We start from the raw sequence: 54,772 nt of genomic DNA on the forward strand, positions 1-54,772 counted from the left end.
GGCTGGAGCCGTTCCGCGAGGCGGCCGCCCGGCGGGCACCTGCACTGGCCGGTCTTCAGGTCCGGAGCGGCTGGGCGGGGCTGTACGAGATGACTCCGGACCGCAATGCGCTGATCGGCCGGGCGGGCGGGGTGAACGGCTTTCTGTATGCCACCGGATTCTCCGGGCACGGCTTTCTGCAGGCGCCCGCGGTCGGCGAGATCGTCCGTGACCTCTACCTCGACAGGACGCCGTTCATCGATGTCGGGCCGCTAGCCGCGACCCGCTTCGAGGGACACGCCGCGGCCGTCCGCCCCGAGGCCCACATCATCTGATCCCGCAGTACACCGGAAGGTCCCGATGCAGTACATCGGAAGGTAAGGAGGAACGCATGATTCCCGTCTGGCGGCTGCGCGCCGCGTTCGCCCGCCGTCTCTCCGACATGTACGGCATGGAAGTCCCCGCGTACACCACGCTTCTGAAGGTGTCGGCGCAGGTCAACGACGAGGTGATCAGCAAGGGCGGCGACACGGGACGGCTCGGCGGCATCGAGCGGGTCACGGCGGAGCGGCACGGCGCCATCCGGGTCGGTACCGCGCGCGAGATGCGCCAGGCCGCCCAGGTCTTTGCCGCGCTGGGCATGGAGCCGGTGGGCTTCTACGATCTGCGCGAAGCCGCGGCCAGCGCCGTCCCGGTCGTGTCCACCGCCTTCAGGCCCATCAAGGCCGAGGAGCTGGAACGCAGCCCCTTCCGGGTCTTCACTTCCATGCTCACCACGGCCGACCGGCGCTTCTTCGACGCCGGACTCGAGGCCCGGCTGGAGTCCTTCCTGGGCCGGCGCGAGCTGTTCCCGCCGGAGCTCCTCGACCTGGCCGCGCGGGCCGAGCGGGAGCAGGGCCTCGACGAGGCAACGGCAGAGCAATTCCTGACTCTGGCGGTCGCCGCTTTCGAGCTGTCACCGCAGCCCGTGGACCGCGCCTGGTACGCGGAACTGGAGCGGATCTCCGCCGTCGCCGCCGACATCGGCGGCGTCACCAGCACCCATATCAACCACCTCACCCCCCGCGTACTCGACATCGACGAGCTCTACCGGCGGATGGCGGACCGCGGCATCACGATGATCGACCGGATCCAGGGCCCGCCGCGCTGGGACGGCCCTGACGTGCTGCTGCGCCAGACGTCGTTCCGGGCCCTGGCCGAGCCCCGCCGCTTCCGTGAACCCGACGGCAGTGTGGCCGCCGGTTCCCTGCGGGTCAGGTTCGGCGAGGTCGAGGCGCGCGGCATCGCGCTCACCCGGTCGGGCCGCGCCCTCTACGACCAGCTGATCGGCGAACCGGCCGAGGTCTGGACCGGCCGCTTCCCGCGTACCGAACACCAACTGGCCGTCCAGGACAAGGCGTTCTTCCGCTACGAGCCGGTAGCGGGCCGGCCCGGCGACGGCCGCCGCCCGCCGGAGGATCTCGCAGGCCTCCTCGACAGCGGCTGGGTGAGCGCCCACCCCATCGTCTACGAGGACTTCCTGCCCGCGTCTGCCGCCGGCATCTTCCAGTCGAACCTCACCGACGAGGGCACCCGGGACACCACCGCCATCGGCGCCCACTACGACCAGCAGTGGCTCTCCGGCGTACTGGAGCGCCCCGTCCACGACCCCTTCGACCTCTACGCCGCTCAGCAGGACAGCTCACTTCGGCAGGCCCGCCGGGCCCTCGGACTCTCCAAGGACACATCTTGACCACCAACAGCATCACGCTCCCCGACAACGACTCCCTGCGCACCCGGGCGAAGGAGAGCCTGCTCCGCTGCGGTGTGCAACTTCCCCCGGGCGGTGGCGATCTCGTCGCCCGCACACCGCTGACCGGCGAGGCTCTCTTCACGCTGCCCGCCACGCCGCCCGAGCAGGCCGACGCGGAGATCGGCGTGGCCGAGGAGGCGTTCAGGCAGTGGCGTACCGTTCCCGCGCCGCAGCGTGGCGCGCTGGTCAAGCGGCTTGGCGAGCTGCTGACCGAGCACAAGGAGCACCTGGCGGACCTCGTCACCATCGAGGCCGGCAAGATCCGTTCCGAGGCGCTCGGCGAAGTACAGGAAATGATCGACATCTGCGAGTTCGCGGTCGGGCTCTCGCGTCAGCTGTACGGCCGGACCATGGCCTCCGAACGGCCGGGGCACCGGCTCTCGGAGAACTGGCATCCGCTGGGTGTTGTCGGTGTGATCTCCGCCTTCAACTTCCCGGTCGCCGTCTGGTCGTGGAACACCGCGCTCGCACTGGTCTGCGGCGACACGGTCGTCTGGAAGCCCTCGGAGCTGACCCCGCTGACCGCTCTCGCCTGCGACGCCCTGCTCGCCCGCGCCGCCGCCGACACCGGTGCGCCCGCGGGTGTGCACCGGCTGCTGCTCGGCGGGCGCGAGGCGGGTGAGCGGCTGGTGGACGACGCACGGGTGGCCCTGGTGAGCGCGACGGGATCGGTCCGTATGGGACGCGAGGTCGCCCCGCGTGTGGCCACCCGATTCGGCCGCTGTCTGCTCGAGCTGGGCGGGAACAACGCGGCGATCGTCACTCCGTCCGCCGATCTCGACCTCGCCGTGCGCGGGATCGTCTTCTCCGCCGCGGGCACCGCGGGCCAGCGCTGCACCAGCCTGCGCCGCCTGATCGTCCACGAGGACATCGCGGACCGGCTGGTGGAGAAGATCGTCCACGCCTACGGCCAGCTGCCGGTCGGCGACCCGTTCCAGGAGACCACCCTGGTGGGCCCGCTGATCTCCGACACGGCGCACCGGGGTATGACCGAGGCGCTGGCGGCGGCCGAGGCCGACGGCGGGAAGATCCTGACCGGCGGCGACCGGCAGCTGGCGGAGCAGGCGCCGGAGGCGGCGTATGTACGGCCCGCGGTCGTGCGGATGCCCGCGCAGACCGCCGTAGTTCGCCGGGAGACCTTCGCCCCGATCCTGTATGTGCTCAGCTACCGGACGCTGGAGGAGGCCGTCGCGCTGCAGAACGGGGTCCCGCAGGGCCTGTCCTCCAGCATCTTCACGCAGGACCAGCGGGAGGCGGAGCGCTTCCTGGCCGCCGACGGCTCCGACTGCGGTATCGCCAATGTCAACATCGGCACGTCCGGTGCGGAGATCGGCGGAGCATTCGGCGGGGAGAAGGAGACCGGCGGCGGCCGCGAGTCCGGCTCGGACGCCTGGAAGGCGTATATGCGCCGGGCCACCAACACGGTGAACTACTCGGACAGCCTGCCGCTGGCCCAGGGGGTCAACTTCCTCTGACCCCTCCGATTCCGCTGAGCGGAGCGGGAAGATCCACGACCCCGACGCGGTTGGTAGAACCGTGAACAACTTCGGGGTGCGAGACGTGGACGTGGTCGTCATCGGCGCCGGACAGGCGGGACTGTCCGGCGCCTACCATCTGCGACGCGCCGGACTGGAGCCGGACCGCGATTTCGTGGTGCTCGACCATGCCCCGCGGGCCGGCGGAGCCTGGCAGTTCCGCTGGCCCTCGCTGACGTACGGCAAGGTGCACGGCATGCATGCTCTGCCTGGCATGGAGCTGACCGGGGCCGATGACGGGCGGCCCTCCTCCGCGGTGATCGGCGAGTACTTCTCGGCGTACGAGGAGCGCTTCGACCTGAAGGTCCACCGGCCCGTCGATGTCACGGCGGTGCGCGAGGGCGAGGACGGGCGGCTGCTCGTCGAGACCTCGGAGGGGAGCTGGTCGGCGCGGGCGCTGATCAATGCGACGGGCACCTGGGACCGTCCGTTCTGGCCGCGCTACCCCGGCCAGGAGACCTTCCACGGGCGGCAGTTGCACACCGTGAACTACCCGGGACCCGAGGAGTTCACCGGGCAGCGCGTGATCGTGGTGGGCGGTGGCGCCTCGGGGACGCAGCATCTGATGGAGATCGCGGAGGTGGCAGCGGACACGACCTGGGTGACGCGCCGGCCGCCCGTCTTCCGCGAGGGGCCGTTCGACGAGGGTGCCGGCCGGGCGGCGGTGGCCATGGTGGAGGAGCGGGTTCGGCGCGGACTGCCGCCGATGAGCGTGGTCTCCGTCACCGGGCTGCCGGTCAACGACGCCGTACGCCGCGCCCGCGCGAACGGGGTCCTGGACCGGCTGCCGATGTTCGACCGGATCACTCCGACCGGGGCCGCCTGGGACGACGGGCGGACGGTGGAGGCGGATGTGATCCTCTGGGCGACCGGTTTCCGCGCGGCGATCGACCACCTCGCACCGCTGCGGCTGCGCGAGCCGGGCGGCGGCATTCAGGTGGAGGGCACCCGCGCCGTCCGGGACGCCCGCATCCATCTGGTCGGATACGGGCCTTCGGCCTCGACGATCGGCGCCAACCGGGCGGGCCGGGCGGCGGTCCGTGAGATCAAGCGGCTGCTGGAGCGCGCAGGCGAGATCGAACCGGCCCTGGTCTGACGGCCGTCAGCCGCTGTTGCCCGCGCTCCTGCGCTTGGCGTTGAACTCCTCGACATTGCGCCGGTGATCCTCGTAACTGGCGGTGAAACGGGTGTCCCCGGGCGCCACGGTGACGAAGTAGAGCCACCTCCCGGGCGCCGGATTGACCGCCGCGTTCATCGCCTCGTCCCCCGGATTGTCGATCGGAGTGGGCGGCAGCCCCCGGCGTTGATAGCTGTTGTACGGACTGTCGAGCTTGATGTCGCTCGCCGTGGTGTCCAGGGTGCTGCGGTTCAGCGCGTAGTTCAGCGTCGAGTCCATCTGCAGCGGCATCCCCTGGGCGAGCCGGTTGTAGATGACCCGCGCCACCTTCCCCATGTCCTGGGGAGTATCGGCCTCGGCCTGCACAATGCTGGCGATGTTCACGGTCTGATAGGCCGTCACTCCGCTGCGCTGGGCGCCGCTGCTGATGTGCATGGCCCCGAACCGCTGCCCGGCCGTGTTGACCATGTAACTGAGCAGGGTCGTGGGCGTGGTCTTGGAGTCGACCGGATACGTGGCCGGGAAGAGGTAACCCTCAGGATTGCCCCTGGCGTCGACGGGCAGTCCCAGTTTCGCCGCGCCTGCCGCCTTCCGGGTGGTGCCGGGTGCCACGTCGAGGGCCTTGTCGACCGCCGCGTACACCTGCGAGGCGCGCCAGCCCTCGGGCACGACCAGTGTCGCCTTCTTCCCCGTGGTCTCCTTCGGCAGCAGGAGCGGCACCAGTACCGCGGCAGCCGCGACGACGACCGCGCTCACCACGATCAGGACCAGCCGGCCACGGCGGGTCAGGCGGAGCCTGCGACCGGGCTGTGCCGACGACGGTTCGTTCTTCATACGGGCACGCTAACCCGGAGCCCGCGCCGATCACGGCACCCGGCGAGGCGCGAGCAGGCTCCGCCGGGTCCGCCGTACGTCGGGAGATCGTGAGGTCTACCGCACGAAGGGCGGCAGCGCGGCGAACTCCGGTACCACCTGGACTGCCTCGGCAAGGGTGTCGAGGGTGCGCCTGACCTTGGTCAGCGGGTGGTCGGGGAACTGCGCGTCCCACTGGGCATGGTCGGCGGCGTGGAAGGGCAGACCGCCCTGGACCTCCGGCGCGTACGGGTGCGGCCTGAAGTACTTGTCGGTGCCGACCTGGGCCATCACCATGGCCTCCCGCATTCCCGTCATGCCGCGCTCGGGCGCCTGGATCTTCACCACGGTGCTGCATGTCGCGCGCGGCACGGTGAAACTGCCGATGAACGCCTGGCCCGCGGGCTGTCCCGGCAGCGGCAGCTTGAGTATCTGCTTCAGCGCGGGCAGCTGTCCCAGACTCTTCACCGAGGCCTCGATCAGACCGCCGCCCGCGTCGGCCGTGAGGCGGGTGAGTGCGGCGCGCAGCGCGGGACCGTCGTCGAGCGAGGCGGGCATGTCCGGCGGCAGCCCGAAGAAGTGCAGCGACAGCACATCGCCTTGGTCGTTCGCCCAGACGTCGTTGTCGACGGGCCGGTATCCGGGCAGTTCCACCCCAAGAAGAGCTCTCATGGGCGGTGATCATGCCGTACCGGACGAGGGCGGTCCGTGTCAGGGTGCGACGGGGGCCAACCGCGCGTCCCTGCGCACCAGAGCGGCATAGCGGCCGTCCCGCTCGAGCAGCTCCTCATGGCTGCCGCGCTCGGCTATGCGCCCCGCGTCGAGAACGACGATCTGGTCGGCGTCCCGGACCGTGGAGAGGCGGTGGGCGATGGTGATGGTCGTACGGCCTGCGGAGATCGCGTCGATCGCCTGCTGCACGGCGTGCTCCGTACGGGTGTCGAGGGCGCTGGTCGCCTCGTCGAGGATGAGGACGGGCGGATCGCGCAGGATGGTGCGGGCGATGGCGAGCCGCTGCTTCTCACCGCCGGAGAAGCGGTAGCCGCGCTCGCCGACCAGGGTGTCGTAGCCGTCGGGCAGGGACGCAATGTGGTCGTGGATCTGCGCGGCGCGGGCGGCCGCCTCAATCTCCGCGTCGGTGGCGTCCGGTTTGGCGAAGCGCAGATTGTCGGCGACGGAGGCATGGAAGAGGTACGTCTCCTGGGAGACGACGCCCACGGTCCGGGCGAGCGTGTCGAAGTCGAGGTCGCGCACATCGACGCCGTCAACCGTGACCCGGCCGCCGGTGACGTCGTACAGCCGGGGCACCAGATAGCTGAGCGTGGACTTTCCGGAACCGGTGGGCCCGACGACGGCGAGGCTGCCACCCGCCGGCACCGTGACATCTATCCCGTCGAGGGTCGGCCGGGCCTGCTTCGCCTCGTAGGCGAAGTCGACGTCTTCGAAGCGCACTTCGCCGAGGACCTTTTCGAGCCGGACCGGTTCGACAGGCTCGGTGATGTCGACCGGCAGGTCCAGATACTCGAAGATCCGCTGGAAGAGAGCGAGCGAGGTCTGCATCTGCACTCCGGTGGAGAGCAGGCTCACGGCGGGCCGGAACAGGCCCTGCTGGAGCGAGACAAAGGCGACGAGCGTGCCGATGGAGATCGCGGGTCCGCCGGACTGGAGCGCCAGGCCCGCGGCCCAGTAGATGAGGGCGGGCATGGCGGCCATGACGATGCCTATGGTCGACATCCGCCACCGGCCGGCCATGCTGGAGCGCACTTCGAGGTCGACGAGGCGCTCGGACTCCTCGGCGAAGGACCTGGTGAGCGAGTCGGCCCGGCCCATAGTGCGGCCGAGCAGGATGCCGCTGACGGAGAGCGACTCGGTGACGGTGGCGGCCATGGCGGCCATCTGCTTCTGCCGCTGCGTGGTGATCTTCTTGCGCTCGCGGCCGACCCGGCGGCTGATCCAGACGAACAGCGGCAGCAGGAGCAGCGAGACGGCGGTGAGCCGCCAGTCCAGCGCGAGCATCGCGACGACGGTGGCGACCACGGCCGTGAGGTTGGAGACCAGGGAGGTCGCGGTGGAGGTCACGGTCGCCTGCATCCCGCCGATGTCATTGGCGATGCGCGACTGGACCTCTCCGGTGCGGGTCCTGGTGAAGAAGGCGAGCGGCATGCGCTGCAGCTGGGCGTAGACGGCGGTGCGCAGGTCGTGCATGACGCGCTGGCCGACGGTGGTGGATATCAGCGTCTGGAGCACACCGAAGACGCTGTTCATCACCGCGGTGAGGATCATGCCGAGGGCGAGCAGGCTGAGCAGCCCGGTGCGGCCCTGCGGGATGGCGGTGTCGAGGATCTCGCGCAGCAGGAACGGCGAGGCGACCGAGACGAGCGACGCGGCTGCGACGAGCAGCCCGACGATCGCGAGCCGGCCGCGGTAGGGACGGAAGAGCCGGAGGATGCGCCGCACCTCGGCGGGCGGCTGCTCCGGGTCCTTGGGCGGGGGTGTCCAGGTGACGGCTTCGGGGTGCATGGGCTCCTTCGACAGGGGCTGAGTCGGGGGTGGGACAGGGGCGGTTCAGCAAAGTTTTGGAGAGCTTAGCTCACTGTTACCTATATTCACAATGAGCCTGCTCCTGATATTGTTCCGGCATGCTGTACTCATCTTCCGGGGCATCCGACGCCGACGGCCTGCTGGCCGAGCAACTGCTGCGGCTGACGCGACGACTCCACCGCAGTCAGAAACGGCAGCTGGAGTCGGCCGACATCGCGATCACGCCCGCGCAGTCCCGGCTGCTGCGCACCGTCGCGCATTACGACCAGCCGCCGCGCATGGCCGATCTCGCCGCGCGCCTGGAAGTGGTACCTCGCGCCGTGACCAGCCTGGTCGACGGCCTGGAGACGAGTGACTGCGTCCGCCGCATCCCCGATCCGAGCAATCGCAGGGTGACCCGGATCGAGCTCACCGACACCGGCCGCGCCACGCTCCGGGCGCTGCGCAGCGCCCGCCGCGCGGCCGCGGAGGACATCCTGGCTCCACTGACCGCCGAACAGCGCGAGGTGTTCGGCGGGCTGCTGTCCACCCTGGTCGACGGACCGGGGCCACGCTGCTGACGGATCGGGCGACGGGCCGCAGCTCCCGCTCCGCACTGCCGGAGCGGGAGCGTACGACCCGTCGCGGTCCGGTCCGCCGCGGCAACTCACCTTCGGAACCCTTCGGTCGGCGCGGTCGACGCGCGCCTGCGACCCCGTGCCCGTGCCCGCTTCAGCAGCGCAGCCGGTCTTCGGTCACCGTCCCCTGGACGGTCCGCAGGCTGCGGTCGTAGCAGCCCTCGGAGCCGTACAGCCGGTAGCGCTCCGCCGTCGTCCCGACCGCGTGCCGCTGGTCGCGCGGCACATTGGCGGTGTAGGTCGCATCGCCGCTGTACGTGTCGTCGAGCCGCGACCAGGCCAGGCGCTTCCCGCCCTGTGCGACGACCGCGTCGGCCTTGTCCCCGAGGGTGAGGACGGTACGCAGCCGGTCGCCCGCGCCCAGCGTGGTGACTCCGTCCATCGTGTACGTCCGGTGCGTGGCCGAGATCCGGCGTCCGCTGGTCACCGTCCCGTCGTCCGTCCAGGTGCCCTTGAGCGCATCCAGGTTCTCGCCCTCGGTCCAGCGGTGTACGGAGGTGTTGCCCAGCACGCGGGTCACGGTCGTGGCGACGCGACCGTGCGAGGTGTTGAGGTGACCGGCGACGGTGAGCCGGTGACCGCCCTTTGTGTCGAGCCGGTGCTCGGAACCGGGCGTGTACGTCACCGAGTTGACGGGCGCGCTCTCCTCGTGGCGGGTCAGCGCGCCGGTGACGACATCACTCCCGTTGTCCTGCCACACCAGCACATTGGTGGGCGTGCTCCAGCCGGTCCGGCCGGCCGGGACTCCGACGACGGACACCTCGACGCGGTGCGGCCGGCCGTCGTTGAGCCGCGCGGCGAAGGGCGTGAGGTCGTACTGGATCGGCTTGATGTCGAAGGCACGCGGCCCCGGCGTCACGTACCAGAGGAAGGGGTTGGACCAGCCGCCCGTCCAGACCGTCGGGAACGGCGCGGCGATTCCCGCGAGCTGTCCGTCCACCTTGATCTGCACCTCGCGGTACGGACCGCCCGCGGCTTTGCACGAGTACGGGGCGGTGTCCGGGACGGTCAGATACCAGTACTCCTCGCAGCCGCCGCCCGATCCGGTGGCGTACACCTCGGCAAGGATCCGCTCGGAGTTGCGCGGAGTGGTGAGCGAAGTGCCGTCCAGGGCAAGCACCTTGTCCGGCACCCTGTCCGGCGCCTCGTCGGGCTGCGCTGCCGGCTTCGCGGCGCGCTCGGCCGCGTAGAAGGTCAGTGTGACCTTCACGTCGAAGACGCCGGTGTACGTCTCATTGACGACATTGCCGATGAGCATCTCGACCGGCTGGGTACGGCGCAGGATGTCGCTGTAGCGCGTGATGTCCTTCTCCACCGACCAGGCGATGCCGTCCGGCGAGGGCTGCGGCGTTGAGGTGCGCAGGATCTCCACGCCGCCGACGGCGAGATGCCCGAGCCGGTCGTACTGCCGCCCCTTGACGCTCCCGTCGAGCCGCAGCACCACCTTGCTCCAGCGGTCGCCGCATCCCTTCGACGGTGCGTAACTCCCCTTGTACGGCGTGAAATCGCGGAACTGCGCCTCGACGACGGTCACTTGGCAGGACTTCGCATGGGGGCGGGTGACGGGCGGCACGGCGGTGACCGGGTCGTGCCAGTCGGTGCCGAACTCCGCGGGCGGTGTATCGGCCGCCGCGGCGGGTCCGGCGCCGAGCAGCGACCCCGCGGCCAGCGCCAGTCCGGCGAGCATGGACATGATCTGTCTCTTCATGCGTCAGGAGTGAAGCGTGCGGCAGGTCAGGTGCGCCAGAGCGAGTTGTCAGATCTTGGCGCGTTCTGTGTCCCCGGCGCAAAATTCGATTGCCGAGGAGGGTCCCGAAAGGCGAACCTTGCACGGTTTGAGCCGCACTTTCGAGCCCTGGGACATCATGCAGATTCGCGATCTTCCGTATCCCGATCCAGGTGATCCCGACGTCCGGTCCGGCACGCACTTTCTGCTGTGGCTCGGTCGGAATCAGCTGGGCGGTCAGTTCAAGGCCTTGTTCTGGGGGTTGATGCACCAGCTCGGCATCGCCGGGCTGCCGCTCGGCGTGGGCCTGGCCGTCCAGGCCGTGGTGGACCGCTCCGGCGAGCGGCTGGCGTACGCGGGCGGGCTGATCGTGCTGCTCGGCGCGGCCATCTCGCTGGGCGACACGATGCTGCACCGCGCCGCCGTCACCAACTGGATCACCGCAGCGGCCCGTGTCCAGCAGCTGCTGGCCCGCAGGACCGCGGAGCTCGGGGCGGTCCTGACCCGCCGGGTCGCCGCCGGCGAGGTCATCGCGGTCTCGACCGGTGATGTGGAGAAGATCGGCTGGTTCGTCGAAGCGCTGTCGCGGTTCGCGGCGGCCGCCACCACGCTGGTCGTGGTCTGCGTCGGTCTGGTGATCTACGAGCCCGCGCTCGGCTTCATGGTCGCGATCGGCGTACCGGTACTGGCCCTGGCCGTACTGCCGTTGCTGCCCCGCGCCACCCGGCGCGCGGACATCCAGCGCGAGAAGGCGGGCAAGGCCACCGAGCTGGCCTCCGACACGGTCGCCGGCCTGCGGGTGCTGCGCGGTATCGGCGGAGAGGAGCTGTTCCTCGGCCGCTACCGCCGGGCATCGCAGGAGGTGCGCCGGGCCGCCGTCCGCAGCGCCCGTATGTGGGCGCTGATCTCCGCGATCCAGGTGCTGCTGCCCGGTCTGCTGATGACCGCCGTGGTCGGGTACGGCGCGAAGCTCACGCTCGACGGCCGGATCGAGGTGGGCCAGCTCGTCACCGTCTACAGCGCGGTGCTGCTGACGCACTACCCGTTGAGAAACGTCGAGGAGATCGCCATGGCCTTCTCCTTCTCCCGGCCCTCCGCGAAGCGGGCGGCACGGGTGCTGGCGCTGCGCCGCACGACGGAGCCGTCCGGGGTCGAGTACGGCCGCCCGAGCGGAGATCTGTACGACCCGGTCACCGGAGTTCTCGCTCCGGCAGGCCGGTTCACCGCCGTGGTGTGCGGCGACCCGGACGCTGCCGGACTGCTGGCCGAACGCCTCGGCGGGCATCCGGCCGCCGAGGCGGACAACCCCACGTCCGTACTGCTCGGCGGCGTGCCGCTGGACGAGCTGACGCTGGACGAGTCCCGTGCGGCCGTCCTCGTACAGGACAAGGATCCGGTGCTGCTCTCCGGCACACTGCGGGAGCTTCTCGACGTGCCCTCGTCCGGCCAGGTGTCCGCGGAGGACGCGCTCGATGCGGCGCAGTGCGGGGATGTGCTGGACGCGCTCGCCCAGGCGTCCGTGGACACCGACGGCGACCCGATGCGGACGCGGATCACCGAGCGCGGCCGGTCCCTGTCGGGTGGCCAGCGGCAGCGCCTCGCGCTGGCCCGTTCGCTGGTGACCGACCCCGAGGTGCTGGTCCTGGACGAGCCGACATCGGCCGTCGACTCGCACACGGAGGCGCGGGTCGCGGCGGGCGTCAAGCGCCTGCGCGCCGACCGTACGACCGTGGTCTTCGCCTCGTCCCCGCTCCTGCTGGACCTCGCGGACCGGGTGGTGCTGGTCGACAACCACGAGGTGGTGGCCGTCGGCGTACACCGCGAGCTGCTGCACACCGAGCCGCGCTACCGGGCCGTCGTCACCCGTGAGACGGACGACGAGGCCGAGGAGCGGCTGAGGACGGCCGAAGCGGCTGAACTGGAAGCATTCGCAGAGATCGAGGAGTCGGCATGATCGGCATCGCGCCGCCGGAGTACGACCCGGCGGCACCGGAGTCGGCGACGACGCTGCCCGTCGGCAGTGCCGCGACCGTACGGTCCTATGTGCGCGAGCTGCTGCACCGGCACCGGCGCGCCTTTGTCGCACTGATCGCCGTCAACGCGATCGCGGTGATCGCGTCCATGACGGGCCCGTATCTGCTCGGCTCGGTGGTGGAGCGGCTGACGGACGGGGCGCGCGAGCTCCATCTGGAGCGCACCATCGCGGTGTTCGCGCTCGCGCTCGTCCTTCAGACCGTGTTCGTACGGCTGGTGCGGCTGCGCGGCGCGATGCTCGGCGAGGAGATGCTGGCCGATCTGCGCGAGGACTTCCTCGTGCGATCGGTCGGCCTGCCGCCGGGCGTGCTGGAGCGGGCCGGTACCGGCGATCTGCTCTCCCGTATCACCACCGACATCGACCGGCTGGCCAACGCCATGCGCGAGGCCGTGCCGCAGCTCGCCATCGGCGTGGTGTGGGCGGCGCTGCTGCTGGGCGGTCTCGCGGTGACGGCGCCGCCGCTCGCACTGGCGGTGCTGGTGGCCGCACCGCTGCTGGTGGCGGGCTGCCGCTGGTACTTCAAGCGGGCCCCTTCCGCGTACCGCTCGGAGGCTGCCGGGTATGCGGCGGTCGCTGCCGTCCTCGCCGAGACGGTCGACGCGGGCCGGACCATCGAGGCGCACCGCCTCGGCGATCGCCGCATCGCGCTCTCCGACCAGCGGGTCAAGGAGTGGACGTCGTGGGAGCGCTACACGCTCCATCTGCGCTCGGTCCTCTTCCCCGTCATCAACCTCACGCATGTCACGGTGCTCGGCTCGGTGCTGATGATCGGCGGCTGGTTCGTCCTGCGGGGCTGGATCGACGTCGGTCAGCTGACAACGGGGGCGCTGCTGGCCCAGATGCTCGTCGACCCGGTCGGCATCATCCTTCGCTGGTACGACGAGCTGCAGGTGGCCCAGGTGTCGCTGGCCAGGCTGGTGGGCGTCCGCGAGATCGAGCCGGACGCGGGCGACGGCAAGGTCAGCCCGGACGGACGCGATGTGCGCGCGGACGGGGTGCACTTCGGCTACCGCGAGGGCGTGGATGTGCTGCACCAGGTGTCCCTGGCCGTGGCGCCGGGCACCCGGCTGGCCCTGGTCGGCCCGTCCGGCGCGGGCAAGTCGACGCTGGGCCGGCTGCTCGCGGGTATCTACGCGCCGCGGGCGGGACGGATCACCCTCGGCGAGGCCGAGCTGTCCCGGATGCCGGCGGAGCGCGTCCGCGAACATGTAGCGCTCGTCAACCAGGAGCACCACGTCTTCGTGGGCTCGCTGCGCGACAACCTGCTGCTGGCGCGTACCGGCGCTTCCGACGCGGAGCTGTGGGCGGCGCTCGGCGCGGTCGACGCGGACTCCTGGTCACGGAGTCTCGACGACGGCCTGGACACCGAGGTCGGCTCGGGCGGCCTCGCCCTGACCCCGGCACAGGCCCAGCAGATCGCATTGGCGCGCCTGGTCCTCGCGGACCCGCACACACTGGTCCTGGACGAGGCGACCTCGCTCCTCGACCCGCGGGCGGCACGGCATCTGGAACGCTCGCTGTCACGGGTCCTGGACGGGCGCACGGTGGTGGCGATCGCTCACCGCCTGCACACCGCGCACGACGCGGATGTGATCGCGGTGGTGGAGGAGGGCCGGATCAGCGAGCTGGGCAGCCACGACGAACTGGCGGCGGCGGACGGGGCGTACGCGGCACTGTGGCGTTCCTGGCACGGGTGAGTGCCGCGGGCCGGGTCGGCAGCCGTGACCGGGCCCGCTCGCCGCGGACGGTTGTCAGTAGCCGCAACCGGGCCCGCTGAGCGCCGCGGACCCCTAGATGTAGCCCAGCGCCGCCGCGCCGCCCACTCCCCCGAGCAGCATGAACACCGGCATCAGCACCTTCAGCTCCACCCAGCTGCCCGCCCTGAACCGCATCGCCTTCGGCGGGCCGATCGGGTACCAGCGCTTGCGGCCCACCGGTATCGGCCACAGGACCGGGCAGCCCGAAACGGTCAGAGCATCGCCGATGTCATGCACCAGGGCGCCCAGCACGATCGGCAGACCCAGCCACAGGTACTCCTGGCCCGGGGCAGTGAACAGCCAGTCCGAGCCGTTGCCCGGCTTGTCCAGCACTCCGGCCAGGATCCAGGCGCTCGTCGCGCCCAGCAGCCACACCAGTACATCGCTAGAGACCCGCGCGGCCCGCCACAGCAGGCCCTCCACCGCGAGCACCAGGTGGATGAAGAGGATCGCGAGGACCGCCCACCGGCCCCCGGTGATCGCCAGCGCCGAGGTGCCGGCACCGATCAGTACCGCCCACAGCCAGGTGTGGGTGAGTGTGCGGTGGCCGCCGGTCCTGCGCTTGTCGCCGGGCTTCTTCGTCGCCTTGTAGACGGCGTACGACAGCTTGTCGACGACCTCGCACAGTCCGCGCGAGACGGGGCCGAAGGCCCGCGAGATCGTCGCCGCCTTGTGGTCGAGGTCGGGCGCGAGTGCCGCGCCCGCGCAGATCAGCGCTCCGACGACGAGGACAGGCCACGGCATCGGGTGGCCGGCGGCGGCGGTCGCCGCGCCCACCCCCAGCCAGGCAGCCGCCCCGGAGAGAGAGTGCGCCGGTCCCATCATGTGCGTTCCCGCCCCATTGCTCTTGTGGTGAAGCCCAGTTGACAGGGCAGCGTATCGCCCGTGATCTTGTCGCCGTCGCCCGGTTCCCTGATCCGGGCGGAAGGCAGGCAAGATGGGGGCGTGACCCTTATTGATCAGCTGCCGCCGGATGCCGACCCCGATGCCCTCTTCGAAGCCTTCTCCTCGTGGGCCGAAGGCCAGGGCATCACGCTCTATCCGGCTCAGGAGGAGGCGCTGATCGAGGTGGTCTCCGGGGCCAATGTGATCCTTTCCACGCCCACCGGCTCGGGAAAGAGCCTGGTCGCGGCGGGTGCGCACTTCACGGCGCTGGCTCAGGACAAGGTCACGTTCTACACCGCGCCGATCAAGGCGCTGGTCTCCGAGAAGTTCTTCGACCTCTGCAAGCTCTTCGGCACCGAGAACGTCGGGATGCTGACGGGCGACGCGTCCGTCAATGCCGACGCCCCTGTCATCTGCTGCACCGCCGAGGTGCTGGCCTCCATCGCGCTGCGCGACGGCAAGTACGCCGATATCGGCCAGGTCGTGATGGACGAGTTCCACTTCTACGCCGAGCCGGACCGCGGCTGGGCCTGGCAGATCCCGCTTCTCGAACTGCCGCAGGCGCAGTTCATCCTGATGTCGGCGACGCTCGGCGACGTCGCCATGTTCGAGAAGGACCTGACCCGCCGCACCGGCCGCGAGACCTCGGTCGTGCGGTCCGCGACCCGGCCCGTCCCGCTCTCGTACGAGTACGTCACGACGCCGATCACGGAGACCCTGACCGAGCTGCTCGAAACCAGGCAGGCGCCGGTCTACATCGTGCACTTCACGCAGGCCCAAGCGGTCGAGCGCGCGCAGTCGCTGATGAGCATCAACATGTGCACGCGTGAGGAGAAGGACAAGATCGCCGAACTGATCGGCAGCTTCCGCTTCACCACCAAGTTCGGGCAGAACCTGTCCCGTTACGTGCGTCATGGCATCGGGGTGCACCACGCCGGCATGCTGCCCAAGTACCGCCGTCTTGTCGAAAAGCTGGCGCAGGCGGGCCTGTTGAAGGTCATCTGCGGTACCGACACGCTCGGGGTCGGTGTCAACGTCCCCATCCGCACGGTGCTGTTCACCGCTCTCACCAAGTACGACGGCAATCGCGTACGTACTCTCCGCGCCCGCGAGTTCCATCAGATCGCCGGTCGCGCCGGGCGGGCCGGATTCGACACCGCCGGTTTTGTGGTCGCCCAGGCCCCCGAGCACGTCATCGAGAACGAGAAGGCGCTCGCGAAGGCCGGCGACGACCCGAAGAAGCGCCGCAAGGTGGTCAGGAAGAAGGCTCCCGAGGGCTTTGTCGCGTGGTCGGACACCACGTTCGAGAAGCTGATCGGCTCCGAGCCGGAGCCGCTGACGTCGCGCTTCCGGGTCACCAACATCATGCTGCTCTCGGTGATCGCCCGGCCCGGGAATGCCTTCGAGGCGATGCGCCACCTCCTCGAGGACAACCACGAACCACGCAAGGCGCAGCTGCGCCATATCCGCCGGGCCATCGCCATCTACCGCTCGCTGCTCGACGGCGGGGTGGTGGAACAGTTGGACAAGCCCGATGCCGAGGGCCGCACCATCCGGCTCACCGTCGACCTCCAGCAGGACTTCGCGCTGAACCAGCCGCTGTCGACGTTCGCACTCGCGGCCTTCGACCTGCTCGACCCGGAGTCCCCGTCCTACGCCCTGGACATGGTCTCTGTCGTCGAGTCGACGCTCGACGACCCTCGCCAGATCCTCGCCGCCATGCAGAACAAGGCGCGCGGTGAGGCGGTCGGCCAGATGAAGGCGGACGGCATCGAGTACGAGGAGCGCATGGAGCGACTCCAGGACATCTCCTACCCCAAGCCGCTGGAAGAGCTGCTGTGGCACGCGTACAACGTCTACAAGAAGTCGCACCCGTGGGTCGGTGACCACCCGGTCTCGCCGAAGTCCGTCATCCGTGACATGTACGAACGGGCCCTCACCTTCACGGAGTTCACCTCCTGGTACGAGCTCGCGCGCACCGAGGGCATCGTGCTGCGCTATCTCGCGAGCGCGTACAAGGCTCTTGACCACACCATCCCCGACGACCTCAAGACCGAGGACCTTCAGGACCTGATCGCCTGGCTCGGCGAGATGGTGCGGCAGGTCGACTCCAGTCTGCTCGACGAGTGGGAGCAGCTTGCCAACCCGGAGGTCGAAACGGCCGAGCAGGCCCAGGAGAAGGCCGACCAGGTCAAGCCGGTCACGGCGAACGCCCGCGCCTTCCGTGTGCTCGTACGCAACGCCATGTTCCGCCGGGTGGAACTGGCCGCGCTGGACCACGTCCGCGAGCTCGGCGAGCTGGACGCCGAGTCCGGCTGGGACGAGGACGCCTGGGGCGAGGCGATGGACAAGTACTGGGACGAGTACGAGGACCTGAGCACCGGACCCGATGCGCGCGGCCCCAAGCTGCTGCTGATCGAGGAGGATCCGGAGCACGGTCTGTGGCGGGTCCGGCAGATCTTCGCCGACCCGAACGGCGACCATGACTGGGGTATCAGCGCGGAGGTCGATCTGGCGGCCTCCGACGAGGAAGGCCGGGCCGTCGTGCGCGTCACATCCGTCGGCCAGCTCTGACACTGGGAATACAGGAGACCACCCGATGACGAATCCGGCCGAGCGCCTGGTCGATCTGCTCGACCTGGAGCAGATCGAGGTCAACATCTTCCGCGGCCTCAGCCCGAACGAGTCCCTGCAGCGGGTCTTCGGCGGGCAGGTGGCGGGCCAGGCACTGGTCGCGGCCGGCCGCACCACCGACGGCGAGCGGCCGGTCCACTCGCTGCACGCGTACTTCCTGCGGCCGGGAATCCCCGGCGTGCCGATCGTCTACCAGGTAGAACGGGTAAGGGACGGCCGCTCGTTCACCACCCGCCGAGTCACCGCGGTCCAGCAGGGCAAGACCATCTTCAATCTGACCGCCTCCTTCCACCGGCCGGAGGAGGGCAGCATCGAGCATCAGCTGCCGCCGCGGCTGGAGTTCCCGGACCCCGAGACCCTCCCCTCGGTCACCACGGAGATCCGCGAGCATCTGGGCGAACTCCCCGAGGCGCTGGAGCGGATGGCCCGCCGCCAGCCCTTCGACATCCGCTATGCCGAACGGCTGCGCTGGACCCCGGAGGAAATCAAGGAGGCGGACCCGCGCAGCGCGGTGTGGATGCGCGCGGTGGGCCCTCTGGGCGACGACCCGCTGGTGCACACCTGCGCACTGACGTATGCGAGCGACATGACGCTTTTGGACGCGGTCCGTATCCCGGTGGAGCCGCTGTGGGGCCCGCGCGGCTTCGACATGGCCTCACTGGACCATGCGATGTGGTTCCACCGGCCGTTCCGCGCGGACGAGTGGTTCCTGTACGACCAGGAGTCGCCGATCTCGACCGGCGGCCGGGGACTGGCTCGTGGCCGTATCTACGACCGCGAGGGCAGGCTGCTGGTGTCGGTGGTGCAGGAGGGGCTCTTCAGGCCGCTCGGCGGCTGACAGCGGTCCATGGCCGCTGAGGCGGCATCGGCGAGGAGCCGCGGCGTCCCTGGTCGCGCTCCGCGCCGGAGTCACCGTCGACCGCTCCCCGAGGCGACCGGCTTCGTGGCAGCGCGTCCCCGGGGTCCACAATGAACATCGAATGCCTGCCACCGAGGAGAATCCGATGACCCTGTACGACATCCCGCTGCGCACGCTGACCGGCGAGCCCACCTCCCTGGCCGACTACCGTGGCCAGGCGGTCCTGCTGGTGAACGTCGCCTCCAAGTGCGGTCTGACCCCGCAGTACGCCGGCCTGGAGCGGCTGCAGAAGCAGTACGGCGAGCAGGGCTTCACGGTCCTCGGTGTGCCGTGCAACCAGTTCGCGGGCCAGGAGCCGGGCAGCGCGGAGGAGATCGAGTCCTTCTGCTCGGCGACTTACGGTGTGACCTTCCCCATGCTGGAGAAGACCGATGTGAACGGCGCGGACCGGCACCCGCTGTACGCGGAGCTGACGAAGGTCGCGGACGGTGAGGGCGAGTCCGGCGACGTGCAGTGGAACTTCGAGAAGTTCCTGATCGGCAAGGACGGCGCGGTCGTGTCCCGGATCCGCCCGCGCACCGAGCCCGAGGCCCCCGAGGTCGTCGCCGCGATCGAGGCGCTGCTCTCCGCCTGACGTCAGGCGGCCTCGATCGCCGGGGGGCTTGACCAAGCCCCCCGGCGATCGAGGCCGAACCGACCGCGCTAGCGGATCGGCATGCCCGAGAGGGTTCTGGCGATCACCAGGCGCTGGATCTCGCTCGTGCCCTCGAAAATCGTGTAGATCGCGGCGTCGCGGTGCATGCGCTCCACGGGGTACTCCCGGGTGAAGCCGTTGCCGCCCAGAATCTGGATGGCCTGCGCCGTGACCTTCTTGGCGGTCTCACTCGCGTACAGCTTGGACATGGAGCCCTCGGCGGAGTTGAAGGGCTTGCCCGTCACCGCCATCCAGGAGGCGCGCCACACCAGCAGCCGCGCCGCGTCGATCTGCGTGCGCATGTCGGCCAGCTGGAAGGCGATGCCCTGGTTGTCGATGATCGGGCGGCCGAACTGGCTGCGGGTCATGGCGTAGTCGAGTGCGACTTCGTACGCGGCGCGGGCGGTGCCCACCGCCATCGCGCCGACCGCGGGGCGGGATGCCTCGAAGGTGGCCATGGCCGCGTTCTTCACACGCTCGCCGCCGGACTTGGCGCGCTCACGCGCCCGGGCCAGGCGCTCGTCCAGCTTCTCCTTGCCGCCGAGCAGGCAGCGTCCGGGGACGCGTACGTTCTCCAGCACCACCTCTGCGGTGTGGGAGGCGCGGATGCCGTGCTTCTTGAACTTCTGGCCCTGAGAGAGACCGGGGGTGTTCGGCGGCACGATGAACGAAGCGTGGCCCTTGGAGCCGATCTCCGGGTCGACGACCGCGACCACGACATGGACGTTGGCGATACCGCCGTTGGTCGCCCAGGTCTTGGTGCCGTTGAGTACCCACTCGTCCTTGGCCTCGTCGTACACCGCGCGCGTACGCATCGCGCCGACGTCGGAGCCTGCGTCCGGCTCGGAGGAGCAGAAGGCCGCGACCTTCACATCGTCCACGTCGCCGTACATCTGCGGAATCCAGGTGCCGATCTGCTCCTCGGTTCCGTTGGCGAGGACACCGACGGCCGCAAGTCCCGTACCGACAATGGAAAGGCCGATGCCGGCGTCGCCCCAGAAGAGCTCCTCCATCGCCATCGGGATGCCGAGACCGGTCGGGTCGAAGAATTGCTGGGCGTAGAAGTCGAGGGAGTAGATTCCCACCTTGGCCGCTTCCTGGATGACCGGCCAGGGGGTCTCCTCACGCTCGTCCCACTCGGCGGCGGCCGGGCGCATCACGTCCTTGGCGAAACCGTTCAGCCAATCACGGACCTGCTTCTGGTCGTCGTTGAGTTCGAGCGTGAACTCGGCCATGTTCCCCTCCAGCACTGCGGTGACTACCTGCATGTTACTTGCGGTAACAACAGTCTGTTACCGGCAAGTAGCCCATGTCAACCGGCCACTGCCCGATCCCCTGTACGGGCGGGCATGGTGTTACGTTGCGCAGGCGTCACGCAATCGCTCGGGCGGGGAGAAACAAACCATGGAGACCACACAGCACGCAGCCGGCCAACAGCGGTCGGCCGACCAGCGGCGCCGGGAGCTGCTCGAAGCCGCGGACCGGGTGGTGCTCCGGGACGGCCCGCAGGCCTCCATGAACGCCATCGCCGCCGAGGCAGGCATCACCAAGCCCATCCTGTACCGGCACTTCGGCGACAAGGGCGGCCTCTACCGTGCGCTCGCCAAGCGCCACACCGACGCCCTGCTGGACGCGTTGCGGGCAGCGGTGGACGCTCCCGCCGACCGCCGTGAGCGGGTCGAGGCAACACTCGACACCTACCTCGCCGCGATCGAAGCACGGCCGCAGGTCTACCGCTTCCTGATGCATCCGGCCGAGGACACCCAGCCGTCGGAGGCGGGCTTCGACGTCGGCCGCCACTCGGCGCCACTGCTGCGCCGGCTCGGCGAGGAGCTGGCGAAGGTGATCTACGACCGGGTCGACCTGGGGCCCAACAGCGAACAGCTGGCCCGGGTGTGGGGCCATGGCATCGTCGGCATGATGCACGCGGCCGGGGACTGGTGGCTCGGTGAACGCCCGTGCTCCCGCGCCGAGTTGGTGCACAGCCTCGCCGATCTGCTCTGGGGCCGGCTGGCCGCGGCCGGCGACCGCGCGGGCGGTCCGGTCTTCTGACGAGCGGTGGGTCGTCGACGGCCGGTCATTGAGCGCCGGTCGTTGACGGCCGGTTGGTGACCGTTGGCCGTTGACGGCCGGTCAGGTCGTGGTTCCCCAGCTCGCCCGCCGCGCCGCGCGCAGCGCCTTGGCCCGGCGCCAGCCCTTGAGGCGGTCCGTGTAGACCATCCCCTCCAGGTGGTCGCACTCGTGCTGCAGGCACCGAGCGAAGAACCCGGTGCCCTCGACCCGTACCGGTTTCCCGTCCGCCGTCACGCCCTCCACCACCGCGCGGTCGAAACGCTCCGTACCGGCCTCCAGGCCCGGCAGCGACAGACAGCCCTCCGCGCCGCGCACCGTGACACCGTCCGCCTCCACCAGACGCGGGTTGACGATATGTCCGAGGTGGCGGACGTCCTCGTCGTCGGGGCAGTCGTAGACGAACACCCGCAGCGGTATCCCCACCTGGTTCGCCGCGAGGCCCACTCCCTGGGCCTCGTACATCGTCGCGAACATGTCCTCGATGAGCCTGGACAGCGCGGGAGAGAAGTCGGTGACGGTCTCGCAGGGGGCGTGCAGCAGCGGATCTCCGAGCAGGCTCATGGCCTTCACGAGTCCGGAACTGCCGGGGATCGGCCGGTTTCGCATGCCCGTAAGCGTACGTTCCGCCTGGACCTCCACGTTTTCCGACGGTGCCGAGGTACGGGCGGCAGACCGGACCTCGATAGGCTGAGCCCGACCGATGCAAGGAGGATCAAGGACGATGTCAGGCAACTCGGAGCCCCTGACGCCGCGCGCCAAGCTGGCCGTGACGGCAGGCAAGGCCGCAGCAGCGGTGTCGCGCGCCGCCGGACGCGGCAGCGGATCGGTGATCGGCGGCCGGGTCGCGCTCAAGCTCGACCCCGATCTGCTGGGGCGGCTGGCGCAGCACCTGGACGTCGTCCTCGTGTCGGCGACCAACGGCAAGACCACCACGACCCGGCTGATCGCCGAGGCGCTGCGGGCCAGCGGCCCGGTCGTCTCCAACGCGCTCGGCGCCAATATGCCCGCGGGCATCACCTCGGCGCTGGCCGGCGGTTCGGACGCCAAATTCGGTGTGATCGAGGTCGACGAGAAGTACCTCGCCGGCGTCGCCCGCGATGTGACGCCCAAGGCGATCGCGCTGCTCAACCTCTCGCGCGACCAGCTGGACCGCGCGGCCGAGACCCGGATGCTCGCCGAGAAGTGGCGCGAGGGCCTGTCCGGTACGAAGGCCATGGTCATCGCCAACGCCGACGACCCGCTGATCGTATGGGCCGCGTCCTCCTCCCCCAACGTGGTGTGGGTGGCCGCCGGCCAGGAGTGGAAGGACGACGCCTGGTCCTGCCCGTCCTGCGGCGGTGTGATGCAGCGCCCCGGCGACGACTGGTTCTGCGGCGAGTGCGGCTTCCGCCGTCCCGCGCCGAGCTGGGTGCTCAGCGGCGACCACGTCCTGGATCCGCACGGTTCGGCCTGGCCGATCCACCTCCAGCTGCCCGGCCGCGCCAACAAGGCGAACGCCGCCACCTCCGCCGCCGTCGCCGCCTGCTTCGGTGTGCCGCCGCAGGTCGCGCTGGAGCGCATGTACTCCGTGCAGGCCGTCGCCGGCCGGTACGACGTCGTCAACTTCCTGGGCCGCGATCTGCGACTGCTGCTCGCGAAGAACCCGGCCGGTTGGCTGGAGACGTTCTCGCTGATCGACCCGCCGCCGACCCCGGTCATCCTCTCCGTGAACGCCCGCGGCGCCGACGGCACGGACACCTCGTGGCTCTGGGACGTCGACTACACCCGGCTCGCCGGCCATCCGATCTTCGTCATCGGCGACCGGAAGCTGGACCTCGCCGTGCGTCTCGAGGTGGCGGGCCTGGACTTCCGGGTGTGCGAGTCCGCGGACGAGGCGGTACAGCTGGCCCCGCCCGGACGGATCGAGGCGATCGCCAACTACACGGCCTTCCAGGACCTGCGCCGCCGCGTCGGCAACTGACCCGCGGACCCCGAAAAGGACTTATGAGCATGAGCGACAACAGCCTGCGTCTGGTCTGGGTCTACCCGGACCTGCTCAGCACCTACGGCGACCAGGGCAACGCCCTCGTCGTGGAGCGCCGGGCCCGCCAGCGCCGCCTGGACGTGATGCGTATCGACGTACGCAGCGACCAGCCGATCCCGACGTCCGGAGACATCTATCTCATCGGCGGCGGCGAGGACCGGCCGCAGCGGCTCGCCGCCGAGCGGCTGCGCCGCGACGGCGGACTCAGCCGGGCCGCCTCCAACGGCGCGATCATCTTCTCGGTCTGCGCCGGCTACCAGATCCTCGGCCATGAGTTCATCAACGACCTCGGTGAGCGCGAGGCGGGACTCGGCCTGATCGACGTGGTCTCCACGCGCGGCGAGGGCGAGCGGTGCGTCGGCGACGTACTGGCGGACATCGACCCGCGGCTGGGCCTGCCGCAGCTGACCGGCTTCGAGAACCACCAGGGCATCACCCACCTCGGCCCGACGGCCCGCCCGTTCGCCCGCACGATCCTCGGCCGGGGCAACGGCACGGGCGACGGAACCGAGGGCGCGTACAACGACACCGTCTTCGGCACCTATATGCACGGCCCGGTCATGGCCCGCAATCCGCAGATCGCGGACATGCTGCTGAAGCTTGCCCTCGATGTGAACGCGCTGCCGCCGATCGACGAGCGGTGGTACGAGGCGCTGCGCGCCGAGCGCATCGCGTCCGCGACGCAGCCTGCCTGACACCCGCCCGACAGCCGGCTGCCGTCCATCAGTCGGACGCCCGGTTCGGCCCCGCCACCTTACGCCGGTAGGGTGGCGGGGATCCTGCCGGACGACGTGGTCCGGGAATCGGCCCACGTTGCAAAGGTATTTCGGGCTATGCGCATTGGTGTGCTCACCTCCGGCGGCGACTGCCCCGGTCTGAACGCCGTCATCCGTTCCGTCGTGCACCGCGCCGTCGTCGATCACGGCGACGAGGTCATCGGCTTCCACGACGGCTGGAAGGGCCTTCTGGAGTGCGACTACCGCAAGCTCGATCTTGACGCGGTGGGCGGCATCCTGGCCCGTGGCGGCACGATTCTCGGTTCGTCCCGGGTCCAGCCCGCGCATCTGCGCGACGGCGTGGAGCGGGCCAAGGGGCATGTTGCCGAGCTCGGCCTCGACGCGATCATTCCGATCGGCGGCGAAGGCACCCTCAAGGCGGCCAACCTCCTCTCCGAGAGCGGGCTCCCGATCGTCGGCGTGCCGAAGACCATCGACAACGACATCGCCTCGACAGATGTCACGTTCGGGTTCGACACCGCCGTCGGTGTGGCGACCGAGGCGCTGGACCGGCTGAAGACCACCGCCGAGTCGCATCAGCGGGTGCTGATCGTCGAGGTCATGGGCCGGCACACCGGCTGGATCGCGCTGCACTCCGGCATGGCGGCGGGCGCTCACGCCATCGTCGTCCCGGAGCGGCCTTTCGACATCGGCGAGCTGACCGAGCGGGTCGGCGACCGGTTCTCGGCGGGCAAGAAGTTCGCGATCGTCGTGGTCGCGGAGGGCGCCAAGCCGCGCGAGGGCTCGATGGAGTTCAACGAGGGCGGCAAGGACGTCTACGGTCACGAGCGCTTCGCGGGCGTGGCCCAGCAGCTCTCCGTCGAGCTGGAGCAGCGGCTCGGCAAGGAGGCCCGCGCGGTGATCCTCGGGCATGTGCAGCGCGGCGGCACCCCGACCGCGTACGACCGCGTGCTCGCGACCCGCTTCGGCTGGCATGCCGTGGAGGCGGCGCACCGCGGTGAGTTCGGCATGATGACCGCGCTGCGCGGCACGGACATCGCCATGGTGCCGCTGGCGCAGGCCGTGGAGACGCTGAAGACCGTCCCGGCCGAGCGGTACGCCGAGGCGGAGTGCGTGCTCTGATTTGGTACATATATGAATGAACTGCCCCCGGTCGCAGCTGCGTCCGGGGGCAGTTCTACTCTGGTGCGGACAACCGGTACGAAACAGGCCCGGTCGGCATCAAGGAACGTTCCGGCGGGAGTGCGCAGATGGATCACAGCGGGCACGGCATGACGATGGATCTGCCGCCGTTCACGCTGGGGCGAGGGCTCGAGTACTCACCGGATCCGTTCTTCCTGGCCGGCTGTCTGCTGGGGCTCGCTCTGTACGGCTGGGGTGTGCTGCGACTGCGCAGGCGCGGCGACAGCTGGCCGGTCAGCCGCACCGTCTTCTTCACCGTCGGCGTGCTGAGCGTGGCGCTGGTGATGTGCACCAAGCTCAATGACTACGGCATGGTCATGTTCAGCGTGCACATGGTGCAGCACATGGTGATCAGCATGCTCTCGCCGATCGTGCTGCTGCTGGGCGCGCCGGTGACGCTGGCCCTGCGCGCGCTGCCGGTCGCGGGCCGCGGCCGCAAGGGTCCGCGCGAGCTGCTGCTGGCCCTGCTGCACAGCCGTTACCTGCGGATCGTCACGCACCCCGCCTTCACCATCCCGCTCTTCATCGCGAGCCTGTACGCGCTCTATTTCACCGCTCTCTTCGACTTCCTGATGGAGTCCACGACGGGGCATGTGGCGATGATGGTGCACTTCCTCGCCGTGGGCCTGGTCTTCTTCTGGCCGATCATGGGCGTGGACCCGGGGCCGCACCGGCCCGGCTATGTGATGCGGATGCTGGAGCTCTTCGCGGGCATGCCGTTCCACGCCTTCTTCGGCATCGCGCTGATGATGGCGACCGAGCCGATGATCAAGGCGTACAAGAATCCACCGGCCTCGCTCGGTATCGACGCGCTCAGTGACCAGAACGCGGCGGGCGGCATCGCCTGGGCGTTCAGCGAGATCCCCTCGGTACTGGTACTGATCGCGCTGGTCTTCCAGTGGTACCGCTCCGAGCAGCGGCAGGCCAAGCGGTCGGACCGCGCCGCGGACCGGAACGGGGACAAGGAGCTCGAGGCGTACAACGCGTATCTCGCTTCGCTCCAGGCGCGCGGCCAGTAGCGCGCGACCCCCCTCCCGGGTGACGATGAGTCCGACGGCCGCGGCCGTCGGAGGAGGGCGCGCATGTCCGGATCCGCGAAGGCGATGGGAGTGCTCACCGTCGGGACTCTGGTGGTCGTGACGGCCTACACGGCGGCACTCGGAAGCAATGGCTGGCTCTGGTTCGGCTGGGTGGTGCTCGGTCTGGTGACGATCGGGGTGGTCACGTCGCGCACCAGCTGACCAGGAGGCCTCAGAAGCGGAAGACGACTCCGGTCGCCACGTCGAGCGCGCACGCGTTCGGATAGGTCTTGTGCCAGGCGATGGGGAAGCCGCGCCAGGTGCCGGTGGCACTGACCGTGACCGGGTCGTACTTTCTGTTGCACGGACGCGGGTCGCCGGGCAGCACATCCAGGTCGCCGTTGACCGCGGAGAGCGCCCTGCAGGCGGCGCGGGCGTGCGGATGCGGTCCGTCGGTCTGCGTCGGGCACTGCAGCAGGACCCCGCGAATCCAGGTGTTCTCGGAACCCGACACGGTCAGGAACAGGCCCCTGGCACGCATGGGCACCTCACCGGCGGTGTGCGCGGGTGAGGCCGCTGCGGGGGCAGCGGCCGCGAGGGCGATCAGGGCGGCTGCGGCAAAGGTGGCACTGCGGCGCATCGGTACTCCAGGGGGCTCGGGCCCGACGCCCGGCGGGTCGGGGACAGGGCCAGAGCACCTTTCGACGGCGGCGCGGGCAAGGGGCCGCGCCGCCGGGTAGCGCGTACGGGCGCGGCGAATCGCCCGCACGACAGATCTGGCACGCCGTCACAGGGGGGGCCCGGGCTGCGGGGCGGCCCGCTCCGAGGCCAGGTCCCGGCACTGAAACTCTCCGTCTACACCCCGCTGTGACGCCGGCGCCCCCGTACGCACCGCCCGACACCTCCCGAAGTGGGTCACGCCAACCGCCCCGATGGGCTGTTCGCCGCCGTCAGCCGCCGGACTCGAGACCTGACAGATCGTCACGAGGGTCGGCAACGAGCCAGCATGAGTCCGATCAGAGGTGGTTACAGCGGACGGGACATGCACATACACTGACCCCCGTCGAAATACCCTATGACCTGGCAGAACGCGGCCCCGGAGCCGAACCGGTACAGTTGGGAGCGACCCCCGTGTTCTACTACGTGCTCAAATACGTCATTCTGGGGCCGCTGTTGCGGTTGCTCTTTCGCCCCAGGATCGAGGGACTCGAGCACATCCCCGCGGAGGGCGCGGCGATCGTCGCGGGCAACCATCTGTCGTTCTCGGACCACTTCCTGATGCCGGCCATCATCAAGCGGCGTATCACCTTCCTCGCCAAGGCCGAGTACTTCACCGGCCCCGGCCTGAAGGGGCGGCTGACCGCCGCGTTCTTCCGCAGCGCCGGGCAGATCCCGGTCGACCGCTCCGGCAAGGAGGCCGGCCAGGCGGCCATCCGCGAGGGTCTCGGAGTGCTGAGCAAGGGCGAGCTGCTGGGGATCTACCCCGAGGGCACCCGGTCGCACGACGGCCGGCTCTACAAGGGCAAGGTCGGTGTCGCGGTGATGGCGCTCAGGGCGCAGGCGCCGGTGGTGCCCTGCGCGATGGTGGGGACGTTCGAGATCCAGCCGCCCGGACAGGTCATGCCGAAGATCAAGCGGGTCACCGTCCGCTTCGGCGAGCCGATGGACTTCTCACGGTACGCGGGCATGGAGAACGAGAAGGCGGCCATCCGCGCCATCACCGACGAGATCATGTACGCGATCCTCGAGCTGTCCGGCCAGGAGTATGTGGACCGCTACGCCGCCGAGGTGAAGGCGGAGTTGGAGCAGCCGAAGAAGTTCCCGCGGCGAAGAAGCTGAGAGCGAATCTGCGCTCGGCCAAGCAGCCTGGGCTCGGCGTCCACCGCACACCTAGCGTGCCTTCCATGACCAAAGGAAGAGTGTTCGTGCTCGGTGCGACAGGACAGGTGGGACGGGCAGCGGTGGCCGCGCTCGCCACGGACGGATGGGAGATAAGGGCGGCCTCGCGCGGCGGCGGCCGGGACGAGCGCTGGCCCGAGGACGTCCAGGCGGTCCGGGTCGACCGGGAGGACGACGCGGCTCTGGCCGCCGCGCTCGGCGACGGCTGTGATGTGCTGGTGGACATGGTCGCTTACGGACGGGGCCACGCACGGCAGTTGAGGGCGCTCGCGGACCGGATCGGCTCGGCGGTCGTGATCTCCAGCGGCGCGGTGTACGAGGACGACAAGGGCCGCAGCTTCGACACCCAGGACAAGCCCGGCGGCTTTCCGCGCTATCCGGTGCCGATCCCGGAGTCACAGCGGACCGTGGCGCCCGGGGAGGCGACGTACGGCACTCGCAAGGTGGCGCTGGAGCGGGAACTGCTGGCGGCGGGCGACGAGTTGCCGGTGACCCTGCTGCGCGCGGGCGCGATCCACGGACTGCACTGCCGTGGTCCGCGCGAACTGTTCTTCGTGCGGCGGGCGCTGGACCGGCGGCCGGTGCGCATCCTCGCGTACAACGGGCAGTCCCGCTTCCACCCCGTCCATGTCGGCAATCTCGCCGAGTTGATCCGGCTGGCGGCGGCGAAGCCGGGCTCACGGGTGCTCAACGCCGGTGATCCGGACGTACCGACGGTCGCGGAGATCAGCGCGGGAGTGGACGCGGCGCTCGGCGTGACGAGCGAGACCGTCCTCATCGACGGACCGGCGCCGGTGGGCACAGTGGGCCTCACGCCGTGGGGGTCGGAACATCCGATCGTGTACGACATGACGGCGGCGGAGCGGGAGTTGGGCTACCGAGCCACCACGAGCTATGCCGATGCGCTGCCGGCGACCGTCGAGTGGCTCGCCGGGCAGCTCGACGGCCGCCACTGGCGCGAGATCTTCAGCAACCTCGTGAAGTACGAGGACGACTGGTTCGACTACGCCGCGGAGGACTCCTGGCTGGAGGGATGAAAGGAGGGGCAGCCGTGACCGGCCGCCCCTCCCCCGTACCACTGAGCCTTACGGCTTCGGCGTGGCGTGCGGAGTGCACGTCACATCGCTGCTGTCCAGCTTGCCGCTGAGCAGGTAGGCGTCCACCCGCTCGTTGATGCACGGGTTGACCAGGCTGGTCACACCGTGCGAGCCGGCGTCCTTCTCGATGATCAGCCGCGAGCCCTTGAGCCGCTTGTGCAGCTCGACGGCGCCGTCGAAGGGAGTGGCGGCGTCACGCGTGGACTGCACGATGAGCACCTGCGGCAGGCCCTTGCCGGTCTTTACGTTGACCGGGGTCTGCTGCTTGGACGACCAGGTGGCGCACGGGAGGTTCATCCAGGCGTTGGCCCACGTCATGAAGGGGTGGTCCTTGTGGAGCCGGGTGTTGTCCCGGTCCCACTTCTTCCAGCTGGTCGGCCACTTGGCGTCCGCGCACTCGACAGCCGTGTAGACGGCGTTGCCGTTCTCCGAGGCGATGTTGCCCGCGGTGTCGGACAGGTCGGGCGCCGCGGCGTCGACCAGCGCCTGGGTGTCACCGGCGATGTACTTGCTCCAGGTCTGGGCGATGGGCGCCCAGGAGGAGTCGTAGTACGGCGCGCTCTGGAAGTAGCTGATGAGCTCCGCCGGTCCGACGACCCCGCCGAGCGGGGTCTTCTTGGCGGTGGCCCGCAGCTTCAGCCACTGCTGCTCGACCTTCTCGGGAGTGTTCCCGATGTGGAAGGTCGCGTCGTTCTTGGCGACCCAGGCCTTCCAGTCGTTCCAGCGCATCTGGAAGGCGACGTCCTGGTCGAGGTTGGCCTCGTACCAGACCTTCTCGCGCGAGGGGTTGACCACGCTGTCGACGATCATCCGGCGCACATGGCCCGGGAAGAGCGTCGCGTAGACCGCGCCGATGTACGTGCCGTAGGAGACGCCCAGGAAGTTGAGCTTCTTCTCACCGAGGGCGGCCCGGACGACGTCCAGGTCGCGCACGGTGTTCGGCGTCGTCATGTGATCCAGCATCCAGCCGCTGCGCTCGGCGCACCCGTCCGCGTACTCCGCGGCGAGCTTGCGCTGGGCGCGCTTGTCGGCCTCGCTGTCCGGCACAGGGTCGGCCTTCGGCGCCTTGACGAACTCCTGCGGGTCGACACAGGAGATGGGCGTCGAGTGGCCGACACCCCGCGGGTCGAAGCCCACGAAGTCGTATGCCTTCGCGGTGTTGGCCCACAGCGGGTTCTTGTTCGTGACCCGGGTCGGGAAGCGCATGCCCGAGCCGCCGGGGCCGCCCGGGTTGTAGACCAGAGCGCCCTGGCGCTCCGCCTTGGTGCCGGTGCTGCCGATCCGGTCGACGGCTATCTTGATCTGCTTGCCGTTCGGCCGGGCGTAGTTGAGCGGCACGCTCACCCAGCCGCACTGGATGGGCTTGGCGAAACCCCAGTCCGCCGGGCAGTCCGCCCAGTCGATGCCCCGCTTGGCGGCCCGCTCCGCGGCCACCTGAGCGCCGCGGGCCTCGGACCAACCGCTGTTGCGGGTCTCGGCGTTGGCCGCCGGAGCCGCGATCGCGCCCGTTATGAGGGTGCCCGCGATCAGAGTGCCGGCCGAGCCGAGCACTGCTGTGCGTCTCACGTAGAACTCCCCCTTCTCTAGTCGAGTTCTCCGGGGGATCCTTTCGTCTCCGGGGCAGCTGGGAACAGGCCGGACTGGTGTTTCTTTACCGAACCAATAACCGGTGAGTAGTGTCCCGCTGAGCGGTGCAGGGAAATGCCCGGTTTCGCCCCATTGCCTCACTCGGGCAGTTCCGCCTGCAGCACCTCGTCCAGTACGCGGCGTAGTTGACGCGCGTCGGGCGCGACGGCATTGACCAGTACGGCAGGTCCGGCGAGCGGTGTGAGAGCCGCGCTCGGGCCCAGCAGCCGGGGCTCCGCGGGCTTCTCCTCGAACGCGGGGTCCACGATGAGGAGCTGACCCACGGCCCGGTGGCCGCCCAGCACCGCCCCGCCGTCCCAGCCGCCGGGCGCGCCGGGTCCGCAGCCGAGCTCCTGGTCCAGGAGCGGGCGTCCGGCCCGGTGGACGGTGAGGCGGCTCGCGAGGGTGCCCGGCTGCTCGCCGTACCGGCCGAGGATCTGCTCCTCGCGGAGCACCAGCCGTGCGGTGGCGGCGAGTTCGACACGGGTGCGCATCCGCAGATCGCTGCCGCGCGCGGAGATGAGGGGCTCCGGCAGCCAGCGCAGTTCGGCGTCGTCGCCCACCCTCAACCGGACGTCGTAGCGGGCCTGTTCGGGGATGCGTCCGGGCAGGGCGATCGTCGCTGCGGCGGAGTCGACGACGAGCCGTGTGCCGTCCTCCACCTGCACGTCGACGGCGAGCCGGTCACCGCCGAGCGGTGCGCTCATCGCGCCGACGACAGTAACCCGGGTGTATGAGCCGGTGGCCCGGGTGCGGCGCAGCGCGAGCGGCCCGTCGCTCTCCAGTACCGGCAGGCCTGCCCGGGTGGCGACGATACGGGCCGTGGCCTGGATGCTCATGCGGTCCAGGCGGCGAGCCGCGCGCGCACCCAGTCGGCGACCGGCGCCACCCCTTCCTCGCCCTTCAACGAGGTGAAGGCGACGGGAAGTTCACCGCGCTGCTCCTTGGCGTCGCGCGCCATCCGGCCGAGGTCGGAGCCGACATACGGCGCCAGGTCGGTCTTGTTGATCACGAGCAGATCGGCGGTGGTGACGCCCGGCCCGCCCTTGCGCGGGATGTCGTCGCCGCCTGCCACGTCGATGACGAAGACCTGTGCGTCGACAAGGCCCTTGGAGAAGGTCGCGGTGAGATTGTCGCCGCCGGACTCGACGAGGATCAGATCGAGCGGGCCGACGCTCTCCTCCAGGTCCTCGACTGCTTCGAGGTTGGCGGAGATGTCGTCGCGGATCGCGGTGTGCGGGCAGGCGCCGGTCTCGACGGCCTGGATGCGCTCGGGCGGCAGTACCGCGTTGCGGAGCAGGAATTCGGCATCCTCGCGGGTGTAGATGTCGTTGGTGACGACGGCGATGGACAGCTGGTCGCGCAGGGCGCGGCAGAGCGCGGCGACGGTCGCGGTCTTGCCGGAACCGACGGGGCCGCCGAGACCGATGCGCAGGGCGCGCCGGGTGCCGTCGGGACGTGCGGCGTCGGCACTGACAGCGGCCGGGCCGTGGTGGGAGTGGTCGAGGTGCATGGTGCGGCTCCTGTTGGTCCTACGAGGCGAAGAGGCGTACGGGCCAGGCTGCGTGTGCCTCCGCGGTGAGGTCGAGCAGCGGGGCGGAGGCGGCGGGCAGCGCGTCGAGTCCTTCGACGGCCGCCTCGGCCGCTGCCCGCGCGGCCTGTCCGGCGACCGCGTCGAGTTCGGGCGCCAGCCGGGCCAGCACCGCCGTCGCCTCGAAGGGGTCGAGGCTGAGGAGGCGTACGGCCGCGGTGGCCGGGCCGCTGACCGCCTCGTACACGGCGCAGTGTGCGGCGTCCTCGGGGCCGAGGGCTGCGGAGCGGGCGGCGAGCCCCAGCACGATCGGCTGGTGTGCGCCGCGCGGTCGGGCCGCGGCGAGCGCGTCGAGCTCCTGGCTCGGCCAGGTGGAACGGGCGGCCCGCATCATCTGCCGGCCGAGTTTGCGGGCGGTGGCCCGCAGGGCGGGCGAGGGGGTACGGGCGTCGGCGGCCTCGTCGAGCGCCAGCGCGTCGAGGCCCAGGGCGGCCGCGGCGGCGAGCGCCGCCGCGGTGAGGCCGGTGGTGTGCAGCCGGCCCCGGCAGAAGTCCGCCAGGTCCCGGGCATCGCGTATGCGTCCTGCCTTGACGGCCGGTTCGGCACCGCCGGAGTGGGCGTGGCCACCGGCGGGGAACCGGCCGTCGGCGAGGACGAGGAGTGCGGCGCGGCTCATCGCGTACTCATCAGAAGAGGAAGTAGCGCTGTGCCATGGGCAGTTCCGCCGCCGGTGCGGGCTCGACCACATCGCCGTCGATGGTCACCGTGAAGGTGTCGGCGTCGACCTCGACACGAGGCAGCGCGTCGTTCTCCCGCATGTCGGCCTTGGTGATCCGCCGGGTGTTCTTGATGGGTACGAACTGCTTGCCCAGGCCCAGGCGTTCGGGCAGTCCGTCCTCGATCGCCGCCTCGGCGACGAAGTTGAACGAGCTCGCCGACGCCGCCCGGCCCAGCGCGCCGAACATCGGCCGCGGCAGCACCGGCTGCGGAGTGGGAATGGAGGCGTTGGCGTCGCCCATCTGCGCGTACGCGATCTGGCCGCCCTTGATGACGAGCTGCGGCTTGACGCCGAAGAAAGCCGGCTCCCAGAGCACCAGGTCGGCGAGTTTTCCCGTCTCGACCGAGCCGATCTCGTGGTCGAGGCCCTGAGCGACCGCCGGGTTGATCGTGTATTTGGCGACATAGCGACGTGCGCGGTGGTTGTCGGCGCGGCCGTCGCCGGGCAGTGCTCCGCGGCGCTTCTTCATGACGTGCGCGGTCTGCCAGGTACGCATCACCACCTCGCCGATGCGCCCCATGGCCTGGGAGTCCGAGGAGATGATCGAGATGGCGCCGAGGTCGTGCAGGATGTCCTCGGCCGCGATGGTGGAGGGCCGGATCCGGGACTCGGCGAAGGCGAGGTCCTCGGGAACGGCCGAATTGAGGTGGTGGCAGACCATCAGCATGTCGAGGTGTTCCTCAATGGTGTTGACGGTGTGCGGCCGGGTGGGATTGGTGGAGCTGGGCAGGACGTACGGCTCGGAGACCACGGTGATGATGTCCGGTGCATGCCCGCCGCCCGCACCTTCGGTGTGGTACGCGTGGATGGTGCGTCCGGCGATGGCGGCGAGTGTGTCCCCGACGAAGCCCGCCTCGTTCAGCGTGTCCGTGTGGATGGCGAGCTGCGCGCCGGTCTCCTCACACACGCTCAGACAGGCGTCGATGACAGCAGGGGTCGACCCCCAGTCCTCGTGGATCTTGAATCCGAGCGCTCCGCCGCGCAGTTGGGAGTGCATGGCCTCGCGGGACATGGTGTTGCCCTTGCCGAGCAGCCCGATGTTGACGGGGAGGGTGTCCAGCGCCTCGAACATCCGGGCAAGGTGCCAGGGGCCCGGGGTGATGGTGGTGGCCTTGGTGCCCTCGGCCGGTCCGGTGCCACCGCCGACGAGAGTGGTGACGCCGGTCGCCAGGGCCTGGTCGATGAGGGTCGGCGAGATGAAGTGGACGTGCGCGTCGATGGCGCCGGCGGTGACGATCTTCCCGTTTCCGGCGATGACTTCGGTCTCGGGACCGATGACGAGATCGGCGTGTACGCCGTCCATCGTGTCCGGGTTGCCGGCCTTGCCGATGCCGGTGATCCGGCCGTCGCGGATGCCGATATCGGCCTTGACGATGCCCCAGTGGTCGATGATCACGACACCGGTGACGACCGTGTCGGGTGCGCCCTCGGCCCGTGTCGTACGGGACTGGCCCATCGACTCGCGGATCACCTTGCCGCCGCCGAACACGGCCTCGTCGCCCGCGAGTCCGGGCCCGCCGGACCGGTCCTCCTCGATCTCGACGAGCAGGTCGGTGTCGGCGAGCCGGATACGGTCGCCGGTGGTGGGGCCGAAGAGATCGGTGTAGACGGCGCGGTTCAGCTCAGGCATCGAGGGGACCTCCGGTCTCGCCGCGCAGCCCCGGGACGACACGCGCTCCGGTGAAGGGGACGAGTTCGACGTCGACGGGGATGCCGGGCTCGAAGCGCACGGCGGTTCCCGCGGCGATGTTCAGCCGCTTGCCGCGGGCGGCCGCGCGGTCGAAGTCCAGACCCGGGTTCGCCTCGGCGAAGTGGTAGTGGGAGCCGACCTGGACGGGCCGGTCGGCAGCGTTGACGACAGCGAGGCGGGTGACCTCACGGCCCTTGTTGAGTGCGATGGAGCCGTCGGCGAAAAGGATCTCTCCCGGGATCATCTGCGTCCCCTCAGACGATCGGGTCGTGGACGGTGACGAGCTTGGTGCCATCCGGGAAGGTCGCCTCGACCTGGACGTCGTGGATCATCTCGGGGATGCCCTCCATGACGTCGGCGCGGGTGAGGACCTTGCGTCCCGAGGCCATGAGTTCGGCGACGGTACGGCCGTCCCGCGCGCCTTCGAGTATGTGCGAGGTGATCAGCGCGACGGACTCGGGATGATTCAGCAGCACCCCGCGCTCGCGGCGCTTCTCCGCGACGTCGGCGGCCACATGAATGAGCAGTCGTTCCTGCTCGTGCGGGGAGAGTTGCACGTGTCCGCCTCACTGTCGTCCGGCCCGGTCCCGCCTGGGTGCAGCGGGAACATAGCTCACGTCAACACTCTGTTGACCTATGCGCGGGAGTCTCCCGACCTGGGGGTGAACGTTAGGGCGAAAGTTTTTCCGGCGCGTTAACTGATCTCGGGATCCCGCATGGACATCAGCGCCCGGAGTCCGTCCTCCAGGACTTCGACCCGCACATCACCGAAAAGCGCCTGCTGGGCGATGAAGCCCTGGGCGGTGGCGATGAGGGTGCGGGCGACATGGTCGGCGGGCACGTCGGCGGCCATCAGACCGTTGTCGCGGTAGGCGTCCACGACCTTCGCCCAGGCCTGGCGCATGGCGCTGTATCCCTCGCCCAGCGTGGCGGCGAGCTGCTCGTTGCGCAGGGTCTCGGTCCACACCTGCACGATCAGCCGCGCAAAGGCCTGCCGGTCGCCGCCGGGCACCTGCTCCTCCAGCATGCCGCGCAGCACACGGCCGAGGAGCACGTCGGGGGTGGGCGGCGGGGTGGTCCTCGCGGCGTCGTCGAAGGCTCCGCGGATCGCACTGAACGCCTCGTCGGCGATGGCCGCGATCAGCTCCTCCTTGCTGCGGAAGTAGCGGTAGACCGCGCCGGCCGACAGACCTGCCTCACGCAGGATGTCCTGCATCGATGTGGCGTGGAAGCCGTTGCGGGCGAAGCAGCGGGCGGCGCCGTCCAGGATCTGACGGCGGCGGGCGTCGAGGTGTTCCTGGGATACGCGGGCCATGACCCCAACCTAAAACGAACATTCATTCTTGACAAGGAGGCAGCCCGGCGGGACAGTGAGGCCGAGAACAAAAACGAACGATCCTTCTCTTTGAATCGAGGGTCATCATGTCCGCTACGTCCACCCGCCGCATGGTCGCGGCGATGGTCCTGATCCCCGCCCTGGTGGCGTTGGCCCTCTGGGCCTTCGCGTGGCCGGCCGCTCGCACCGCGCCCCGCGAGGTGCCCATCGGCATCGCCGGACCGGTGGCCGCGACCGCACAGCTGGAGCAGCGATTCGAGCAGCGCGAGGGGGCCTTCGACGTACACCGCTACGACGACGAGGCCGCCGCCCGCTCGGCGATCGAGGGCCGGGTCGTATACGGAGCGGTGGTCGTCACCGCCGAAGGACCGCGACTGCTGACCGCTTCGGCGGCCAGTCCGGTCGTCGCCCAGCTCCTCAAGGAGGCCGTCACCGCACAGGCTCCGGCCGGTACGCAGGTGCAGGTCACGGACGTCGTGCCCACATCCTCCGGCGATCCGCGCGGCAGCGCACTGGCGGCGAGCATCCTTCCGCTGGCCCTGGCCGGTGTCGCGGCCGGTGCCGCCGTGACCCTGCTGGGGCTGCGCGGGGCCCGCGCGGCGACCGCACTGATCGGCACCGCGGCCCTGGTCGGCATCACCGCCGCCGCCCTCGCCGACAGCTGGCTCGGCGTGCTCACCGGCTCCTGGTGGACCGAGGCGGGGGTGCTGGGCCTGACCGTCCTGGCCATCGGCGCGGCCGTGGCCGGACTCGCCGCCCTGATCGGCACGCCGGGGCTCGCCCTCGGAGGACTTCTGATGGTGCTCATCGGCAACCCGTTCTCGGGTGCCGCGAGCGCGCCCGAACTGCTGCCGCAGCCTGTCGGACTGATCGGCCAGTGGCTGCCGCCGGGCGCGGGCGGGACGCTGCTCCGGTCGGTGGCGTACTTCGACGGCAACGCCGCCGGGGCCGCGGTCCTCACCCTCTCGCTCTGGGCGGCACTCGGACTGGCCGCGGTTCTGGCGAGCGGGCGCCGTGGCGGACGACCGGTCACCGCCGCGGGAGACCGCGAGGCCGTACCGGTACCTGTCGGCTGAGCTCTTCGAGGCGCTTCGAGACCCTTCGAGGCTCATCGAGGCCCATCGACCGGCCGCGTGCCCCCGCTGTAGCGGACGGGGGCGCGCGGCCTCTTCGCGTGGTGACGTGCCGTCAGCCGCGTCGGTCGGGACGGCGGTGCTCGGCGCCCAGACCGAAGCGCCCCCGTTCGCCGGAAGCGGATGCGACCGAGCCGAGCGAGGAGACCGAGCTGATCACCTGCTCCTCGGCGGCCTCTTGGTCCTTCTCGAGTCGTTCCAGGTCAGCGGCGGACACCAGTGCCACGAGCGGCTTTCCGTGCCGGGTCACGACGACACGCTCCCCGCCGTAGACAACGCGGTTGATCAGTTCGGCGAGCTCTGCGCGGGCTTGCGTCACCGGAATCTCGTAGGCCATGCTCCCCATCATAACGGCCTGTACGTCCTGTACATTTTTTACAGAGGCCGCATCCGAGGAGAGGTACGCCATGAGCCGCCCTGCCGCCCGCTACGTCCTGCCCGAGTTCACCGAGCGCACCAGTGCGGGATCCCGCACCCGCGACCCGTACTCGAAGCTGCTCGAGGAGCGGATCATCTTCCTCGGGACCGCCGTCGACGACACCTCCGCCAACGACGTGATCGCGCAGTTCCTGCATCTCGAGTACGCCGCCCCGGACCGGGACATCAGCCTGTACATCAACTCCCCCGGCGGCTCGCTCAGCGCCATGTCCGCGATCTACGACACGATGCAGGTGATCACCTGTGACGTGGAGACGACCTGCCTGGGCCAGGCCGCCTCAACCGCCGCACTGCTGCTCGCCGCCGGCGCCCCGGGCAAGCGGATGGCGCTGCCCGGCGCCCGGATCGTCGTCCAGCAGCCCGCCATCGAGGAGCAGTTGCGGGGCCAGCCGTCCGATCTGGAGATCGAGGCACAGGAGTTGCTGCGGCTGCGTGCCCAACTCGCCGGGATGCTCGTACGTCACACCGGCCAGACCCCGGAGCGGATCGCCGCCGACCTGGAGCGCGACAAGATCTTCGACGCCGAGGACGCCAAGGCGTACGGCCTGGTGGACCACGTCATCAAGAACCGCAAGACCTCGCTCATCAACCCCGGTGCGCGGTGAGCGCCCGATGCTGCCACCCGAACTGCCGCCGCTGCCCGCGCTGACCCGCGCCGAGGCCGACTTCATCGACAGCTATCTCGAGGTCGTCGATCTGCTGGGGCGGATCAACCCGGCCCGCGCCACGCACACCTACGGCGCACTGCGCGCGGCACAGGCCCTGCTCGGCCGGGCCGCCGCGCTCAAGGACGCGCTGACGCTGATGCATATGCGCGGCGAGAGCGAAGTGCATGCGGCAACACTCGCCGAAGCGCTCAGGGTGCTCGACGGCGAGCGCAGGGCGGGCCGGGTGACGATGCCGCCCGCTTCCATGAGTTGACGGATCCTCCACTCCCGTCTACCGCCATCGGGGTACCGCGTAGCCTCCCTCATTCGGTGTAGTCGCGATCCAAACGGCGGTACCGCACAACTTGCGCAACCCGACTACCGATCTAGCGGAATAGGCCGTTCCGCTGCTGGTGGGGCGTTCGTCAGGCGTCGCGGACCGATCACCGAAACGGCCCTGTCCACCCGAACAGGTCAGGGGTGACGAGACTCACATACCGTCGTTTCGCACGGAAATCCGGCATGGCATGAGTCAAGATCCCTGGGACGACAAGCCCCCGCCACCTCGGCGGGGCGGTCCGGGCGGACGCTGAGTCCTGCCGCCGCTCCGGATGTCTGGTCGACAGAAGTGCATCGGCAGGAGTGGAGGACCCAAGCAGGACGGGGTGGCCGGGCAGTCCGGTCGTCCCTAGGGGTGAAGCCGCATCAGCGGCCGGGCATCTTCGTCCGTCCGAACCCGACAGGTCATCCTTCACAGGCGGTTGACGAAGGGTTGCGCATGACTGCGCAGATTCATGTCCCGTCTCTGACCATGATGTCCCGGGCGGGTGCCGTATCGGCCCTGACTCTTGCCGCCGTCGGCGGCACACTGGTGGCGCCGGGCGCCACTACCGAAGCCAACGCGGCCACGGCCTATGCGAGCAAGGCACTCAAAGTGGCCGCATCGAAGAGGGGATCGCCGTACAGGTACGGCGCCACGGGCCCGCACCGGTTCGACTGCTCGGGCCTGACGCTCTACTCGTACAAGAACGTCGGCAAGAAGCTGCCACGCACCGCCCAGCAGCAGTACAACAGGACCAAGCATGTCTCGGCCGCCTCCCGGCAGCGCGGGGACCTGGTCTTCTTCCACTCCGGAAGCTCCGTCTACCACGTGGGGATCTACGCCGGCGGCGGCAAGATCTGGCACTCGCCCAAGACCGGCAGCGTGGTGCGGCTGGAGAAGATCTGGACGAAGCGCGTCTGGTACGGCCGGGTGCGCTGACGACCGGCGGCTCACCGCTCACGTCTCGCCGCTCTCGGCTGATCGCTCACGGTCCGCCGGTCGTCGACGGTTGTCGGCGACCGGCGGACCGGGCCGGCCGAAGGCTCAGTGCGCCAGCGGCTCGGCCAGCAGCGTCACGCCCAGCGCAGTGAGGGCCCCACCGGTGACGCCTTCCACGGCCCGGGTCGTGCGCGGGCGGCGCAGCCATTGACCGAGGCGGTCCACCAGCAGTGCCACCAGCGGGAACCAGAGCAGAGCCATGACGACGACGATGGCGGCGAGCAGGAAGGTGCGCGTCAGCACCGGAACGCCGTCCGGCACGAACTGCGGGAGCAGGCTGAGAAAGAGCACCGGCGCCTTTGGATTGAGGACGTTGGTGAGGAAGCCCTGCCGCAGACTGCGCCCCGTGCCGCCGGCCGGCTGCCCCTCCGGGTCCTGCGCAGCAAGCTGCGGACGCAGTGCGCCGCGCACCGCCCGTACACCCAGATAGAGCACATAGGCCCCGCCCGCGATCTGTAGCGTCCGGTACAGCACCGGCACGGCGACCAGCACAGCCGCGAGCCCCGCGACCGCCAGCGCGGTGTGCACCAGCAGTCCACCCGCGACACCGACGGCGCAGGCCACACCCGCACGCCGGGAGGCGAGGGCGTTGCGTACGACGACGGTGAAATCCGCGCCCGGCATGGCGACCATGCCCGCGGCGACCCCGGTGAAAGCAACCAGTTGTGCGTCCATGCCCGCCATCCTGGACCTGCACAGGCCTTAACGTGTACTTGCAATCTTCATGGTCTGCCTAAAGCAATGCTTAAGAGGTGGCATGTACGACCCGACGCGGCTGGCGGCGCTGGTGGCGGTCGCGGAGGCCGGTTCGATCACCCGCGCCGCCGCCCGACTGGGCTACACCGCACCCGCGCTCTCCCAGCAGCTGGCCAAGCTGGAGCGGGAGGCGGGGGCGACCCTGCTGGTGCGGCACCATCGCGGGGCACGGTTGACCGCCGCGGGCGAGCTGCTGGCAGCACGGGCCCGCCGAGTGCTGGACGAGATGGACCGGGCACGGCACGAGCTGGCGCGGCTGGCCGGTCTCTCCGGCGGACGCCTGCGCGTCGGCACCTTCACCACGGTCGGCATCCATCTGCTGCCGCCGGTTCTGAGCGCCTTCCGCCGGGCCCATCCGGATGTGGAACTGACCGTCGCGGAGTACGAGCCGCCGGGCGGGGTCCTGGCGGTGGCGGCCGGCGATGTCGATCTGGCGCTGACGCATGCGTACGAACCGGCCGAGCCGGCTCCACCGCCGTCGGGGGTGGTTCTGGAACCACTGCTCGTGGAGGAGTTGGTGCTGGTGACGGCGCCCGGTCATGCGCTGGCGGGCGGCTCGAGCAGGCTGCCGGTGGCCGATCTCGCAGGACAGCCGCTGATCAGCAGCGCACCCTCGCATCCGCCGCGCAAGGGCGTGGAAGGAGCGTTGGCGCGGGCCGGGGCGACTCCCGCTGTGGTGGTCGAGTCACCGGGCTATGCGCTGGTGTGCGCGCTGGTCAGTGCGGGGCTCGGCGTGGCGGTGGTGCCGGAGATGGTCGCCGCGATGGCCGCGACGCCGCTCGGTGTACGGCAGTTGGAGCCGGCGGACTTCCGACGGACGATCTCGGTCGCACATCGGGGCGAGGAATCGTCTCCCGCGGCCGATTCGCTGCGGGCTCTGCTGCGTGGCGCGTTCGGCCGCGCGGGGAGCTGACTGCCGGACAGCGGTGATCAGTTCTGGACCGGGACGATCCACGGCAGGGCGATCCACACGGTCTTGCCGCCCTCGGGGGTCGGTGCGACGGAGAGCTCTCCGCCGCACTCGGCGGTCAGGCTGCGGATGATCACCATGCCGCGGCCGTTGTCCTGGCGTACGGCTGCGGGCAGCCGCTGCGGCCAGCGCGGGTGGCTGTCGGTGACGCCGATGCGAAGCTGCTCGTCCCGATCGAGACGGAGGTCCACGGTGAAGGTCGGCGACTGGCCGAAGGTGTGCTGGACGGCATTGGTGGCGAGTTCGGACACGATCAGCCGCACCGTGTCGACGGCCTCGGTCTCGATGGGCAGACCCCATTCGGCGATGACGTCTGTGGCGTATCTCCGGGCGGCGGAGACCGAGGCTGGATCGCTCGGCAGGGTGACGGAGGCTTCCTGATGGTCTGCCATGGCGACGCTGTCCCTTTCCCACCGGGCCGGCTCCGACTCGTAGCGGATGAAATGCGAGGGCGGCCACGGATTGCGCTTCGCGCCAGAGTGCCACTGATCGTGCCGTCGAGGGCGGCGATCCACCAAGATATGCATATATCTGTCGCTCGAAGCAGTGAACTCTGCTACGCGAGACCGTATTTGGGCAGAGACCCGCACTTTGGTCCCGGCCGGAAGGTCAGTGCGACGGAAGTACAGCCGGAAGGACAGCAAGCCGGAAGGACGGGAAGGAGCGGGCGATGCAGCACGGTCCCGCGGTACGCCGCCGCAAGCTCGGCGAGGAGTTGCGGAGGCTGCGCCTGGCCGCGAGCCTCACCAGCCGGGACGCCGCACAACTCGCCGGCTGGCACCAGTCGAAGGTGAGCCGGATCGAGACCGGTATCAGCGGGGTCAAGGCGTCGGATGTGACCCTGCTGCTGGATGTGTACACAGTGGCTGATCCTCAACTGCGCACGCTGCTCGAGACCTTGGCGGGTGCGGCCGACGGCATGGGCAGCGGCTGGTGGCATGCGTACCGCGGGCTGCTCCCGCCCGAGTACCGGGACTTCATCAGTTTGGAGGACCAGGCCTGCGCCGCGCGGACGCTGGAGACCTCGGTGGTGCCCGGGCTGCTGCAGACCCCGGACTATGCGCGCGCGGTGACCCGGGCGGCACTGGCGGATCTGCCCGCCACGACGGTGAACTCGCTGGTGGAGGTGAGGCTGACCCGCCAGTCGGTACTCCGCGCGGAGAAGCCGTTGGAGCTGAGCGCGGTGCTCGACGAGGCGGTGCTACGGCGCGAGGTCGGGGGCCGGCAGGTGATGCGCGAACAATTGCGAGGGCTGGCGGAGACGGCACAACTGCCCCATGTGCGGCTGCAGGTACTGCCGTTCTCGGTCGGCGGCTATGTCGGCCTCACGGGTCCTTTCGTTATTTTCTCTTTTCCGAACACTTCTGATCTGGACGTGGTTGTTCTCGACCACTTGACGAGTAGCCTCTACCTCGAGCGGAAGGAAGACCTCGAGGTGTACTGCGCCGCCTTCCACGCGATGCAGGCGCGGGCCCTTGCACCCGAGGACTCATTGGATCTCATCGCCCGGATCAGTGACGGCTCGTAGGGAGGCACCCCCCATGTCCGACTGCCTCGTACAGGACGGCTCAACGTGGCGGCGCAGCAGCCGCAGCACGGGAATGAACAACTGCGTCGAGGCGGCCCGGCTGCCCGACGACACTCTCGCCGTACGGGACTCGAAGAACATCGAACGTCAAGCGCTGTGTTTCTCCCCGGCGGCCTGGTCGCGCTTCCTCGGCGCGCTCCACGAAGGGAGCGTCAACTGACCGGCGCAGTCCCGGTGATCGTGGCGATCGCCGACTCGACCTGCTGATCCGTCAGATCCGCCCGGGCCGTGAGCCTGATACGGGAGATGCCGTCGGGCACCGACGGCGGCCGGAAGCAGCCCACGACAAGCCCGGCGGTACGGCAGTCGGCGGCCCAGCGCAGAGCGGCCTCCGGTGACGGCGCCCGCACGGAGACCACGGCCGCGTCCGGACGTGCGGCGGTCAGCCCGGCCTCCGACAGCCTGCGGTGAAGCATCCCGGCGACCGCGCGGGCCCGGCCGGCCAGCTCGGGCTCGCGGCCCAGCAACCGCAGGCTCGCCAGGGCGGCTCCCGCCGCGGCGGGAGCCAGGCCCGTGTCGAAGATAAAGGTGCGCGCGGTGTTGACCAGGTGATCGATGACCCGCGCCGGGCCGAGGACCGCTCCGCCCTGGCTGCCGAGGGACTTGGACAGGGTCAGCGTGGCGACGACGCCGTCGTGACCCGCGATGCCTGCGGCGGCCAGCGCTCCGCGGCCGCCATCGCCGAGTACACCGAGACCGTGCGCGTCGTCGACGAGCAGCGCGGCACCGTGCTCGCGGCAGGCGTCGGCCAGGCCGGGCAGCGGCGCGGCGTCGCCGTCCACCGAGAAGACCGAGTCGGTGACCGCGAGGGCCCGCTGCCCGGAGTGCGCGTCGAGTGTCTTGCGTACGGCATCGACATCCGCGTGCGTGACGACCGCGGTCTCCGCGCGCGAAAGCCGGCAGCCGTCGACGATCGAGGCGTGGTTGCCCGCGTCGGAGACGATCAGCGAGCCGCGGCTGCTCAGCGCGGTCACGGCGGCGAGGTTGGCGGCATACCCGGACGACAGGACGAGGGCGGCCTCGAATCCGCAGAAGGCGGCCAGTTCCCGCTCGAGCTCGGCGTGGAGTGCGGTGCTGCCCGTGACAAGCCGGGAGCCGGTGGCCCCCGCTCCCCAGCGGCGGGCCGCCTCGGCTGCCGCCTCGGTGACCTCCGGGCGGCGGGTCAGGCCCAGATAGTCATTGCTGGCGAGATCCAGCAGCTCGGAGTCCGCGGCGCGCGGCCGGAGCGTACGCACGAGGCCGGCGCGCTCACGGCGGCGCGACTCGTCGTCGATCCACTCGAAAGGATCCTGGGGCATGGTGGTCCGGTCCTTTTGTAGGCAGCGCACAGACCCTAACCGGACCGGCTCGAGGAACGGATGTGGCCATGCACACACCTCAAACATGCTCTGTTGTGCAGTTCCTCCTTGGCCGCGGCATGTGCCATACGTCAGGATCTGGACCATGGACCTGCTGAACACGCTGGTGGAGAAGGGGTTGCGGCGCGAGCTGCCGACCCGTGAAGAAGCGCTCGCCGTGCTGGCGACCTCCGACGACGATCTGCTCGAAGTGGTGGCCGCGGCCGGCAAGGTGCGCCGACAGTGGTTCGGACGGCGGGTGAAGCTGAACTATCTCGTCAATCTGAAGTCGGGACTGTGCCCCGAGGACTGCTCGTACTGCTCCCAGCGGCTCGGGTCCAAGGCGGAGATCCTCAAGTACACCTGGCTGAAGCCCGATGAGGCCTCGCAGGCGGCGGCCGCCGGTGTGGCCGGGGGCGCGAAGCGGGTCTGCCTGGTCGCGAGCGGCCGTGGCCCGACGGACCGGGATGTCGACCGGGTCTCGAAGACCATCGAGGCGATCAAGGAGCAGAACGAGGGCGTCGAGGTCTGTGCCTGTCTCGGGCTGCTCTCCGACGGGCAGGCGGAGCGGCTGCGGGACGCGGGCGCCGACGCGTACAACCACAACCTCAATACGTCCGAGGGGACATACGGGGACATCACCACCACCCACACCTATGCCGACCGGGTGGACACGGTGCACCAGGCCCAGGCCGCGGGTCTCTCCGCGTGCTCCGGGCTGATCGCGGGCATGGGCGAGAGCGACGCGGACCTGGTCGACGTCGTCTTCTCGCTCCGCGAGCTCGACCCGGACTCGGTGCCGGTGAACTTCCTGATCCCCTTCGAGGGCACACCGCTCGCCAAGGAGTGGAACCTCACCCCGCAGCGCTGCCTGCGGATTCTCGCGATGACGCGGTTCGTCTGCCCCGACGTCGAGGTACGGCTCGCGGGCGGCCGCGAGGTGCATCTGCGCTCGATGCAGCCGCTCGCGCTGAACCTGGTCAACTCGATCTTCCTCGGCGACTATCTGACCAGCGAGGGCCAGGCGGGCAAGGCCGACCTCGACATGATCGCGGACGCGGGCTTCGAGGTGGAGGGCACGGACACGACGACGCTGCCCGAGCACCGGGGCGGGGGCTGCGCGTCGGTGTGCGGTGGCGGTGACGCTGCTGCCGCCGAGACTCCGGCGGAGACTTCGTCCGAGGTCCCGGCAGCGCGTACGGACCTGGTGGCGGTACGCCGCCGGGGCGCCGGTACGGATCTCGCGCCCAATGCCTGAGTCCGGTTACGGCCCCCGCGAGCTGCTGGCGCTGGACCGGGCCCATGTCTGGCATCCGTACGGCCCCATGCCGGGCCGTACGGACCCGTTGATCGTGGAGTCCGCGTCCGGCGTACGGCTGCGGCTGGCCGAACCGGTGCACGGGCAGCGCGAGTTGATCGACGGCATGTCGTCCTGGTGGTCGGCGATCCACGGCTACAACCACCCGGTCCTCAACGAGGCGGCACACGGCCAGCTGGAGCGGATGAGTCATGTGATGTTCGGCGGCCTCACCCATGAGCCCGCCGTGCGGCTGGCCACCCGGCTGGTCGAGATCACGCCCGAGCCACTGCAGCATGTCTTCCTCTGCGACTCGGGCTCCGTGTCGGTCGAGGTCGCGGTCAAGATGTGCCTGCAGTACTGGCGCTCGGTGGGCCGGCCGGCCAAGCAGCGGCTGCTGACCTGGCGCGGCGGCTACCACGGGGACACCTGGCAGCCGATGTCCGTGTGCGACCCCGAGGGTGGGATGCACGGGCTGTGGTCGGGGGTGCTGCCGCGCCAGATCTTCGCGGAGGCGCCGCCGGCGGAGTTCGAGGAGTCGTACGCGGCGGGCCTTCGGGAGCTTGTCGCGCGGCACGCGGACGAGCTCGCCGCGGTGATCGTGGAGCCGGTGGTGCAGGGCGCCGGCGGGATGCGGTTCCACTCCCCCGAGTATCTGAGGGTGCTGCGGGAGGCCTGCGACGAGCACGGGGTCCTGCTGGTCTTCGACGAGATCGCGACCGGGTTCGGACGTACGGGTGCGCTCTTCGCGGCGGAACACGCGGGTGTCTCGCCGGATGTGATGTGCCTGGGCAAGGCGCTGACCGGCGGCTATCTCACGATGGCGGCCACGCTGTGCACCTCACGGGTGGCCGACGGCATCTCGCGCGGCGAGGTCCCGGTCCTGGCGCACGGCCCGACGTTCATGGGGAACCCGCTGGCCTCGGCGGTCGCGTGCGCGTCGATCGACCTACTGCTCGGCCAGGACTGGCAGCAGGAGGTCAAACGGCTTGAGGCGGGCCTGCGGGACGGGCTGGCCGGGGTCGAGGCGCGGCCGGGCGTGAAGGAAGTGCGTGTGCTGGGCGCGATCGGTGTCGTACAGCTGGACCACGAGGTGGACATGGAGGCGGCGACGGCGGCGGCAGTACGGGAGGGCGTGTGGCTGCGGCCGTTCCGGGACCTGGTCTATGTGATGCCGCCGTATGTGACGGGGGACGAGGACTTGGCCCGGGTCTGCCGTGCCGTGACCGCGGCGGCGTCGGCGGGCTGACCGGAGCCGGGGCTCCGCCCCGGACCCGGGAGAGGGTTGCGGGGGCTGACGCCCCCGGGCTCGCGGCGCGGGGCCTGAGTCGCAGGGCGTGCAGGTGAACAGAGAGACAGAGGCGTAGCAATGGCAGTCATCGTCGTCACCGGGACCGGGACCGAGATCGGTAAAACCGTCGTCACCGCCGCCGTCGCCGCGGTCGCGCGGGGGCGAGGCGCGTCCGTGGCCGTGGTGAAACCCGCGCAGACCGGGGTGGCTCCCGGCGAGGCGGGCGACGTGGACGAGGTGGTGCGGCTCGCCGGACATGTCAGCGGGGTTGAGATCGCGCGGTATCCCGAGCCTCTTGCTCCCGCGACCGCCGCGCTGCGCGCCGGGATGGACGCCGTCCGGCCGCGGGACATCGTCCAGGTCGTGGAGAAGCTGACCACGGAGCACGACCTGGTCCTGCTCGAAGGGGCCGGCGGCCTGCTCGTGCGGCTCGACGAGGAGGGGGCGACGCTCGCCGATGTCGCGGGGCTGCTCCGCGCGCCGCTGCTGGTCGTCGTACCTGCCGGGCTGGGGACGCTCAATGCCACCACGCTGACCGGGGAGGCCCTGCGCGCGCGGGAGTTGGAGCAGCTCGGGGTGGTCGTCGGCAGCTGGCCCGCCGAGCCGGATCTGGCCGCGCGATGCAATCTCGCGGAGCTGCCCGAGGCAGCCGGGGCGCCGCTCCTCGGGGCCGTGCCGCAAGGGGCCGCCGCGCTGGCTCCGGCCGAGTTCCGGGCGCGGGCCGCCAGTTGGCTCGCGCCCACGCTCGGCGGCGACTGGAACGCCGACGCGTTCACCGCCGCCGTACGCTGACCTCATGCGTGCACGGATCGACGAGATCGTCTTCGACTGCCACGACCCCGCGCGGCTTGTCCGCTTCTGGGCGGAGCTGCTGGGCGGCGAACCGGTGGACCGCAGCGCCGACTGGTCGTACATCGAACCGCCCGGTTTCGTACGGGTCGCCTTCCAGCGCGTCCCCGAGGGCAAGTCCGTCAAGAACCGGCTTCACCTGGATCTCGACGCGGGCGACGTCGACGCCGCGGCCGTCGAGGCGGTACGGCTCGGCGCCGTACGGGTGGGGGCGGTCGTGACCGACGACCAGGGACGGTTCCAGGTTCTGCGGGACCCGGAGGGAAACGAGTTCTGTTTCGTCGGCGGCTCGAGCGGCTGACTGGCGCCGTACGGGGGGAGAATGGCGATGTGACCGGCTCGTCCGTCCCAAGGAGGCCCGCGATGCCTGTGCGCAGCACCAAAGTGCCCCGGGACGCCGTCCACCATCCCGTCTTCTCGCGCGTCTACGCCAAATTCAGTGTGCCGGCGGACGTCAGAGCGGGAATCGCGACCTACCGCCATGAGCTGCTGTCCGGTCTCTCGGGCCGGGTGATCGAGATCGGCGCGGGCAACGGTCTGAACTTCGCTCACTATCCGTCGGCGGTCTCCGAGGTGGTGGCGATCGAACCCGAGCGCACCCTGCGGAAGTTGGCGGTGGACGCCGCGCAGCGCGCCGATGTCCCGGTGGACGTGGTGCCGGGCGCGGCCGAGGCGCTGCCGGTCAAGAGCGAGGCGTACGACGCGGCCGTGGTGTCCCTGGTGCTGTGCTCCGTACGGGATGTGCGGCGGGCGCTCTCCGAGATCAGACGAGTCCTGCGGCCCGGCGGTGAACTGCGGTTCTTCGAGCACGGGCTGGCCGATGGCCGGACCATGGCGAAGACCCAGCGCGTCCTCGACCGTACGGTCTGGCCGCTGCTCTTCGGCGGCTGTCACACCGCGCGGGACACCATCGCCGAGATCGAGGCCGCCGGCTTCGATCTCGGGATGTACCGCAGACTGCGGGTGCCGGAGAAGGGGCCGAGGACGCCTGCGTCCTCCTGCGTCCTCGGCGTGGCACGGCGGCCCGTCGGTGACTGAGCCAGGCCTGGTCAGGCGCTCACCCGCGCCACTGCCGCAGCTCGTCGGCGATGGCCCTGACGTCCGCCTTGCCCTGCTTGACCAGCCGTGCCAGGTCCCGCACCTGCTCCGGCGAGGTGACCACCTTCAGCCCGCTGGCGACGAGATAGCCGTAGGCGACGGCCGAGGCGAACATGGCGTTGGAGTGCTCGAGCGCGGGCACATGGAGCAGCAGCTGGAGCAGCGCGGCGGCCCTGGCATGCGGGTCGCTGTAGACGGCGATGCCGAATATCTCCGCCTCATGACGGCTGACGGCGGCGACGAGCGCGCCCCAGTCGGTGACCTGCGGATCGCCGGGGGTCTTGTGCTCGGCGACCATGAGCAGCCAGGCGAGGTCGATCGAGAGGTTCAACGCTTGCCTGCGCGGCCGGTGCCTGTGTCCTTGTCCTCGCCCGCGCCTTTACCCGAGCCGTCACCCGCGCCGAACTCGCCGAACTCCTCCGCGAACACGGACTCGTACTGCTTCATGAAGTCGGACGCCGCCTCGACAAAGGTACGTCCCACCTCACCCGCGTCCTGCTTGACGAGTTCCTCGATGTAGCGGTTCACGCTCATCCCGCGCTGAAGGGCCCGCTGGCGCGCTGCCTCGGCGGTGGTCTCGTCCACGCGTACATTCAACTGAGTCTTCGCCACACCATCAAGCTAGCGCCAGAACGCTAGCACCGGCAAGGGGTCCGTCAAGTGCCCCTTACATGGACCCCGAGGACCGAACCTCCGGGGGATACCGACACCCGCACACCCCCTCTACTCTCGCCTCCTGTACGGGAGTTGGAGCGGCTACGACCCGGGAGGCAGCCTTGTCCACACCTGCCACTGCACCCACCCACGACCACGCCGCGGATGCGCCGCTCGCCGCCCGGGCGCGGGCCCTGACCAAGGCGTACGGCACGGGCGAGACGACCGTGCGCGCCCTGGACGCGGTCGATGTCGACATCGCGCGCGGCCGGTTCACCGCGGTCATGGGCCCGTCCGGCTCGGGGAAGTCCACGCTGATGCACTGCCTCGCCGGCCTCGATACCGTCTCCGCCGGCCAGGTCTGGCTGGGCGACACGGAGATCACCGGCCTGAAGGAGCGTGAGCTCACCCGGCTGCGCAGGGACCGGATCGGCTTTATGTTCCAGGCGTTCAATCTGCTGCCCACACTCACCGCCGCAGAGAACATCACGCTCCCCATGGACATCGCCGGGCGTAAACCCGACCGACAGTGGGTGGATCAGGTCATCGACACCCTCGGGCTGCGGGACCGGCTCAACCACCGGCCGGCCGAGCTCTCCGGCGGGCAGCAGCAGCGGGTCGCCTGTGCCCGTGCGCTCGCCTCCCGCCCCGAGCTGATCTTCGCCGACGAACCGACCGGCAACCTCGACTCGCGCGCGGGCGCGGAGGTGCTCGCCTTCCTGCGCGAGGCCGTCGACCGGCTGGAGCAGACGGTGGTGATGGTGACGCACGACCCTGGCGCGGCCGCCCATTCGGACCTGGTGCTGTTCCTCGCGGACGGACGGATCGTGGATGTGATGCCGGACCCGACCGCCGAGGCCGTGCTGGAGCGCATGCGCCTCTTCTCCGGGGCATCCCCCCAGACCCCGGGTTCCGACGCCCTGCACAAGAGCTGAGGCCACGATGCTGAAGGCGACGCTGCGGAGTTTCTTCGCGCACAAGGGACGGCTGCTGCTGTCGGCGCTGGCGGTGCTCCTGTCGGTGGCCTTCGTCAGCGGCAGTCTGATCTTCTCGGACACCGTCTCCCGCACCTTCGACCGGCTCTTCGCCTCCACATCCGCGGATGTGACCGTCGCGGCGAAGGAGGGCATCGACGAGCGTCTGCCGACCGGAGTCGTACGGACGGTCCCGGCCGGTCTCGCGGACCGTATCGGCTCGGTCGACGGGGTCAAGGCCACCCACATCGACGCGGCCGTGGAGAACATCACCGTCGTCGACTCCACGAACAAGGCGGTCGGGCCGACGACCGGCGCACCCACCATCGCCACCAACTGGTATGTCACCGAACGCAGTCCGGTGAAGCTGACCAGCGGGCGCGAACCGAAGGGGCCTGGCGAGGCGCTGCTCGACAAGGACACCGCCGACAAGAAGAAGGTGCGCATCGGGGACACGCTCACCGTGCTCGCACAGCCCGGCTCGTTCAAGGTCGAGATCGTCGGCATCGCGACCTTCACCACCACCAACCCCGGTGCCGCGCTGGTCTTCCTGGACACTCCTACGGCCCAGACCAAGTTGCTGGGCCGGCCCGGCGTGGCCAGCTCGATCTCGGTGGACGCCGAGGAGGGGGTGAGCGATGCGACGCTCAAGCAGCGGATCGCCGCCGAGCTGGGTGATGCGTACGAGCTCAAGACCGCCGACGAGCAGGCCGAGTCGGCCGCCGCCCAACTCGGCGGATTCCTCGATGTCATCAAGTGGGTGATGCTCGGCTTCGCCGGTGTCGCGGTCCTCGTCGGCATCTTCCTGATCGTCAACACCTTCTCCATGCTGATCGCGCAGCGCACCCGTGAGCTGGGACTGCTGCGGGCGCTCGGCGCCGACCGCCGCCAGGTGCGCCGGTCGGTCCTCACCGAGGCGCTGCTGCTCGGCCTGGTCGGATCGACGCTCGGGCTGGCCGCCGGGATCGGGCTCGCGGCCGGGCTGATCGAGCTGATGGGGCTGCTCGGGATGAATCTGAGCGCCGCCGAGATGGTGGTGGGCGTGGGGACGCCGGTGTCCGCGTACGCGGTCGGCGTGGGTGTCACCTTCGTGGCCGCGTATCTGCCGGCCCGGCGAGCGGCCCGGGTCTCTCCGATGGCCGCGCTCGCGGATGCCGAAGTCGCCGGTGTGGGGCGGCCGTTGAGGGTTCGTGCGATCGTGGGGACGGTGGTCGCCGCGGCGGGCGCGGCCGCGCTCGCCGGATGCGCGGTGAGCGAGAAGACCGCCACCGCGTCCTCGCTGCTGGGCCTCGGCGTGGTGCTGACCCTGATCGCCACGGTGGTGGCGGGGCCGCTGCTGGTACGGCCGGTGATCCGGGTGCTGGGCGGGGCGTTCCCCAAGATCTTCGGATCGGTCGGCCGGATGAGCCAGCGCAACGCGCTGCGCAATCCGCGGCGTACCGGCGCCACCGCCGCCGCGCTGATGGTGGGCCTGGCGCTGGTGGGCGGGCTCTCGATCGCCAGCGCCTCCATGACCAAGTCCTTCGACGAGCAGATCGACAAGACGCTGGGTGCCGACTTCGTCGTACAGAACAGCAACTTCATGCCGTTTCCGCAGGAGATCACGGAAAAGGTGCAGGGTGTCGAGAGCGCGGGCACAGTCGTGCGGCAGCGCTTCGCGCCGGTCGCGCTGAACCTTCCGGACGGGAAGCGGGTGGAGTCGACGGCTTCGGGCTACGACCCGCAGCTGGACGAGGCTGCCAGGATCACCTACGCGAGCGGGGACACGGCGGCGGCGCTGGCGCCGGACAGTATCGCCATGGACCGGAAGTACGCGGCTGACCACACAGTGCGGATCGGCTCCGTACTGCCGGCCGAGTTCCCTGGCGGGCACAAGGCCCGGCTGACGGTCGGGGCGCTCACCGACATGGACCAGAGCGGCGGCCCCGGGATGGAGGGCGGCCTGTTCATGGGGCTCTCCACCGTGGAGAAGTATCTGCCGGGCGGGCAGGACGCCGCGCTGTACGTCAACGCCGCGAGCGGCAGCGATGTGAAGGAGCTGCGCAAGGGCCTGGAAACGGCGCTCGACCGCTATCCGCAGGTGCAGGTCAGGGATCAGGCCGACTACAAGGAACTGATCCGGCAGCAGATCGCCGTGATGCTGTATCTGGTGTACGCGCTGCTGGGTCTGGCGATCGTCATCGCGGTGCTGGGTGTGGTCAACACCCTTGCGCTGTCGGTGGTGGAGCGGACCCGCGAGATCGGGTTGCTGCGCGCCATCGGGCTCTCCCGGGTCCAGTTGCGACGCATGATCCGGCTGGAGTCCGTCGTGATCGCGGTCTTCGGAGCACTGCTCGGGCTGGCCCTGGGCATGGTGTGGGGCGTGGCGGTGCAGCAAGTGCTGGCACTGGAAGGGCTGAAGGCGTTCGCCGTGCCGTGGGGCACGATCGTCGCGGTCGTGATCGGCTCGGTGGTGGTCGGGCTCGCGGCGGCGGTACTGCCGGCTCTGCGCGCCTCGCGGATGAATGTGCTGGCCGCCATCGCGCACGAATAGGCAGCTGCGGGAGGGTGACCCGCGACATCTGACCGGCGGCGTCGCGCGGGGTGTCTCGAACGCTGAAAGTCGGTGACAGGCCCACCCCGGCCGTGCTTGGCTCCGGATCATGACCGACCTGTATATACGCACCGCGGCGACGGACGAGGCGGAGGCCATCCTCGCCTTCTGGAAGGAAGCAGCGGAGGGCACGAGCATCACGGACGACGTGGACGGGGTCACCCGGCTCATCGAGCGTGACCCGGAGGCGCTGATCCTCGCCGAGTCCGACGGCGTGGTGGTCGGCTCGGTGATCGCCGGGTACGACGGCTGGCGCTGTTCGCTGTACCGGCTGGCCGTACTGCCCTCCCACCGCCGCCGGGGGATCTCGACGGCACTGCTCGAAGCGGCCGAGCAGCGCTTTCTGGCCGTGGGCGGCAGGCGCGGCGACGCCATGGTGCTGGAGGCGAACGAGCGGGCCCAGGGGGCGTGGGCCGCGGCCGGCTACCACCGCGAGGACCACTGGCGCCGCTGGGTGAAGCCGTTCGCGTAGGCGGCCGCCGCCACACCGACCCACTTTGCCGGTCCTTTACCATGGGTGAACCATTCACCCCCGTACGAAAGGTGTGAGCGTCCGTCCATGGGCGAGCCTCCCAGTAGCCGACATCGCGCATTCCTCCTGCCCCTGCCCGATCATGGGACGGAGGTGAACCGATGACCGAAGTGCTCCTGCTCCTCGTGGCGGTGCTGCTCTCGGTCGCCTGCGGAGCATTCGTCGCGGCGGAGTTCTCCCTCACCACGGTCGAACGCGGCGATCTCGAACGGGCCGCCGAGCGCGGCGAGCGCGGGGCGGCGAGCGCGCTCAAGGCCGTACGCAGCCTCACCTTCCAGCTCTCCGGGGCCCAGCTCGGCATCACCGTGACCAACCTGGTCGTCGGCATGCTCTCCGAGCCGTCGATCGCCAAGCTGATCCGCGGACCGCTGGAGGCACTCGGCGTCTCCCCCTCCGTGGCCTCGTCGGCGGCCCTGGTCATCGGTACCGCGCTGTCCACCGTCGTACTGATGGTCGTCGGCGAGCTGGTCCCGAAGAACTGGGCCATCTCGTCGCCGCTCGCCGTCGCGAAGGTTGTGGCCCCTCCGCAGCGAGTCTTCACCGCCGCCTTCAAGCCCTTCATCAGCCATCTCAACAACACCGCCAACCGCATCCTGCGCCGACTCGGCATGGAGCCGACCGAAGAGCTGGCCTCCGCCCGCAGCCCGCAGGAACTGGTCGCCCTGGCCCGCCACTCCGCGAAGGAGGGCGCACTGGAGGCGGACACCGCCGAGCTGTTCGTACGCACCCTCAAGCTGGCCGAGCTGACCGCCGAGAATGTGATGACCCCCAGGGTCCAGGTCACGGCCCTCGAAGTGCAGGCCACCGCCGAGGACGTCGCCAACGCCACGCGCGCGACCGGGCTGTCCCGCTTCCCGGTCTACCGGGGCAACCTGGACACCGTCGTCGGCATAGCGCACATCAAGGACGTCCTTGCGGTGCCGGCCGAACGCCGTCCGCGTCACCCGGTCTCCAAGCTGATGCGCGAGCCGCTGCTGGTGCCCGAGACGCTGACGGTGGACCGGCTGCTGGACCGGCTTTCCGGCAAGAACACAATGGCCGTCGTCATCGACGAGTACGGCGGTACGGCCGGTGTCGTGACGCTGGAGGACATCGTGGAGGAGGTCGTCGGCGAGGTGCGCGACGAGCACGATCCGCACGAGACACCGGACCTGGTTCCGGCGGGCGAGGACGCGGACGGACGCTCCCTCTGGTCGGCGGACGGAGCGGCCCGGACCGACCAGCTGGAGCGGATCGGCCTCCGGGTGCCGGAAGGACCGTACGAGACGCTCGCCGGTCTG

Annotated in this window: 56 protein-coding genes and 1 riboswitch (2 of these 57 running past the window's edge); of the genes, 34 read left to right on the top strand and 22 right to left on the bottom strand. The window is 70.1% G+C overall.

Translation table 11 applies throughout. From position 1 onward, the window contains the following. The 4 genes from ACFYXH_RS25780 to ACFYXH_RS25795 all read left to right on the top strand — a co-directional run. Positions 1–314: the 3' portion of an NAD(P)/FAD-dependent oxidoreductase gene (locus ACFYXH_RS25780; RefSeq protein WP_389567337.1), read on the top strand. It extends 841 nt beyond the left edge of the window; 314 of the gene's 1,155 nt are visible here — the last part of the coding sequence; its start codon lies off the left edge, out of view; the stop codon is at positions 312–314. A 56-nt stretch (positions 315–370) separates the two neighbouring features. Next, positions 371–1,711, top strand: coding sequence for a 2-oxoadipate dioxygenase/decarboxylase family protein (locus tag ACFYXH_RS25785; protein ID WP_389567340.1), 1,341 nt, complete (start codon positions 371–373; stop codon positions 1,709–1,711). Next, positions 1,708–3,246, top strand: a complete 1,539-nt coding sequence (locus tag ACFYXH_RS25790; protein ID WP_389567342.1) for an aldehyde dehydrogenase family protein — start codon at positions 1,708–1,710, stop codon at positions 3,244–3,246. The genes ACFYXH_RS25785 and ACFYXH_RS25790 overlap by 4 nt, the downstream gene beginning before the upstream one ends. Before the next feature lie 76 nt (positions 3,247–3,322). Then, positions 3,323–4,402: an NAD(P)-binding domain-containing protein gene (locus tag ACFYXH_RS25795; protein ID WP_389567736.1), complete on the top strand. Its 1,080-nt coding sequence runs from the start codon at positions 3,323–3,325 to the stop codon at positions 4,400–4,402. Positions 4,403–4,408: 6 nt separating this feature from the next. Here the strand turns inward: ACFYXH_RS25795 and mltG are convergent, their stop codons facing one another. The 3 genes from mltG to ACFYXH_RS25810 form a co-directional block, all read right to left on the bottom strand. After that, positions 4,409–5,257 (bottom strand): endolytic transglycosylase MltG, encoded by an 849-nt coding sequence (mltG, locus tag ACFYXH_RS25800; protein ID WP_389567345.1) that lies wholly within the window; start codon positions 5,255–5,257, stop codon positions 4,409–4,411. A 96-nt stretch (positions 5,258–5,353) separates the two neighbouring features. Then, positions 5,354–5,947, bottom strand: coding sequence for a hypothetical protein (locus tag ACFYXH_RS25805; protein ID WP_389567348.1), 594 nt, complete (start codon positions 5,945–5,947; stop codon positions 5,354–5,356). A 39-nt stretch (positions 5,948–5,986) separates the two neighbouring features. Then, positions 5,987–7,795 carry an ABC transporter ATP-binding protein gene (locus tag ACFYXH_RS25810; protein ID WP_389567350.1) on the bottom strand — a complete coding sequence of 603 codons (1,809 nt, stop codon included), beginning with the start codon at positions 7,793–7,795 and terminating at the stop codon, positions 5,987–5,989. A gap of 119 nt (positions 7,796–7,914) precedes the next feature. Between ACFYXH_RS25810 and ACFYXH_RS25815 the strand changes: the two genes are divergently transcribed. After that, on the top strand, positions 7,915–8,376 hold the full coding sequence (locus ACFYXH_RS25815; protein ID WP_327322019.1) for a MarR family transcriptional regulator: 462 nt from the start codon (positions 7,915–7,917) through the stop codon (positions 8,374–8,376). Positions 8,377–8,527: 151 nt separating this feature from the next. On the opposite strand, the gene ACFYXH_RS25820 is transcribed toward ACFYXH_RS25815, so the two are convergent. Then, positions 8,528–10,141 (bottom strand): peptide-N4-asparagine amidase, encoded by a 1,614-nt coding sequence (locus tag ACFYXH_RS25820; RefSeq protein WP_389567354.1) that lies wholly within the window; start codon positions 10,139–10,141, stop codon positions 8,528–8,530. A gap of 157 nt (positions 10,142–10,298) precedes the next feature. On the opposite strand from ACFYXH_RS25820, the gene ACFYXH_RS25825 reads away from it, so the two are divergent. After that, the gene (locus ACFYXH_RS25825; protein WP_389567739.1) at positions 10,299–12,113 is read left to right on the top strand and encodes an ABC transporter transmembrane domain-containing protein; all 1,815 of its coding nucleotides are present in this window, start codon (positions 10,299–10,301) and stop codon (positions 12,111–12,113) included. Next, positions 12,110–13,891, top strand: coding sequence for an ABC transporter ATP-binding protein (locus ACFYXH_RS25830; RefSeq protein WP_389567357.1), 1,782 nt, complete (start codon positions 12,110–12,112; stop codon positions 13,889–13,891). The genes ACFYXH_RS25825 and ACFYXH_RS25830 overlap by 4 nt, the downstream gene beginning before the upstream one ends. Before the next feature lie 93 nt (positions 13,892–13,984). On the opposite strand, the gene ACFYXH_RS25835 is transcribed toward ACFYXH_RS25830, so the two are convergent. After that, positions 13,985–14,776: a metal-dependent hydrolase gene (locus ACFYXH_RS25835; protein WP_385304906.1), complete on the bottom strand. Its 792-nt coding sequence runs from the start codon at positions 14,774–14,776 to the stop codon at positions 13,985–13,987. A gap of 60 nt (positions 14,777–14,836) precedes the next feature. Here ACFYXH_RS25835 and ACFYXH_RS25840 point away from each other — a divergent pair, with 60 nt between their 5' ends. The 3 genes from ACFYXH_RS25840 (at position 14,837) to ACFYXH_RS25850 (ending at position 18,963) form a co-directional block, all read left to right on the top strand. After that, on the top strand, positions 14,837–17,410 hold the full coding sequence (locus ACFYXH_RS25840; RefSeq protein ID WP_389567360.1) for a DEAD/DEAH box helicase: 2,574 nt from the start codon (positions 14,837–14,839) through the stop codon (positions 17,408–17,410). Between the two features lie 25 nt (positions 17,411–17,435). Beyond that, positions 17,436–18,308 (top strand): acyl-CoA thioesterase, encoded by an 873-nt coding sequence (locus ACFYXH_RS25845; RefSeq protein WP_389567363.1) that lies wholly within the window; start codon positions 17,436–17,438, stop codon positions 18,306–18,308. A 166-nt stretch (positions 18,309–18,474) separates the two neighbouring features. Continuing rightward, positions 18,475–18,963 carry a glutathione peroxidase gene (locus ACFYXH_RS25850; protein ID WP_362685778.1) on the top strand — a complete coding sequence of 163 codons (489 nt, stop codon included), beginning with the start codon at positions 18,475–18,477 and terminating at the stop codon, positions 18,961–18,963. 68 nt (positions 18,964–19,031) lie between these two features. Here ACFYXH_RS25850 and ACFYXH_RS25855 read toward each other — a convergent pair whose 3' ends face one another. Next, positions 19,032–20,258, bottom strand: a complete 1,227-nt coding sequence (locus ACFYXH_RS25855; protein WP_389567742.1) for an acyl-CoA dehydrogenase family protein — start codon at positions 20,256–20,258, stop codon at positions 19,032–19,034. A gap of 169 nt (positions 20,259–20,427) precedes the next feature. Between ACFYXH_RS25855 and ACFYXH_RS25860 the strand changes: the two genes are divergently transcribed. Next, positions 20,428–21,075, top strand: coding sequence for a TetR family transcriptional regulator (locus ACFYXH_RS25860; protein WP_327322026.1), 648 nt, complete (start codon positions 20,428–20,430; stop codon positions 21,073–21,075). Positions 21,076–21,156: 81 nt separating this feature from the next. On the opposite strand, the gene def is transcribed toward ACFYXH_RS25860, so the two are convergent. Continuing rightward, complete coding sequence (gene def / locus ACFYXH_RS25865) at positions 21,157–21,702, bottom strand: peptide deformylase (protein ID WP_389567366.1); 546 nt, start codon at positions 21,700–21,702, stop codon at positions 21,157–21,159. A 115-nt stretch (positions 21,703–21,817) separates the two neighbouring features. On the opposite strand from def, the gene ACFYXH_RS25870 reads away from it, so the two are divergent. The 5 genes from ACFYXH_RS25870 to ACFYXH_RS25890 all read left to right on the top strand — a co-directional run bounded on the left by ACFYXH_RS25870 (position 21,818) and on the right by ACFYXH_RS25890 (position 26,279). Then, entirely contained in the window at positions 21,818–23,056 is a 1,239-nt protein-coding gene (locus ACFYXH_RS25870) for a MurT ligase domain-containing protein (RefSeq protein ID WP_389567369.1), read from the top strand. A 29-nt stretch (positions 23,057–23,085) separates the two neighbouring features. Then, positions 23,086–23,814, top strand: a complete 729-nt coding sequence (locus tag ACFYXH_RS25875) for a glutamine amidotransferase (protein ID WP_327322029.1) — start codon at positions 23,086–23,088, stop codon at positions 23,812–23,814. A 138-nt stretch (positions 23,815–23,952) separates the two neighbouring features. Then, on the top strand, positions 23,953–24,978 hold the full coding sequence (locus ACFYXH_RS25880) for a 6-phosphofructokinase (protein ID WP_327322030.1): 1,026 nt from the start codon (positions 23,953–23,955) through the stop codon (positions 24,976–24,978). Between the two features lie 128 nt (positions 24,979–25,106). After that, the gene (locus ACFYXH_RS25885) at positions 25,107–26,057 is read left to right on the top strand and encodes a cytochrome c oxidase assembly protein (protein WP_389567374.1); all 951 of its coding nucleotides are present in this window, start codon (positions 25,107–25,109) and stop codon (positions 26,055–26,057) included. 63 nt (positions 26,058–26,120) lie between these two features. After that, the gene (locus tag ACFYXH_RS25890; RefSeq protein WP_327322032.1) at positions 26,121–26,279 is read left to right on the top strand and encodes a hypothetical protein; all 159 of its coding nucleotides are present in this window, start codon (positions 26,121–26,123) and stop codon (positions 26,277–26,279) included. Between the two features lie 10 nt (positions 26,280–26,289). Here ACFYXH_RS25890 and ACFYXH_RS25895 read toward each other — a convergent pair whose 3' ends face one another. Continuing rightward, positions 26,290–26,697 carry an SSI family serine proteinase inhibitor gene (locus tag ACFYXH_RS25895; RefSeq protein ID WP_389567378.1) on the bottom strand — a complete coding sequence of 136 codons (408 nt, stop codon included), beginning with the start codon at positions 26,695–26,697 and terminating at the stop codon, positions 26,290–26,292. 491 nt (positions 26,698–27,188) lie between these two features. Between ACFYXH_RS25895 and ACFYXH_RS25900 the strand changes: the two genes are divergently transcribed. Together ACFYXH_RS25900 and ACFYXH_RS25905 are read left to right on the top strand one after the other, a co-directional pair. Continuing rightward, positions 27,189–27,896 carry a lysophospholipid acyltransferase family protein gene (locus ACFYXH_RS25900; RefSeq protein ID WP_327322034.1) on the top strand — a complete coding sequence of 236 codons (708 nt, stop codon included), beginning with the start codon at positions 27,189–27,191 and terminating at the stop codon, positions 27,894–27,896. A 65-nt stretch (positions 27,897–27,961) separates the two neighbouring features. Then, entirely contained in the window at positions 27,962–28,993 is a 1,032-nt protein-coding gene (locus tag ACFYXH_RS25905; RefSeq protein ID WP_389567381.1) for an NAD-dependent epimerase/dehydratase family protein, read from the top strand. 48 nt (positions 28,994–29,041) lie between these two features. Here the strand turns inward: ACFYXH_RS25905 and ACFYXH_RS25910 are convergent, their stop codons facing one another. The 8 genes from ACFYXH_RS25910 to ACFYXH_RS25945 all read right to left on the bottom strand — a co-directional run bounded on the left by ACFYXH_RS25910 (position 29,042) and on the right by ACFYXH_RS25945 (position 35,993). Next, a complete protein-coding gene (locus ACFYXH_RS25910; protein WP_389567384.1) occupies positions 29,042–30,619 on the bottom strand; it encodes an alpha/beta hydrolase in 1,578 nt (525 codons plus the stop codon). A 158-nt stretch (positions 30,620–30,777) separates the two neighbouring features. Then, positions 30,778–31,518, bottom strand: a complete 741-nt coding sequence (locus ACFYXH_RS25915; protein ID WP_389567387.1) for an urease accessory protein UreD — start codon at positions 31,516–31,518, stop codon at positions 30,778–30,780. Further along, positions 31,515–32,192 (bottom strand): urease accessory protein UreG, encoded by a 678-nt coding sequence (ureG, locus tag ACFYXH_RS25920; RefSeq protein WP_389567389.1) that lies wholly within the window; start codon positions 32,190–32,192, stop codon positions 31,515–31,517. The genes ACFYXH_RS25915 and ureG overlap by 4 nt, the downstream gene beginning before the upstream one ends. Before the next feature lie 19 nt (positions 32,193–32,211). Further along, a complete protein-coding gene (locus tag ACFYXH_RS25925; RefSeq protein WP_362685471.1) occupies positions 32,212–32,886 on the bottom strand; it encodes an urease accessory UreF family protein in 675 nt (224 codons plus the stop codon). Between the two features lie 10 nt (positions 32,887–32,896). After that, on the bottom strand, positions 32,897–34,618 hold the full coding sequence (locus tag ACFYXH_RS25930; RefSeq protein ID WP_389567394.1) for an urease subunit alpha: 1,722 nt from the start codon (positions 34,616–34,618) through the stop codon (positions 32,897–32,899). Then, positions 34,611–34,922, bottom strand: a complete 312-nt coding sequence (locus ACFYXH_RS25935; RefSeq protein WP_389567397.1) for an urease subunit beta — start codon at positions 34,920–34,922, stop codon at positions 34,611–34,613. Before ACFYXH_RS25935 ends, ACFYXH_RS25930 begins: the two co-directional genes overlap by 8 nt. A gap of 10 nt (positions 34,923–34,932) precedes the next feature. Further along, the gene (locus tag ACFYXH_RS25940) at positions 34,933–35,235 is read right to left on the bottom strand and encodes an urease subunit gamma (RefSeq protein ID WP_327322042.1); all 303 of its coding nucleotides are present in this window, start codon (positions 35,233–35,235) and stop codon (positions 34,933–34,935) included. 137 nt (positions 35,236–35,372) lie between these two features. Then, positions 35,373–35,993 carry a TetR/AcrR family transcriptional regulator gene (locus tag ACFYXH_RS25945; RefSeq protein ID WP_389567401.1) on the bottom strand — a complete coding sequence of 207 codons (621 nt, stop codon included), beginning with the start codon at positions 35,991–35,993 and terminating at the stop codon, positions 35,373–35,375. 107 nt (positions 35,994–36,100) lie between these two features. Here ACFYXH_RS25945 and ACFYXH_RS25950 point away from each other — a divergent pair, with 107 nt between their 5' ends. Continuing rightward, positions 36,101–37,090 (top strand): ABC transporter permease, encoded by a 990-nt coding sequence (locus ACFYXH_RS25950; protein ID WP_389567404.1) that lies wholly within the window; start codon positions 36,101–36,103, stop codon positions 37,088–37,090. 112 nt (positions 37,091–37,202) lie between these two features. Here the strand turns inward: ACFYXH_RS25950 and ACFYXH_RS25955 are convergent, their stop codons facing one another. Continuing rightward, entirely contained in the window at positions 37,203–37,484 is a 282-nt protein-coding gene (locus tag ACFYXH_RS25955) for a type II toxin-antitoxin system Phd/YefM family antitoxin (protein WP_385304946.1), read from the bottom strand. Between the two features lie 70 nt (positions 37,485–37,554). Between ACFYXH_RS25955 and ACFYXH_RS25960 the strand changes: the two genes are divergently transcribed. The 3 genes from ACFYXH_RS25960 (at position 37,555) to ACFYXH_RS25970 (ending at position 39,493) form a co-directional block, all read left to right on the top strand. Further along, complete coding sequence (locus ACFYXH_RS25960; RefSeq protein ID WP_389567407.1) at positions 37,555–38,190, top strand: ATP-dependent Clp protease proteolytic subunit; 636 nt, start codon at positions 37,555–37,557, stop codon at positions 38,188–38,190. 7 nt (positions 38,191–38,197) lie between these two features. Beyond that, entirely contained in the window at positions 38,198–38,506 is a 309-nt protein-coding gene (locus tag ACFYXH_RS25965; RefSeq protein ID WP_327322046.1) for a hypothetical protein, read from the top strand. A 316-nt stretch (positions 38,507–38,822) separates the two neighbouring features. Continuing rightward, a riboswitch (cyclic di-AMP (ydaO/yuaA leader) is annotated at positions 38,823–39,007 on the top strand. Between the two features lie 3 nt (positions 39,008–39,010). Then, positions 39,011–39,493 carry a C40 family peptidase gene (locus ACFYXH_RS25970; protein WP_389567410.1) on the top strand — a complete coding sequence of 161 codons (483 nt, stop codon included), beginning with the start codon at positions 39,011–39,013 and terminating at the stop codon, positions 39,491–39,493. Positions 39,494–39,598: 105 nt separating this feature from the next. Here ACFYXH_RS25970 and ACFYXH_RS25975 read toward each other — a convergent pair whose 3' ends face one another. Next, positions 39,599–40,228, bottom strand: coding sequence for a LysE family translocator (locus ACFYXH_RS25975; RefSeq protein WP_389567413.1), 630 nt, complete (start codon positions 40,226–40,228; stop codon positions 39,599–39,601). 82 nt (positions 40,229–40,310) lie between these two features. On the opposite strand from ACFYXH_RS25975, the gene ACFYXH_RS25980 reads away from it, so the two are divergent. Further along, on the top strand, positions 40,311–41,222 hold the full coding sequence (locus tag ACFYXH_RS25980; protein ID WP_389567415.1) for a LysR family transcriptional regulator: 912 nt from the start codon (positions 40,311–40,313) through the stop codon (positions 41,220–41,222). Between the two features lie 17 nt (positions 41,223–41,239). Here ACFYXH_RS25980 and ACFYXH_RS25985 read toward each other — a convergent pair whose 3' ends face one another. Beyond that, complete coding sequence (locus tag ACFYXH_RS25985; RefSeq protein WP_362685504.1) at positions 41,240–41,671, bottom strand: ATP-binding protein; 432 nt, start codon at positions 41,669–41,671, stop codon at positions 41,240–41,242. A gap of 278 nt (positions 41,672–41,949) precedes the next feature. Here ACFYXH_RS25985 and ACFYXH_RS25990 point away from each other — a divergent pair, with 278 nt between their 5' ends. Beyond that, a complete protein-coding gene (locus tag ACFYXH_RS25990) occupies positions 41,950–42,807 on the top strand; it encodes a helix-turn-helix domain-containing protein (RefSeq protein WP_389567419.1) in 858 nt (285 codons plus the stop codon). 13 nt (positions 42,808–42,820) lie between these two features. Continuing rightward, positions 42,821–43,027, top strand: coding sequence for a DUF397 domain-containing protein (locus tag ACFYXH_RS25995; protein WP_389567422.1), 207 nt, complete (start codon positions 42,821–42,823; stop codon positions 43,025–43,027). Here ACFYXH_RS25995 and ACFYXH_RS26000 read toward each other — a convergent pair. Next, positions 43,020–44,165, bottom strand: a complete 1,146-nt coding sequence (locus ACFYXH_RS26000) for an 8-amino-7-oxononanoate synthase (RefSeq protein ID WP_389567425.1) — start codon at positions 44,163–44,165, stop codon at positions 43,020–43,022. The two genes, ACFYXH_RS25995 and ACFYXH_RS26000, sit on opposite strands and share 8 nt — an antisense overlap. Positions 44,166–44,310: 145 nt before the next feature. On the opposite strand from ACFYXH_RS26000, the gene bioB reads away from it, so the two are divergent. The 5 genes from bioB to ACFYXH_RS26025 all read left to right on the top strand — a co-directional run bounded on the left by bioB (position 44,311) and on the right by ACFYXH_RS26025 (position 48,679). Further along, entirely contained in the window at positions 44,311–45,462 is a 1,152-nt protein-coding gene (gene bioB / locus ACFYXH_RS26005) for a biotin synthase BioB (protein ID WP_389567428.1), read from the top strand. Next, positions 45,455–46,750 carry an adenosylmethionine--8-amino-7-oxononanoate transaminase gene (locus ACFYXH_RS26010; RefSeq protein WP_389567430.1) on the top strand — a complete coding sequence of 432 codons (1,296 nt, stop codon included), beginning with the start codon at positions 45,455–45,457 and terminating at the stop codon, positions 46,748–46,750. The genes bioB and ACFYXH_RS26010 overlap by 8 nt, the downstream gene beginning before the upstream one ends. Before the next feature lie 120 nt (positions 46,751–46,870). Further along, on the top strand, positions 46,871–47,584 hold the full coding sequence (bioD, locus tag ACFYXH_RS26015; RefSeq protein WP_389567433.1) for a dethiobiotin synthase: 714 nt from the start codon (positions 46,871–46,873) through the stop codon (positions 47,582–47,584). A 4-nt stretch (positions 47,585–47,588) separates the two neighbouring features. Next, on the top strand, positions 47,589–47,942 hold the full coding sequence (locus ACFYXH_RS26020) for a VOC family protein (RefSeq protein WP_327322057.1): 354 nt from the start codon (positions 47,589–47,591) through the stop codon (positions 47,940–47,942). 62 nt (positions 47,943–48,004) lie between these two features. After that, positions 48,005–48,679: a class I SAM-dependent methyltransferase gene (locus tag ACFYXH_RS26025; protein ID WP_389567436.1), complete on the top strand. Its 675-nt coding sequence runs from the start codon at positions 48,005–48,007 to the stop codon at positions 48,677–48,679. A 19-nt stretch (positions 48,680–48,698) separates the two neighbouring features. Here ACFYXH_RS26025 and ACFYXH_RS26030 read toward each other — a convergent pair whose 3' ends face one another. After that, positions 48,699–49,070 carry a fic family toxin-antitoxin system, toxin component gene (locus tag ACFYXH_RS26030; protein ID WP_362685531.1) on the bottom strand — a complete coding sequence of 124 codons (372 nt, stop codon included), beginning with the start codon at positions 49,068–49,070 and terminating at the stop codon, positions 48,699–48,701. After that, positions 49,067–49,351, bottom strand: coding sequence for an antitoxin (locus tag ACFYXH_RS26035; protein WP_389567440.1), 285 nt, complete (start codon positions 49,349–49,351; stop codon positions 49,067–49,069). The genes ACFYXH_RS26030 and ACFYXH_RS26035 overlap by 4 nt, the downstream gene beginning before the upstream one ends. A gap of 164 nt (positions 49,352–49,515) precedes the next feature. On the opposite strand from ACFYXH_RS26035, the gene ACFYXH_RS26040 reads away from it, so the two are divergent. The 4 genes from ACFYXH_RS26040 to ACFYXH_RS26055 all read left to right on the top strand — a co-directional run. After that, positions 49,516–50,328, top strand: coding sequence for an ABC transporter ATP-binding protein (locus tag ACFYXH_RS26040; protein ID WP_389567444.1), 813 nt, complete (start codon positions 49,516–49,518; stop codon positions 50,326–50,328). A gap of 7 nt (positions 50,329–50,335) precedes the next feature. Further along, on the top strand, positions 50,336–52,900 hold the full coding sequence (locus ACFYXH_RS26045; protein ID WP_389567447.1) for an ABC transporter permease: 2,565 nt from the start codon (positions 50,336–50,338) through the stop codon (positions 52,898–52,900). A gap of 109 nt (positions 52,901–53,009) precedes the next feature. Then, positions 53,010–53,432 (top strand): GNAT family N-acetyltransferase, encoded by a 423-nt coding sequence (locus ACFYXH_RS26050; RefSeq protein ID WP_389567450.1) that lies wholly within the window; start codon positions 53,010–53,012, stop codon positions 53,430–53,432. Between the two features lie 161 nt (positions 53,433–53,593). Then, positions 53,594–54,772, top strand: the 5' portion of a protein-coding gene (locus tag ACFYXH_RS26055; protein WP_389567453.1) for a hemolysin family protein. It continues 159 nt past the right edge of the window; 1,179 of the gene's 1,338 nt are visible here — the first part of the coding sequence; the start codon lies at positions 53,594–53,596; its stop codon lies beyond the right edge, outside the window.

This window comes from Streptomyces sp. NPDC002730 (assembly GCF_042888805.1).
Classification (GTDB): domain Bacteria; phylum Actinomycetota; class Actinomycetes; order Streptomycetales; family Streptomycetaceae; genus Streptomyces.

Bases quoted from the DNA above. Each gene is read 5' to 3' on its own strand.
- ACFYXH_RS25960 (WP_389567407.1), top strand. From the start codon at position 37,555: ATGAGCCGCCCTGCCGCCCGCTACGTCCTGCCCGAGTTCACCGAGCGC.
- ACFYXH_RS26025 (WP_389567436.1), top strand. From the start codon at position 48,005: ATGCCTGTGCGCAGCACCAAAGTGCCCCGGGACGCCGTCCACCATCCC.
- ACFYXH_RS25875 (WP_327322029.1), top strand. From the start codon at position 23,086: ATGAGCGACAACAGCCTGCGTCTGGTCTGGGTCTACCCGGACCTGCTC.
- ACFYXH_RS25825 (WP_389567739.1), top strand. From the start codon at position 10,299: ATGCAGATTCGCGATCTTCCGTATCCCGATCCAGGTGATCCCGACGTC.
- ACFYXH_RS25950 (WP_389567404.1), top strand. From the start codon at position 36,101: ATGTCCGCTACGTCCACCCGCCGCATGGTCGCGGCGATGGTCCTGATC.
- ACFYXH_RS25870 (WP_389567369.1), top strand. From the start codon at position 21,818: ATGTCAGGCAACTCGGAGCCCCTGACGCCGCGCGCCAAGCTGGCCGTG.
- ACFYXH_RS25970 (WP_389567410.1), top strand. From the start codon at position 39,011: ATGACTGCGCAGATTCATGTCCCGTCTCTGACCATGATGTCCCGGGCG.
- bioB (WP_389567428.1), top strand. From the start codon at position 44,311: ATGGACCTGCTGAACACGCTGGTGGAGAAGGGGTTGCGGCGCGAGCTG.
- ACFYXH_RS25845 (WP_389567363.1), top strand. From the start codon at position 17,436: ATGACGAATCCGGCCGAGCGCCTGGTCGATCTGCTCGACCTGGAGCAG.
- ACFYXH_RS25885 (WP_389567374.1), top strand. From the start codon at position 25,107: ATGGATCACAGCGGGCACGGCATGACGATGGATCTGCCGCCGTTCACG.
- ACFYXH_RS25850 (WP_362685778.1), top strand. From the start codon at position 18,475: ATGACCCTGTACGACATCCCGCTGCGCACGCTGACCGGCGAGCCCACC.
- ACFYXH_RS25945 (WP_389567401.1), bottom strand. From the start codon at position 35,993: ATGGCCCGCGTATCCCAGGAACACCTCGACGCCCGCCGCCGTCAGATC.
- ureG (WP_389567389.1), bottom strand. From the start codon at position 32,192: ATGCACCTCGACCACTCCCACCACGGCCCGGCCGCTGTCAGTGCCGAC.
- ACFYXH_RS25805 (WP_389567348.1), bottom strand. From the start codon at position 5,947: ATGAGAGCTCTTCTTGGGGTGGAACTGCCCGGATACCGGCCCGTCGAC.
- ACFYXH_RS25985 (WP_362685504.1), bottom strand. From the start codon at position 41,671: ATGGCAGACCATCAGGAAGCCTCCGTCACCCTGCCGAGCGATCCAGCC.
- ACFYXH_RS25820 (WP_389567354.1), bottom strand. From the start codon at position 10,141: ATGAAGAGACAGATCATGTCCATGCTCGCCGGACTGGCGCTGGCCGCG.
- ACFYXH_RS25980 (WP_389567415.1), top strand. From the start codon at position 40,311: ATGTACGACCCGACGCGGCTGGCGGCGCTGGTGGCGGTCGCGGAGGCC.
- ACFYXH_RS25915 (WP_389567387.1), bottom strand. From the start codon at position 31,518: ATGAGCATCCAGGCCACGGCCCGTATCGTCGCCACCCGGGCAGGCCTG.
- ACFYXH_RS25990 (WP_389567419.1), top strand. From the start codon at position 41,950: ATGCAGCACGGTCCCGCGGTACGCCGCCGCAAGCTCGGCGAGGAGTTG.
- ACFYXH_RS25785 (WP_389567340.1), top strand. From the start codon at position 371: ATGATTCCCGTCTGGCGGCTGCGCGCCGCGTTCGCCCGCCGTCTCTCC.
- ACFYXH_RS25860 (WP_327322026.1), top strand. From the start codon at position 20,428: ATGGAGACCACACAGCACGCAGCCGGCCAACAGCGGTCGGCCGACCAG.
- bioD (WP_389567433.1), top strand. From the start codon at position 46,871: ATGGCAGTCATCGTCGTCACCGGGACCGGGACCGAGATCGGTAAAACC.
- ACFYXH_RS25890 (WP_327322032.1), top strand. From the start codon at position 26,121: ATGTCCGGATCCGCGAAGGCGATGGGAGTGCTCACCGTCGGGACTCTG.
- ACFYXH_RS25880 (WP_327322030.1), top strand. From the start codon at position 23,953: ATGCGCATTGGTGTGCTCACCTCCGGCGGCGACTGCCCCGGTCTGAAC.
- ACFYXH_RS25995 (WP_389567422.1), top strand. From the start codon at position 42,821: ATGTCCGACTGCCTCGTACAGGACGGCTCAACGTGGCGGCGCAGCAGC.
- ACFYXH_RS26000 (WP_389567425.1), bottom strand. From the start codon at position 44,165: ATGCCCCAGGATCCTTTCGAGTGGATCGACGACGAGTCGCGCCGCCGT.
- ACFYXH_RS25810 (WP_389567350.1), bottom strand. From the start codon at position 7,795: ATGCACCCCGAAGCCGTCACCTGGACACCCCCGCCCAAGGACCCGGAG.
- ACFYXH_RS25975 (WP_389567413.1), bottom strand. From the start codon at position 40,228: ATGGACGCACAACTGGTTGCTTTCACCGGGGTCGCCGCGGGCATGGTC.
- ACFYXH_RS25955 (WP_385304946.1), bottom strand. From the start codon at position 37,484: ATGGCCTACGAGATTCCGGTGACGCAAGCCCGCGCAGAGCTCGCCGAA.
- ACFYXH_RS26020 (WP_327322057.1), top strand. From the start codon at position 47,589: ATGCGTGCACGGATCGACGAGATCGTCTTCGACTGCCACGACCCCGCG.
- mltG (WP_389567345.1), bottom strand. From the start codon at position 5,257: ATGAAGAACGAACCGTCGTCGGCACAGCCCGGTCGCAGGCTCCGCCTG.
- ACFYXH_RS25965 (WP_327322046.1), top strand. From the start codon at position 38,198: ATGCTGCCACCCGAACTGCCGCCGCTGCCCGCGCTGACCCGCGCCGAG.
- ACFYXH_RS25935 (WP_389567397.1), bottom strand. From the start codon at position 34,922: ATGATCCCGGGAGAGATCCTTTTCGCCGACGGCTCCATCGCACTCAAC.
- ACFYXH_RS25925 (WP_362685471.1), bottom strand. From the start codon at position 32,886: ATGAGCCGCGCCGCACTCCTCGTCCTCGCCGACGGCCGGTTCCCCGCC.
- def (WP_389567366.1), bottom strand. From the start codon at position 21,702: ATGCGAAACCGGCCGATCCCCGGCAGTTCCGGACTCGTGAAGGCCATG.
- ACFYXH_RS26010 (WP_389567430.1), top strand. From the start codon at position 45,455: ATGCCTGAGTCCGGTTACGGCCCCCGCGAGCTGCTGGCGCTGGACCGG.
- ACFYXH_RS25895 (WP_389567378.1), bottom strand. From the start codon at position 26,697: ATGCGCCGCAGTGCCACCTTTGCCGCAGCCGCCCTGATCGCCCTCGCG.
- ACFYXH_RS26050 (WP_389567450.1), top strand. From the start codon at position 53,010: ATGACCGACCTGTATATACGCACCGCGGCGACGGACGAGGCGGAGGCC.
- ACFYXH_RS25815 (WP_327322019.1), top strand. From the start codon at position 7,915: ATGCTGTACTCATCTTCCGGGGCATCCGACGCCGACGGCCTGCTGGCC.
- ACFYXH_RS25930 (WP_389567394.1), bottom strand. From the start codon at position 34,618: ATGCCTGAGCTGAACCGCGCCGTCTACACCGATCTCTTCGGCCCCACC.
- ACFYXH_RS25855 (WP_389567742.1), bottom strand. From the start codon at position 20,258: ATGGCCGAGTTCACGCTCGAACTCAACGACGACCAGAAGCAGGTCCGT.
- ACFYXH_RS25835 (WP_385304906.1), bottom strand. From the start codon at position 14,776: ATGATGGGACCGGCGCACTCTCTCTCCGGGGCGGCTGCCTGGCTGGGG.
- ACFYXH_RS26045 (WP_389567447.1), top strand. From the start codon at position 50,336: ATGCTGAAGGCGACGCTGCGGAGTTTCTTCGCGCACAAGGGACGGCTG.
- ACFYXH_RS25905 (WP_389567381.1), top strand. From the start codon at position 27,962: ATGACCAAAGGAAGAGTGTTCGTGCTCGGTGCGACAGGACAGGTGGGA.
- ACFYXH_RS25830 (WP_389567357.1), top strand. From the start codon at position 12,110: ATGATCGGCATCGCGCCGCCGGAGTACGACCCGGCGGCACCGGAGTCG.